Origin of the sequence: Paenibacillus sp. DS2015 (assembly GCF_050433705.1) — a bacterium.
Lineage (GTDB): Bacteria > Bacillota > Bacilli > Paenibacillales > Paenibacillaceae > Paenibacillus_AQ.
The window spans coordinates 1-57,671 of the sequence record NZ_JBNPWS010000028.1; the positions used below are offsets into that span (position 1 = coordinate 1).

Here is a 57,671-nt window from a genome sequence, read left to right on the forward strand (position 1 = left end):
ACAAGCGAGGTGTTTTTGTCAATACGGATAAATTTATTGATTTCTTCTTACGGTCTTAAGGGTTTAAGCTGATAATCCAGCTGCGAAAGTTGAGTAAATAAATTGAAGGTATTTGTATGTAGAATCGTATACAATGCTTTATCCCCTTAGAGTAGACATTCAACCTCCGTGATAATTATGAGGGAATGGATGAGCTAGAAGGGGATATTTTTATGGGGAAAAACGACCGTGCGAATCGCGAAGGATCACTATTATTCTTGATAATCGATGCCTGCCTAGGATGTGAAATTTTGAATTCTAACCGAATAAGTTATACAATAGGATAACAATGAATTAATGATGACATAACTAATCTGAATAAAAAGGAGCTTCTGATCTATGACAATATCCGTTTTATTTAAATCATTCGAAGTAGGAAACCTTACTCTTCCTAACCGCATCGTAATGGCGCCAATGACACGTGGATTTTCTCCAGAGGGAGTTCCGGGTCAGAACGTTGTTGACTATTACCGTTGCCGTGCAGCGAATGGAGTAGGGCTGATTATTACGGAAGGTACGGCGATCAATCATCCAGCCGCAGTAAGCGGAGCAAGCATCCCTCTCTTCTATGGCGAAGACGCATTAAACGGATGGTCTCAGGTAGTGAACGCGGTTCATGAAGCAGGTGGGAAGATCATGCCACAATTATGGCATGTAGGTATGGCACGCCGTAAGGGCGATCTGCCGAACCTCGAAGCACTTCCAATTGGCCCTTCAGGCTACGATATCTCTGGTGAACAAGTGACCGAACCAATGACAGAAGATGAGATTCAAGAAGTGATTAAAGCTTTTGCGCAAGCGGCAAGTGATGCCAAGCGGATCGGATTTGATGGCATTGAACTTCATGGAGCACACGGTTATTTGATTGATCAATTCTTCTGGGAGCATACCAATCGTCGTACTGATCGTTACGGTGGGGATGCGGTAGGACGAACCCGTTTTGCCGTTGAAATCATTGAAGCATGCCGTCGTGCCGTGGGCCCTGACTTTCCGATCGTACTTCGGTTTTCACAGTGGAAGATGAGAAATTACGAGGCTAAATTAGTACAGACACCTGAGCAGCTTGAACGCTTTTTGGCTCCGTTGTCGGTGGCTGGTGTAGATATATTTCACTGCTCAACCCGGCGATTCTGGCTTCCGGAATTTGAGGGTTCAGATCTGAACCTTGCAGGCTGGACGCATAAGTTAACCGGTAAACCAGCGATTTCAGTCGGATCGGTCGGTTTGGATTCAGAGTTTGGGAGTAGTGCTCTACCAGAGAATGAGGTACAGGGTGATGTCAATCTCGATAAACTAGTTAAACGGATGGAGAATGGGGAGTTTGATTTAATTGCTGTGGGGCGAGTATTATTAGGTGACCCTGAATGGGTAGCCAAAATCAGAGACGATCGCACAGCCGAGATCGTACCTTTTACTTCAGAAACGTTGAAGACTTTGAGATGAGGTTGAGTTCATCGAGGATAATAACGAAATGAGGGGCCCAAGTGTGGCTCCTTTTTCGTGTTTTATTTTCAAAAGTAGCCTGTCTATGATAATGTAAGCCTGAGTCCGAATTTCACGTGATTATTAGTAAAAGGTTATGCTTAAATGAAATAGACAACACCAGGAAGGAAGGATACTGACGACATGTTAAACCATAAACGACCTAAATGCTCAGTTACTAACTTGGTGGTTATGCTGATGATGATCTTGTTACTTATAGCGGGTTGCTCTTCCCAAGCCCCATCACCATCTACAACACCAAACCAGGGAGAAGCGGGAACTACAACTCCCGAAACTGGAGGCAACTCAATCAATCATTCTAATGGAGACAACGTAACACCAATAGAAGAGGAAGATCCGATTACTTTGAAAATGGGCAAGATGTCTATAGAAGAGAAGGTTGGACAAATGATCCTTGCAGGAGTGGATGGTACCGAACTCGACGCGAGAGCTACACAGATGATTGCTGAACAAAAGGTTGGTGGAATCATTCTGTATTCCAACAATGTCTCCGACCTGCAAGGTACAGTACAATTTGTTAAAGCTTTGAAGCAGGCCAATGCAGGTAACCCTGTGCCTCTATTCATGAGTGTGGACCAGGAAGGCGGCCAAGTCAGTCGGATGCCGAAAGAACTGCTCTCCATTCCATCTAACGCTAGCGTGGGAAAGACGAAGAGTGCAGATTTGGCAGAGACGATGGGTAAGCTACTCGCTCGGGAGCTTCTCTTAACTGGGTTTAACGTGAATTTTGCGCCTGTACTTGATGTGAATAGTAATCCGAATAATCCCGTTATTGGAGATCGTTCATTTGGAAGCTCTGCGAATCAGGTTGCGGAACTGGGTATTGCTGAGATGAAGGGATTAAGAAGTGAGGGAGTCATTCCTGTTGTCAAACATTTTCCTGGCCACGGTGATACTTCTGTTGATTCTCATCTCGATTTGCCTGTGGTGAACAAGTCGTTGGATCAGCTTAAGAAGTTGGAATGGATTCCTTTTGCAGCTGCTGTACAAGAAGATGTGGAAGCGGTGATGGTCGCGCATATTCTATTCCCTAAGCTCGATCCCGACAAGCCGGCATCGCTATCTGAGGTCATTATCGGTCAGCATCTGCGTGGGGAACTCAACTATCAGGGTGTTGTGATTACAGATGATCTAAGCATGGGTGCAATCGAGAAGAACTTTGAACTGAATGATGTAACGATTGATACCGTCAAGGCGGGAAGCGATATATTACTTGTTGCACATAGTTATGACAGTGCGAAGCTGATCTTTGATACCTTGCTGCAAAGTGTGAAGGACGGAACCATTTCGGAATCGCGTATTGATGAAAGTGTGTATCGAATATTATCACTGAAGAGTCGCTATAATTTAGTGGACAATCAGGAACCAACTGGGAATGTGCAGGATCTCAATAAAGATATTGAAGCTTGGCGTAAGCAGGTCAATGCTCAGTAGGGAAATGAAGGAGAATTGAAAATGACTGAAAAAGAAAAAATGTTAAATGGAAAGTTGTATCTAGCATTTGGTGAGGAACTTGCAGGAGAACGACAACATGCCAAAGAATTAGTTTTTGATTATAATGGGTTACGTCCTAGTGAAATAGAACAGCGTAATAGCATCCTCAAGAAGCTATTAGGACAGACAGGTAAAGACTTTTATATAGAGCCGCCATTCCGTTGTGATTATGGCTACAACATTTGTATTGGAGAGAATTTTTACGCCAATTATAATTGTATTATTCTAGATTGTGCAAAAGTAACGATTGGAGATAATGTCATGTTTGCTCCGAATGTAAGCCTTTTTGCCGCAGGTCATCCGGTAGAACATGAACTAAGAAATTCAGGGAAAGAATATGCCTTTCCGATTACGATCGGCAATAATGTCTGGTTGGGCGGCGGAGTCATTGTTAATCCTGGCGTTACCATAGGAGATAACACCGTCATTGGTTCAGGGAGTGTAGTTACGAAGAATATTCCTGACAATGTGATCGCTGCTGGCAATCCGTGTAAAGTCATTCGGTCCATTACTGAAGAGGATAAAGTGAAATACTTTAAGACTCTAACCGTTGATGAAGATCCTTCAAACGAAACTTAAATAGCAAGATTCAAGGGACAAGGAAGTTCTGTAACCATGGTATAATAACCGTTTACTTCTTTGGAGAGGCATGATACTCGCTCCGATCAAATGCCGGTGAGTCATCTTTATGCTATATTTATAATGAAGGTTAGATAGAGCTAAGTACAATGGATTGAAGGAGGAATTACAATTGACAGTTAATAATAAACAATCGATGTTCGTTTTTGTAGGTTCTTATGCAGAAGCAGATCATAGTGGTGTGTACGTATATTCTTTTGATAAAGGGACTGGGGAATTATCTCTCGTGGACGAATTTACGGGGTTAAAGAACCCAACATTCCTAAATGTTGATCCTAAGCAACATATTCTATACGCCATCTCAGAGACTCAATCTGCTGAAGGGGCAAAGATAGGAGAGGCGGCAGCTTTTTCTATCGATCCAACTTCTGGAGTACTAGGTTTGATGAATAGAAATGTCAACATACAATCCACTACCTGCCATATTCAGAGAGATCCTCACCATCCCTATCTTATCGTTGTGAGTTACCATGGGGGCACTGTAGGTCTCCTCTCCATTGAGAATGATGGTCGTGTGGGCGCGCTACTTGATGTTAAGCAACATGAAGGACATGGAGCACATCCAGAACGACAGGATCGACCACATCCACATTCCTCTTTTTTTAGTCCAGATGGTAAAGTTCTGTTCGTTCAGGACTTAGGGCTAGATATCATTCAATCCTATAGGATTGAAGCAGGTAAATTAGTAGAGTCAGGTAAAACCGAGCTTCATGCAGGAGCTGGGCCAAGACATCTAGCTTTTCACCCTAATGGACAATATGCATTCGTCATTAACGAGGTCGATTCGACGATTACATCTTTCGCTTACGATGCAGAAGCGGGTCGGTTAAATACGATAGAAACCGTTCCGACATTGCCTTCGGACTTTAAAGAAGAGAATACGTGCGCAGAAATTACGGTATCCAATGATGGGAAATTTGTGTATGGTGCGAATCGTGGACATGACAGTATTGTTGTCTATGCATTTGATGAATCAACGTCTATACTCACTTATGTGGAACATGTACATACAGAAGGTGCGCATCCTAGACATTTCTCATTAACACCAGAAGGTGACTACATGATTGTAGCCAACCGTGATACGGATAACATAGTCACTTTCAATGTGGATCAAGTAAGCGGTAAGCTATCCTATACAGGGCATAGTGTGAAGGTATCTAAGCCCGTGTGCGTACAACCTTATTATATGTAAATCATTGCTCTTAACATGTAGCCCTGACAATATTGTCAGGGCTTTTTTCGTCACATAGTTGAGAAAGAAGAATGTTTAACAGCCCACGTTAGTATGTATAGATGGATAGAGTATTTGGATGTAGTGGAACTATTTCTACATTTCTATAATGATCCATGGTATAGTTGAATATAATGTAATAAATACACAATTATCGGAAGATGCTAGGGGATTTTAAATGATTTTGTCGAATTTTTCATCTAATATGTTTCTGTTAACGGTTTCAATACTATTTAAAAGGTGGTGAACTTGAATGGAACTTTGGGCAATATGGCTAATTATTGGTCTAGTACTGTTTATCGTTGAAATGTTAACCCTAACCTTTTACTTACTTTGGCTTGGTGTTGGAGCCTTTGTAGCTGCGGTTGTTGCCTTTCTAGTACCGGATTTACTTCTAATTCAGACGCTTTCTGGATGTGCTGTTGCTATCCTACTTACCCTTTTTACGAAGCCATTAACTCAGCAAATTCGTAATTCTAGAGGATTCAAAGATGTTATTGATGAATTGGTTGGCAAGCAGGGTCTAGTTATCGAAGAAATACCTGAAGGAAAGTACGGTATTGTGAAAATTGGTAATGAAACATGGACAGCATCTTCACATGAATTTTTACCGCTGGGTCAGATGGTCATTGTTACACATCGAGGCAATACAATCATAGAAGTACAAAAATGGGGAGGCGTTTCTTAATGGGGTTCATAATTGCAATTATTATTCTAGTTATTGTTGTAGTATTCATTGCACTTACCGTAAAAATTGTACCACAGCAAAGAGTTGGCGTTGTAGAACGATTGGGTAAATTTCACCGTCTACTTAATCCAGGGTTAAATATTCTTATTCCGATTATCGATCACGTCAGAATTTTTCATGACTTACGGATTCAACAGGCGAATGTACCTCCACAGACCGTAATCACTAAAGATAATGTACAGGTTCAGATTGACACGATTATTTTCTATCAAGTGGTTGGACCTGAACAGGCTACTTACGGTATCTCAGATTATGTGTATGGTGTACGTAATATATCAACGGCAACAATGCGTCAGATTATCGGTAAGATGGAACTTGATGAAACCTTATCAGGTCGCGAGAAGATATCAATCGATATTCGTCTAGCCTTAGATGAAGCTACTGAGAAGTGGGGCGTGCGGATTGAACGGGTTGAGGTTATTGATATTCAGCCTCCTTTAGATATTCAAGAAGCGATGGATAAGCAAATGAAGGCTGAGCGTAGTAAACGTGCCATCGTTCTAGAAGCTGAGGCTGCGAAGCAGGATATGATCCTGCGGGCAGAGGGCGACAAGCAGAGTAAGATTCTGAAGGCTGAAGGGGATAAGGAAGCTCGTATTCGCCAAGCAGAGGGATTAGGTCAGGCACAAGAGCTTGAAGCACTGGGTGAGGCAAAAGCGATAGAAGCGGTTGCTGAAGCGGAAAAGAGACGGATTGTGCTCTTGCGTGAAGCGGGTCTCGATGAGAATGTACTGGCATATCGGTCATTTGAAGCACTGGGTGAGATCGCTAAAGGACCGGCTAACAAAGTATTCCTTCCTAGTAACGCTGTTGAAATGCTGGGTAGCCTCGGCGCAATTGGAGAATTATTTAAGTCCAAGAACACAGATACGAAAGCATAAGAGCATGACTCCGGTATAGGAAAACCACAAATGTGGGCTGATCCTCTCTAAGTTGAATACTCAAAAACCCCCATAAGTTCATGAGGGAGTGAGTAGACTTGGAGGGGTATTTTCTATTTCCATGGTGATAAATGACGAGTGTTGTGTAATCTAACGATTCGGTTACAGCGATTCTAATGATCGCTTGCGCAGATTATATGGGAGATTGGATCGTCTGACCTTTTACAGGATTAAGATCATTGTTCCAGTGTATATTTAGTGACTGGGAAGCGAAGAGATCTGCTCCATCCGATACCTGATAGTGAAGGTGTGGTTCACTGGAATTGCCTGAGTTACCGAGCTGCCCGATGACATCTCCCGATTTCACGTGATCGCCTGATTTTACTGTAGCAGAGCCCTGCTTAAGATGTGCCAAATAGCTGTATTCCCCACCATGATCAATGATGACTACATTCCCAGCAGGTTCTTTTTCGTTCATAACACCCACAGGTTCATTATCCGCAATATCGTTCACAACTGTTATGACGATTCCATCTGCCGGAGCGATAATATCTTGGCCAAAGGCATAATAGCTTTCATTCTTCAGCGGTTCACCGATATAGGAGACACCGTCGACCTCCTGGACGAAGTCATAGGCATAACGTTGGCTCTCATGCTCATAGTGGTAGTTATCCATTACGTTCGTACCGCCCCAGAACACATACCAATCTCCATGAAAAGGTAGCTCAAAGACAGTGTAAGTCTTCTTCTTATCTGTTTCCGGGTAAGACGCTAGCCCCATAATTTGCAACCCCAATATCGTGCCCTTGTCGTCAAATAATGCCATGATCCCCTTGTCTCCAGCTGGATTTATCCAAACCCGTCGTTCATTACCATTTAGTAGCATAACAGATGAGGGTGGAAAGGATTGTATTCCATGTGTAAATGTTGAAGCCATATCTGCAAAACTACTTTCGCTAACTTGCTCCTTGAAACTAGCACTGAAATGAGCGTAAATACCGCTGTAATTCCCGCTAAGCATTGCTTGTGGAAGCTCCTCAGGCTTGATTAATGTGCTTAGGGTATCGACAGATTGCGATTCAATCGGAGAGGTTGATGCTGTCGTGGACTTCTGATCGTTCGAAGAAGCGGGATTAGAGTTAGTCTTCACTACTTTCTCTCCTCCACAAGCGGATAACAGAAAAACCAGAGCGGATGTGCCCAATAATACTCTACTATAATTGCCGGAATGATTGATAAAACGATGATAGTTGTCTCTCACTCTTATTCCCCCTCTACTTCAATGAATATCATAACTGCTCTTTTATTGTATCTTCTTAGTATTGTCGCTTGTGTAACGCTGTATTAACACTTCCTTAACTTTTAGCTCAAATTTACAGAGTCGAATTAAGGTTCTGTTAAGTTACGGTATCTGTTTCTAGCGAATGAAATCATGTTATGCTTAATGGTATATAAAGGGATTGAAAGGGGAACGGGTATGAATGATGCTTCCATTCTATTAGTTGACGATGAACAATCTATCGTGGAGCTTATAAAGACGGTACTACATAAAGAAGGCTACACGCATATTGATTCTGTGAGAACAGGTGAAGAGGCAATCGTAGCATGCCAAGCTAAAATATATGATCTGATTGTGTTGGATGTCATGTTACCGGGACGAAGTGGAATCGAGGTGTGTCCGTTCCTCCGGGAAACGACGAATGCTCCTATTCTATTCCTCTCTGCACGAATATCTGACTTTGACAAGCTGACAGGTTTCGCTGTTGGTGGTGAAGATTACATAACGAAACCATTCAATCCGCTTGAATTGGTTGCTCGGATCCGATCGCAGCTTCGCCGATATCTTGGTTACACGGGCGGTGCGGAACCTTTAAAGGAAGCTAGTAAGGATCAATGGAGCGGACGGACTAACTTGTATGATTATGGTAGATTTCAAGTGAATGAAGCGGCCGGTGAGTTGAGGGTAGAAGGGGACATCGTTCCATGCCCAGCACTGGTGTTTCAATTGCTGCTTTTTTTATGCAAAAATCCGAATCGATTGTTTACGAAAAGTGAGCTGTATGAATATGTGTGGGGTGAGGAGACGCTTAGTGATGATAATACAGTAATGGTGCATATTCATCGAATCAGAGAGCGCATTGAGCTTGAACCCTCGAGGCCCACACTTCTGGTTAATGTAAGAGGACTCGGCTATAAGCTTGTACATGAGAATCCTAGGAGAATCTATCCAACATGAATATAAAACGCCGATTAACGCTGAGATTCGCACTGCATTCAGCCATTGCGGGTTTGATCATTTTGGTGATAGCAGCAATTACCGTATTGTGGGTGTTGCAGCGATTCGCTGACATTTCTATGTCGAATAATTTTGCATCCGTCGGATTGGAGCGTCTCGTAGAATCCTCAGAGTTCGGGGTGGATGGCATCTCCTTCGACCCACAACTACTGGAGCAGGTAAAAAAGAACAACGGATGGCTTCAAAGCCTGGACGAAATGGGTGGATTGGAGAGTTCCTTCAATACGCCGCCCGATCTTCCTAAGCAATATGCACCGGGTGAACTGATCGCTTATTGGAGAGGTGAAAGGGAATTTCCATATGAGCTTTATCTATGGATTCAAGAAAAGAACGGGAGACTTTACACTTTGTTATATGGGATTCCTAAAGTGATTGAACCTCTTATGAGGACAGTTAGTGAAGCTAATCCTACTGTGTCCGATGGGAAGCTTGTGCTTCCACAAGAGGTAGCAAATCGCATCAGCGGGCTAAGAGGTTATGTTCAGCTGCTAGATTCCGGAGGCATGCAAATGGCATCCTTTAACAGGCCAACTTCCGTACCGGAGCAATATAGCATTCAAGAGTTAGCGCTACGTGCACAGTATGACGAAAGATATGGCTTCAAGATCGCTACATTCTACGACGAAGAGGAAGATGTAACATGGGTAGTAGGATTGCCATTTAATGGAGGCGTCTACTCTGGTAAAGAATCGTTTATACCTGAAGAAGCACGTGTTGTCTTTATCGGAATTGCTGGTATGCTCGCCGCTACCTTAGTTATATTTGCCCTACTCTCTTTATTGAATGCGCATCGATTCGGTACACCTATACTTCATATGCAGGTATGGCTGGATTCACTAGGGAAGGCAACTTTTGAGGAGCCAAAAGACCGCAAGGGACATCCTAGAAGCCGCAAAGGATCTGGTAAATGGAGAGGGAAATACCGCGTATTTGCTAATGTGATGTTCGCCATGGATAAGCTGTCAGGTATTCTGAAACGTGATCAGGATCTACGTCAGCACACAGACACCTTGCGTGAGGAATGGATTACAGGTATTACCCATGATCTGAAAACGCCTCTATCTTCCATTAAGGGGTATGCCCATTTGATGGTTGAGGATACATACGAATGGTCGATGGTTGAAGTTCGTAAATTCTCGGCTATTATGCTGGAGAAGTCTGAACATATGGATACACTAATTAGTGATCTTGCCATCACCTATCGAATGAAGACGGGTATCCATCCGCCTATGATGGAAGAAGTTGAGATGAATGTTTGGCTTGGAAATACATTAGTTCAGGCGGCTGCTAACCCTGTATATGGTGAAGGAAGAATTAAATATAACACTGCTCAAAGAGACGTAATGGCGCACCTCTATACGCCTTGGCTTGAGCGGATTGTATACAATTTAACAGCAAACGCACTCCTTCACAATTCACCCGATACGCAACTTACGGTTACACTAAGTGAGAAAGAGGGGGAGGGCATGGTTATTCTCTTCACGGATAACGGTAAGGGCATGGACGAGATCACGACAGCAAATCTGTTCGAGCGTTACTATCGTGGCGTGGACACGGCCTCTACTACATTCGGTTCAGGCTTGGGAATGGCGGTCTCCAAAGGGTTAGTTGAGGCAATGGGCGGCCTAATCACTGCTGAATCGACTCCCGGTAAAGGAACGACCATCCGGTTGAGTTGGGTAAGAATGTAACGCGGAAACATTCAATGAATATGTGACACGGATCAAGATGGAGTAAGCGAAATAGGTTTAAAGTTGGAATCCAAGGGATCAAATAAGTTATAATTGAATTTATAAACTTACGAAGGAAGCCGATGCCGATGAGTCAAGCACCAAACGGGATGAAAAAGCGATCCAGATTGCTACTTCAACAGAAACATATAACCTTCTTATTTGTGCTATTGATGATAGGTTTAATTATTCTAGTCTTCACCAAAGTTTCATATGTATTTGAGCCACTTAAAATTATAGTAGCAACAGTATCCGTACCCATTATTCTAGCCACGGTAGCGTATTATTTACTTAATCCTCTCGTCGATATATTGGAACGTCATAAGGTGAAGAGGGGATATTCCATTCTGTTTGTCTATGTTCTTATTATGGGTCTAATCACGATTCTAATTGTTGAGATTATACCCGTCGTTCGTGAACAAATTATGGGCTTGATCGAGAATTTTCCTTTGTATAGTAAAGAGGCACAAGAGTTATTTGAGAGTTGGTTCGGTAGTGATTTATTCTCGCAAATACAGCAAAATGTTGGTGTTAACGTTCTAGATATTACGCAAGATATTTCTGCAAAAGTAGCCACATTCTTTAATAGCACATTTAAAGGGATTGGTAACGTAGTAGGAGCAGTAACCGAATTTATCCTAGCCTTTATTATTGCACCTTTTATCCTAGTGTATTTACTGAAAGATGGTAAAAAGCTTCCCCAATTTTTGTTGAATTTTCTTCCCGTGAAATATCGTCCGCGTACCCATAAAGTGATGAGCGAGATGAGCCATCAGATCAGTTCATATATCCGTGGACAGATTATTGTGAGCTTCTGTATTGGAATACTCCTCTATATTGGATATCTTATCATAGGGCTTGATTATTCTGTTGTGCTAGCAATCATTGCTGCTTGTACTAGTGTTGTCCCTTATTTAGGACCTACAATTGCTATTGCACCGGCGATCATTGTTGCAATAGTGACTTCTCCATTTATGCTAGTCAAAATGATTATTGTCTGGACGATCGTTCAGCTCATTGAAGGGAAATTTATCTCTCCGCAGATTATGGGGAAGACGCTCAAGATTCATCCGATTACCATTATTTTTGTGATCTTAGTTTCCGGTAAAATTTTTGGGGTGGTTGGAATTATATTAGCAGTTCCTGGCTATGCGATGCTTAAAGTTCTTGTCATGAACGTCTTCCAATGGTTCAAGGAATCTTCAGAATTGTACGAAGTTGATCCTGAAATTATCGAGGACCCAAATGAAGTGAAGACAGAAAAGGTTGTCTTTAAAGAAAACTAAAAAGACATTAAAACCATCAGGGAAAGAATTTCCTGGTGGTTTTTTGATTCGTCTAGTATGGATACTATTCCTTGGGGCTGATTGTGACGAATTTGCTAAAGTTATATTAAAAGATTATTAATTGACCATATATCAATTTATTCGTATAATTGTAATTATATAGAATAATAAACTAAATAAGGTTCAGTGAAATATAATGAACTTTCTGTGATAGGGGTGATGGAATGAGTCCTGCAACCACGATTCGAGCAGAAATTATAAATCATATAGAAAGCTTTGGACATACACTTACTAGTTTCGGACAAGCCTCAGGCATTAATAAGGGTGTGATTAGCGCAATACTAAATAATAATCCACCAAAGCCCATTTCAGTGCGGCAGGTAGATCTCATTACAGAGGCACTTGGCTATGATGAGGGTGCATTGTATAACATGTATGTAGATGAATGTTTCGTCAATGAGAAGCCGAATGGTAGAAGGATTAGTTCATTTCTTATTCGCTGTGCAGAGCTTGGTAAAGAGGACACTATTGATTATGTGTTATCTAGGTTGATGGAGAACCTTACCTATTTAACGTTAATTTTCTCTATCGCTGAAAGGTTGTACATAAGTGGGAAGACTAAGGAATCCATTATATTCTACAAATGTGTTGCCGAGAATGAGAAGTATCAACATTCTGAGAGGTTAGCGATTAGCCAATATCGTATATTTAGAGCTTCTATTGGGCTTGATGCGGAACAAAGTATGGAGGTTACACTTCAGTTTATTGCCTATCGTAAGAGATTACCGGAGAATTATCAGTTGGATGCGTTGGTTGAACTAATGAACATCTACTACACTATGAATAAGTGGGAGAAAGTTGAGCAATATGCGGATGAGTTAATCACCCTTTCCACCATAGTTTTACAGAATGAGAAGCGTCTAAGATTAGGAAATAGGTCCGATGAACCGTTGGTAACAGACAAGCCATTGGTGAACTATTACGCTTACGGTTATTTAATGAAGGGTGTAGCATTAGAACAGGAGGGAAGCTATAAGGAAGCCTTGAAATATGTTGCTGGCTATGCGGATTTAAGCTGGATAGAGGGATTAGATCAAGAAGGACACTTAATAGTAGAAAGATATCATATGTGGTCAATAGCTAACACATATACATTAGAAATTCTTATGGGGAATGTAAATATTCTTCCAGAGTATACTCAATTATTGCATGACAATCCACAAGAAATTCTGCCTGGTCTACTTACCATTATGAAATCTGTAAACCGGCATGGCTTCTCCGTCGACGATATTCTAGTGCAGTTTAACGATGCTATTCTTGAATATGAAAAAGACCCTTTCTCAGATTTAAGTAATGGTTACACTAATGTTTATAATAGAGTAAGATATGCGGATCTGTGTTACCAAATTGCAATATACCATTTCACTAAAATGAGATATAGAGAAGGTATTAGACATACTTTACAAAGTATAACAATTAATGCTAATATAAACAGAAAGAGCGAAGTTATTGATTCTATGTCGTTATTTGATAGATATAGGAGATTCGCTACTGAAGAAGAATTGAAACAGTATTCTAGAATTATAAAAGGAGGATGCAATCATGAAAACATTGGTAGCTTCAATAGTTGTAGTTCTTAGCTTAAGTAGCGTTATTCTAATCGGATCACCAATCAATTCAAATGTTGTAAAACCATTAAATCATGGCGTTGGACATACTTAATTTCGTGATTGAATATGACTTCTACAGAAGCCCTTCGGATTTTTTCGAAGGGTTCTTTCATTGTCAAGTAAGAAGAATAAACAAGTTATGATTAAATTGAAAATAGAAACCCTAGAAAGTAATAATTTGGTAACTTGTATTATTGTTATAGTAAACAAAGGAGGGAGTAATTTTTGGATATAATAACAGTTTACAAATTACTAGAGTCCAGACGAAGTGAATTAAATAACCTAGCCAAAAAATATGATGTTAGAGATCAGCGGCTCTTGGTAAAGTCAGTAGAACTTGATCGAATTATAAATATGTACATGAAGAAATTCCATGAAGTTGGGGTTCAGCATCATATTCAAAACAAAGGAATAGCAGATATAAGCTGTGCTAGAGAGCTTATAGGAACCAAGGGATGATTAAACCGAAAAACGGTAACGTTTCCAGATAAGAAACGTTACCGCACTGGTTATTTGTTTGTACTGTGTTTCTTATTGGATAATTTATCACTTGGTGTTCCTTTACCGTGATGTTCCTTATTTTTTTCCTCTTTAGCCTGTGTATCATGTAATTTCTTTACATAATCATGTGTATTATCCATTTGTTTTCGAGCCTCCTCGTATTTACTATCTATACTATCTCCATCAATGGTCCAATTCATTACTATAAGATGATCATTCACATATATTAGAAATTATAGGACGCGTCGCATAAAAAGAATCACATTACTCCAATAACCCGTGTCCAAATTACTGATCTGTACGCCTGGATCTCCCCATGTATGAATAAACTTTCCTTCTCCTATATAAATTCCCACATGACCTGGGATGGTATTCTTTTCAAAGCGACCAGGAACGGTGAAGAATATTAAATCCCCAGGTTTCAAGTTGTCCCGTGTGACCTCACTACCTTCTTCACCTTGCTGTCTAGCCAGTCTAGGTAGGTCCTTATTAACTTTTTTGTACACGTGTTGAGTGAAAGAGGAGCAATCAAAGGTCTTCGTTTGTTCATACGGTTCCGCTCCGAATTCGTAAGGGACTCCTAAATATTTTTTGGCATGTGAGATAAGCTCATTAGTGTCTGTTGAAGTGCTAGCGATCGATAAGGATTTCTGTTGAATTTTTTTCGATGAGTCCACATCATGAAGAGGTGAAATTTCTATCCTATGATATCTTTGATTCCATTTAACGTCTGTGTGGAGCAGACTTGAGAGAGAATCAGATGTTAAATATAATTTCCCATCCTGGCGGATAGGTGCTTCTTTCAAGTGAACGGTTGTCCCTAATGATGAAGCTTTTTTGTGTCCAAGATATGCCTGATACATAGGATCGGTATAACCAATTTGGACAGCGTTTCCTGAATCTTTCATACGAAGACCAAGGGATTGAACGGCATGTTCTAAGGGGATCCACGTTTTTCCTGAATAATCGGTATATAGGACTTTATCAGTAAACGTCCCAGCGGCATTAGCAGAAGGCGAGGTGTCTTGTTCCTTAGCAGTATTACTACAAGATATACATAGTAGCAGAATGATACAGGTGGCTCCTGTCTTTAGAGAACGTTTACCTAGGTAGGTCGGCTTTATCATATACGAACACTCCATTACTGTTATAGTCTACCTCGACAATTGAATAATGAGATCATTCATTCATTCATTTATCAATCCGAGAGAGCTTTAAGTTAATGTGCGTCATCGTATGTATTTTTATTACTACAATGATAAAAAATATGTTAGTTGTAAAAGATGTTCTTAATGTAAATGATTTTCGGTTGACAATCCCCAGTATAACAGTATAATTAAATTTGTTATTTAATTGATAATGAGTATCGTTATTGATTGGATGTAACTAGAATATAATACAATTCGGGAAGAGTAAGGAAGAACTATGAAAAAGAGATATTTGCTTATTACACTTGTTGTTTTTTCATTTATTTCGATCTTCATCGGGGTCAAAGACATCTCCCCAATGGATATCTTCCAATTAACAGAACAACAGATTCAAACGTTAGTGATCAGTAGGTTTCCGCGTCTAATCAGCATTATTATAGCTGGCATGAGTATGAGTATTGTCGGATTAATTATGCAGCAGCTGACGCGTAATAAGTTTGTGTCGCCAACGACAGCAGGAACGATGGATTCGGCAAGATTTGGAATCCTCGTAGCTATGATGGTATTCTCTAATGCCACATCGTTACAGAAAATGTTAGTTGCATTCATCTTTGCACTTATAGGTACCTTTATCTTTATGAAGATTCTAGACAAGGTGAAATATAAGGATGCGATCTTCATACCGTTAGTAGGGATTATGTTTGGGAATGTTGTCGGGTCGATTACGACATTTTTTGCCTACAAGAATGATTTAATTCAGAATATGGCTTCATGGTTGCAAGGGGATTTCTCGGTGATCTTGAAGGGACGGTATGAAATGTTATATATCAGTATTCCGCTTGTTATTATCGCTTACATATTTGCAAACCGCTTCACTATTGCGGGTATGGGTGAGGATTTCGCTAAGAATTTAGGCTTGAAATATAAACAAGTCGTAAATATTGGATTGGTTATCGTAGCTGCTGTGTCCTCAATCGTTATACTAACGGTAGGGATGATTCCCTTCTTGGGATTGGTTGTCCCGAATATTGTGACGATCTATCAAGGAGATAATCTGAAGAAAAGCCTCTCACATACCGCGTTATTAGGAGCTGTATTCCTTCTATTCTGTGACATTTTAGGTAGACTTGTCATCTATCCTTATGAGATCTCTATTGGTCTTACCGTCGGTGTGTTAGGTAGCGGGATATTTATATACTTACTTATTAGAAGAAAGGCATATGCATAATGAAAGTGAAGCTCAGTATTTTGTTGGTCATTGTAATGGCACTGATCGCTCTTTTTCTTTTGTATGACGTAGGCGGTCACTGGGATTATGTTCTTCCAAGAAGAAGTAAGAAGATTCTAGCGATGGTTATTACAGGTGGCGCAATTGCGTTCTCAACAGTTGTATTTCAGACCATCACAAACAATCGTATTTTGACACCTAGTATTCTAGGTTTGGATTCGTTATACATGTTGTTTCAGACTTTTATTATTTATGCTTTTGGATCTACGAATTTAACATCGGCTGATCGAAATATTAACTTTTTGATTTCTGTCGCGCTAATGGTGGGATTCTCTGGTGTGTTTTACAAGATTCTTTTTCGTAAAGAAGGGCAGAGTAACATTTACTTTCTTCTATTGATTGGAATGATACTAGGAACATTCTTCGGTAGTATATCTTCCTTTATGGAAGTACTTATTGACCCTAATGAGTTCATGATGTTGCAGGACAAAATGTTCGCCAGCTTCAACAATATAAATACGGATTTATTAATCATATCGATTATTGCGATCCTAGGTGTTACCGTATATTTCTTGCAATTCATTAAGTATCTAGATGTTATCTCGTTGGGAAGAGATCAGGCTGTCAATCTAGGTGTGAATTACGATTATGTTGTTAAAAGACTACTTGTAGTTGTAGCGATCCTGATGTCTATTGCAACCGCATTAGTCGGTCCAATTACTTTCTTAGGACTACTGGTAGTGAATGTAGCTCATCAATTCCTCAAAACGTATCAACATAAATACTTAATCTTTGGATCTATACTCATCAGCATTATTGCATTAATCGGAGGACAATTTATTGTCGAGAAGGTATTTACATTCTCCACCACACTAAGTGTCATTATTAACTTTGTTGGGGGAGCGTACTTTATATATCTTCTGTTAAAGGAGAATAAGTCGTGATAGAAGTCAGAAATGTATCCAAACAATATGCAGATAAACGTGTCGTTGATGATGTTACCCTTCAGATTACCAAAGGAACCATTACTTCTTTTATCGGACCTAACGGTGCAGGGAAAAGTACGCTTCTATCGATGATCAGTCGTCTCATAACGAAGGATCAAGGAGAAATTTATATTGAGGGACAGGAAATTAGCAAGGTTAAAAGTAATGATCTGGCTAAGCAAATTTCGATCCTGAAACAATCGAACCATATTAATATCCGCTTAACCATTAAGGAATTGGTGAGCTTTGGAAGGTTTCCCTATTCGCAAGGTAGACTGACTGAGGAAGACTGGAAGTATGTAAATGACGCGATTGAGTACATGGATCTTGGAGACATTCAAGATAAATACCTGGACCAATTAAGCGGAGGGCAGAACCAACGAGCGTATATCGCAATGGTTATTGCACAGAACACGGAGTATATTCTACTGGATGAACCTCTCAATAATTTAGATATGAAGCACTCTGTGCAAATTATGAAAGTGTTAAGACGAATGGTAGATGAACTTGGTAAGACGGTCATTATCGTCATTCATGATATTAATTTTGCTTCGGTCTATTCCGATTATATCGTGGCTCTGAAGGATGGAGCAGTTATTAAAGAGGGTGCAACACACGACATTATTAATCGAAATGTTCTTATGGATGTGTATGGCATGGATATTCATATTGAGGAAATAAAGGACCATAAAATATGTGTTTATTTCGCTTAAGGATAGACCTTACTTCGTAAATTATGATGTGCGTATACCATGCGTAAAGGCGCCAGTGTGGTACAACGAGCAGCAATGATTTTAATAGTATTACAAAAAAGACTAGGAGTGATTGAATTGAAGAAAAACGTACTTATGATCGTAATGACTGTAATGATGGCTGTAATCGTGGCTGCATGCGGCAACAATAGTAACAAAGAGGCAACGAATTCAACGACTGAACCTGCAGGAAATACAACCAATTCAGCAGCACCTGCTGAAGTGGAGAACAAGGAATTGACGATCACGCATAAATTAGGTGAAACCAAAGTTCAGACGAACCCAGAGAAAGTGGTTGTATTTGATTTCGGTATCCTAGATTCACTTGATAAGTTAGGTGTAGAAGTGACTGGCGTACCTCAAGCAAACATTCCTCCGTACCTTGCTAAATATGAAGATACGAAATATACCAACGTGGGAAGCTTGAAAGAACCTGATTTCGAGGCAATCAATGCACTTGATCCTGATCTTATCATCATCTCTGGGAGACAACAGGATGCATATGAAGAGTTGACGAAGATTGCACCAACGATTTTCTTAGGAGTAGATAGCACGAAATTAGTAGAGTCTTTCAAAGAGAATATGAATACATTAGGTCAGATCTATGATAAACAAGCACAGATTGACGAAGAGTTAGCTACGATTGACGCATCGATCAAAGACATTAATGATAAAGCAAAGGCAAGTGGTAAAAATGCATTAATCGTGCTAGCTAATGAAGGTAAACTGAGCGCCTATGGTGCAGGTTCGAGATTCGGAATCATTCATGATGTACTAGGGTTTACACCTGCAGATGTAAATATTGAAGTATCAACGCATGGACAAAGTATTACTTCTGAGTTCATCCAAGAGAAGAATCCAGACTATCTATTTGTTATTGACAGAGATAGTGCTGTAGCTACAACCGACGAAAAAACGGCTTCAGCTAAGGATACTGTTGAGAACGAATTAGTGAAGAATACGAACGCCTTCAAAGAAGGTCATATCGTGTATCTTGATCCTAACTATTGGTATCTATCCGGTGGTGGTCTAGTATCTATGGTAGAGATGATCAATGAAATTGGTGCAGCGATTCAATAAGCGACGCCCACACGGCCCTTCCATCCCGTTCATATAGTAGGATGGAAGGGAGGAACATTAACTATGTTACCTAGATCCCATTACAAGACAGCTAAGAAACATTTGAATAAGTTTGTAAAGGTCAAAACGAAGTATGGAAGTACCTTTTATGGGGAGATCATCAAAGTAAGTTCTACGAAAATATACTTGAAGGTTTCATCCGTTAAAAGTAGTACAAAAGCTCATACTTCTTTTGCACCCTTCATTCTACCTTTGGTACTATTTGATTTACTTGCGATTATTCTTTTGGCTACGCCTAGAAGAAGACCTCTATATCGTAAATAGCTTTTATTCTATAAACAGCTGAGATCATATTCTCGGCTGTTTTTTGGCGTTTTGGCCAAAGGAGAACGATAAGATATCCCATAGGAGGAATAAATACTATTATAATGCGCATTAGTAGGAGGGGGATTATTGAACTATTGTTCATTGTATTCATTATGTTGTATATTTTAAGACGATGCATAAAAACATATAGGGATGGTAGTTGTAAGAAAGTTTACATTGCCTTGGGTATGGAATATTCAAGGTATGTGCGTATCGAACATAATAAACAAGAATCCGACAGTGAATGAAGACTGTATCCGTGCTCAGTGCTTCTTAAGAGGTGAATGCAATGAAAAAGTATTATAGATGGATACCCTGTATACTCCTGATGGTGCTGATCTTCTACTTATCGTCACAGACCTATCAGCAGCAGGATCTAAGACCGCAAATCCAGAAATCTTTTCCAGGTCAATCACTGATCAAACATTTGGGAGGGGTGGATTTCAATTACGCAGGACAGGAAGTAAGTATCCAGAATATAGGGATTGCAGGTTTTATTGAGTTTTTTATTCGAAAAAGTGCCCATTTCTCTATTTACTTTGTGCTTGGGATCTCGCTAGTGTATGCCTTGAAAACTAGAGGACGATTACAAAGTTTTCTTGGGGCTATCTTGATTTCTTTTCTATACGCTTGTTCTGATGAACTTCATCAAAGTTTCACACCCAACCGGAGCCCTATGCTTCAAGACGTAATATTGGATTCGATTGGGGCTACCATGGGTGTCACTGTTGTTGTTATAGCCAGTTTGATTTGGAAAAGGGACAAGGCTACATAATATGCAGGGGTAAGCTTAGTTTTGATGACGCCAATGGAAAGGATATAGATAGCACATTAGATAAGGCATAATGCGAATGAAGGGGCTGTCCCATAAGTCATGAAAATGGCTAGAGGCACCTTTTTTTTGTAGGAGGAAAATTAGTTATCTGAGAGGTCGCTTTTACGAAATCGTTCCGTCCTCTGCGCTACTTTAAGCATATTTTTGCAACTTTTCAACCGAAAACAACACAAAAAAATCGCTGTTTTTGGTAAAATGGAAGTACGACCAACCATTCCAAAGGAGCGATTTCTTTGTACATTCAATATACCATGGACCAACTTTTCTTGCCAATGGATTTACAAGAAGACATTCCACAAAATCACCTCGTTCGTCTTGTCAATGCTGCCGTAAATCGGCTGGACGATGCCATCTTTGACGCAGCTTATCCCGGTGTTGTGGACGTGACAGCTACCACCCTAAAATGCTTACCAAAGTCATCATTTACGCCTACACTCAGCGAATTTATTCCTCCCGTCAAATTGCACTATCCATCCGAGAAAACATTCCGTTCATGTGGCTGGCTGGACGACAACGTCCAGACTTTCGCACAATAAATCGTTTCCGTTCCGAAAGGATGCGGGATGTGCTCGAAACACTATTTACTGCCGTCCTTCAGTTTCTAGTTGAGGAAAAATACGTTTCCCTCGAACATTACTTTCTGGACCGATTGAAGCCGCAGAACAAGCCAAAACTGCGAGGGCTGTCCGCTAAAGGAACGTTGCACGAAGGCAGTAGGAAATCGGGATATTGAAACTGTTTCATATCTTTTCTTTGTGAGGAAATATCAGTCATATTTTGATAAGACAACTTTTGAATTTAATCAGGAACAAACCTTCGATCTTGCACCGTGGGCATATCAGATTTTCACTACTAACATAGCAGTGGGATCGATAAACGTTAGTAGTCATGAAGGATTAACAAGCATTGCAACAAAAGGTGGTACATTGCAACTGACCACTGATGTATTACCCACCAATGCAACAAATAAGGCGGTTACATGGGGCATTCAAAGCGGAGAAAATTATGCAAGTGTGTCAGAAACAGGACTCGTGACTGCAATAGCAAATGGATCCGTTGTTGTAAAGGCAAGATCTCTCAGCGATCCAAGTGTTACAAAAACATTTACCGTCTCGATACAGGTCGAGGACATCGCTGGAGGAGGTACTTTACCAAATACCCCAAATAGCGAAACAAACACTGCAACGAACACTGGATCGAGTACTGGAAACGTTACAAAATCTAGCATAGAAAAAATAAAGGGTATTGTTACTTTTAATGAAGACAGTCTAAAGAACACAAGTGGTAATATAGTAACTTTATCTGTGGATAGTGGTACGGAACAGATATTGATTCCAACCGAAGTATTGCACGCGCAGAGTTTGCGGCACTGTTGGTGCGATCGTTGAACCTCAAGGCCGTCGGAAACAGTGGATTCTCAGATGTATTAGGGGACGAATGGTATGCTGGTGCTGTTACGGCTGCCGCTGAAGCGGGGATCATCAACGGACGAAGCGAGGGTGTTCTTGATCCGAGGTCGCAGGTGACAAGACAGGAAATGGACGTCATGTTAAAGCGGGCTTACGTGTTCAAAAATGGGAATAAAGAACTCGCTGCCGGTCCATTGAATGGTGAAGACGGAGAAGAATTTGAACCAGAGTCACTAATGACACGTGCCGAAGCGGCGAAAGCCATATATTCATTATTGAATAACTAGTACAGAACACAAGAATTCGATTACCTTAAAGGTATTAGGATTCTTGTGATCCTATATGTTCCGACCATTGAATCCGTACATCACTTCGTGATATGGATTTGCTGCAACATAGGACAAATCTAGTTATTATGCTATTTTGATGGTAACATGAATTCATCAACAAATACATAAACGATGCTCATATTTGAGCCAGACAGGGGATTGGATGAATAAGAACTTCATAATAGAACGTTTTAAACAGGTCACTTTCAAAAATAGAATCATTTCTATCTTTCTTTTCGGTAGTTTAGTTCCTTTTATCTGTCTTGGATTCGTCTCTTTCTTTACGATCAATTCGATCCTTGTTAATAAAGTGAAAAGCGCTATCGAAAGTAACTTGGAACAAGATATGATAACGTTACAAAATGCATTGAATAACATGAATCACGTCTCTCAACAGCTTGCGTTTGGCGGAGGAACCAATAAACTGATTGAAGAAATACAGAATCTAGATCAGTCATATGAACGAATGCAGCTTCTAAATGAGCTTAAAAGTGAGCTAAATGTCATTTCCTTCTCAAATCCTAATGTTGGGTTAATCATGTATTACTACCCCGAGACAAGTTCGTATGAATTAGAAAATTTTAGTATTAGGGGCCGATTTTCACCAGAAGAACTTCCGATCATGTCGCAATATTCAGATATTACCTACTACGGTCCTCATAAAAGCTACAATGGTTCCATTAATCAATATGTGTTTAGTACGATGAGGAAAGTCAATCTACCCGATCAGAACGTTTATTTATACATTGAGACAGGCCGTAACGCGTTACAAAACATATTTGCTCCCCAGAATCGGAAAGCGGATTCACGCCGTTTACTGATCCTTGATAATGACGGAAGAATTGCATTCAGTGAAGATGCTCAGAATTTCCCTGAGAAAGAGTTGTTTCCTGGTTACAGTAGCCCTGAAGTCACCTCAGGAGAGCATGGTCAATATTTTTGGAGTAAGGAAACAAGCAATCAAGGATGGAGCATCGTATCCATCACCCCTATGAAGGAATTGAATCAAGAGAGAAACCAATGGCTTGTTAAAACGACCTTATTTTTTATCTTATTTATATGTGTGTCGTTATTTAGTGCATGGGTTTTGTGGAAAATGGTGTATAAGCCGTTAGGGAAGTTTAATACAGAAATTAAATCCTTAATTCAAACCAATTCTAAGGAGGATACGGAATTAACAGATATACCTGAGTTTGATTTTCTGTTGCATCAGATCAGAAGTATGAAGAGACAGATATGGCAGTTATATGGGGAGATTGAAGAGAAAGAAAAGCGAAGAGCAGATTTGGAAGTTGAGAAATTGTTATATCAAATTAATCCACATTTTCTCATGAATACGTTGGACACCGTTCATTGGCTGGCTGTGTTTAGCGGGCATGATGAAATCGATAAATTAGTGCTTTCATTAAATAAACTGCTAAGTTATAATTTGGGGAAAATGGGTGAATCCACGACCATCGGCGATGAAGTACAGGCCTTAAAGGAGTACTTGCAATTACAACAAATACGATATGATTTTCAATTTGATGTCGATATTAACGTAGATGAGAACGCGATGGGATTATTAATACCCCGTTTCATCCTGCAACCTTTGGTGGAAAATGCCCTTTATCATGGCGTGAGCGACGCTGGATATATTCATGTGGATATCAAATCTAATGATGGCCTTGATATTATAATCCAAGATAATGGCGCGGGAATGTCAGAAGAAAAAATCGATCGTTTATTAAATGACGACTCGAAGGAGAGTCAAAAGGTGGGCATGGGGATCGGCATGAGATATGTTAAGAGTATTCTGCATGCGAACTATGGGGAAACGGCAAGATTAGAAATCAAAAGTGAGATTGGTAAAGGTACGATCGTTTCTTTACGCATACCCCTCTCTGGAGGTGATCTGCTCTCATGATTCGCGTATTGATCGTAGACGATGAAAAAATCGTTCGCAAGGGACTGGCTTCCTTCATGCCCTGGAAGGAATTCGGGATGACTGTTGTGGGTGAGGCCAATAATGGCGAGAATGCTCTCCAATTCATAGAAACAAACAAGGTTGATCTATTGCTTACGGACTTGTCCATGCCCGTGATGTCTGGTATCGAGTTAATGAGAGAGGTCCGTCAAAGACACCCTCATATCCAAATTGTCGTAATGACACTACATCAAGATTTTGAATATGTGCAGGAGGCACTCCGTCTGGGAGCTATTGATTATATTTCCAAAACACAGTTGGAGAAAGAGCGATTCGAAGATGTATTGGGTAGAATTGCTTCGCTTATTGAACAGAGGGATCCATTAAAGGGAACTCCGATCCATCAAGATGAGATAGAGCAAGCGGATGAGATATTTGTTCTATACGCTTTACACCAACAAAATGACGATTTGAAAGCGGATATTCTATTGCCGAGGGGAGCAATTGAGGCAGATGTAGGCATTTGGTATTGGACAGACATTCTAGAAGAAGAAAAGCTGATGATCCTTGAGACGGTGTCTAATGCACACTCTTCGAATCCGGATTTCGTTCTTTTTTGTTTTGGAGACTTAAAGGGGTTGGAGCGAAAGTCTATTTTACAACTTCTCCGAGCCTATCGAAAGAGTGACTTATTTTATGATTACGATCCAATTCATCCTTATCAGACGATTAACAGTGCTGTATTTCTGAATAGGATAAAGTCTGGATCCAGCCATGAAATAAATGAGATTAAAGAAAAATGGCTAGGCTCAGAATGGATATATGACGATCAGGATTTTGAAGCTATGATAAATGATCTTAAATCAATTAAATTGCCCTCTATCAGATTGACTAGGATATTCACTTCCCTAGTGGATGAATGGAATAGGCTATATCGTCAAATTTTACCGCATCCTATCTTGATTGATGACTTTTTCTCCTGCTGGTCTCAGTTTGAGTCGTGGCTCAGGGAAACGAAGGAAATGACCAGACTTGCAAATACAAAGAATCAATACTCCAATGAGATTCAGAATAGTATTGCGAAAGCAATGAATATGGTACAGAGAATGATGAATGAACCCCTACCGGCAGGGGAAATCGCCCAAAAAGTAAATATGAGCAGTAGTTATTTCAGTCAGTGTTTTAAAGATATCGTTGGTCAAACCTACACAGACTATTTGCGAGATATTCGCATGGAGAGAGCGAAAGAATATTTAAGAGATACAACAAAGACGATACAGTGGATTTCTGAACAGATTGGCTACAACGATGAGAAGTACTTCAGTCGCTTATTTCGAGAGCATGTAGGTATACTGCCTTCCATGTATAGAAAAAATTTAAAATGATCGTTCTAATTAAATATGGCAAGACGTCAAGATAGAGATTCGTCTGAAAAGGGGTAGACTCTTTTCGGGCGTTTTTTTATTTTCGCTATATTCTCAACTATATTCGCAATCATTCTCTAACTTAGAAATCGATCATGACATGATATATTTACTTGGTAAACAATATGAATAATCAATAGGGGGCAAACAATGAAAAAGCATGTGATGAAAAAGGGTGTAACCGCGATCATGGCGGGGTTGCTTATTGTAGCAAGCTTAAGTGCTTGTAGCAGTAATAATACAGCGAACAGTTCGAATAACAGTCCTAGTAACAATTCAAAGGACAGTGCCAATGTTGAGGTGAAAATAGATCCACTTGGGAAATTTGAGGAACCAATAGAGGTTTCAGTAGGAAGAGCAATTGATACGAATTATAAGTTTAATGGTACCGACACTGCAGAAGATAATGCTTACACACGCTGGTTGAAAGAAGAGTATAACATTGTTGTCAAACATACATGGGAAGCATCACTCTCAGATTACGACCAAAAAGTGAGCTTAGCTATTTCCAGCAATGATCTGCCGGATGCCATGCGCGTTAATGAAACACAATTGAAACTAATGATCAAAGCGGGCCAATTAGAGGATTTAACACAAGTTTATAATGATTATGCCGCTCCAAGATTGAAAGATATCTATGAGTCCAATCCTGGACTGTTGGAAAATGTAACCGTTGATAATAGATTATATGCTTTTCCAGAAACTACACTTCCATCAGCACCAATGACATGGATCCGCAAAGATTGGCTTGATAAGCTTGGTCTTGAGGCTCCTAAGACATTGGAGGATCTTGAGAATGTAGCGAAGGCATTTGTTGACAACAAACTGGGTGGGAAGAACACGGTTGGTATCGTAGGTACCGGACAAGGTGGGGCTCTCTACTCGACATTCCTGACCTCAGCTGATCACTTCTTCAACTTTTCATCCCTATTCTTTGCTAATGATGCTTATCCTGGCATATGGGTCAAAGATAAAGACGGAAATGCTGTATATGGCTCGACACAACCAGAGACTAAACAAACGCTTGCCATGATGCGTGACTGGTATGAAAAAGGGATCTTAGATAAGGAAATTGGATTGCGCAAAAGTGGGCAGGAGGTTGCTATAAGCGGAGAATCCGGTATTTTCTTCGGACCTTGGTGGACACCATATAACCTGCAAGATGCTATTAAAAATGATCCTGAAGCGAACTGGCGCCCATATGCGGCACCATTAAATGCTGCAGGGGAATTTAACTCTAATCAAGCTACAGGAAGTAACTTTATCGTTGTTAAAAAGGGATTTAAACACTCTGAAGCCGTTGTTAAAATGCTTAATGTTCATGTGTCAGAAAAAATTGCAAGTTATAATGTAGCTACAGATGGCAAGGAAATGACTGGGCAGGAGATTCCATTGTTTATTATCGCTGGTGCTGGTGATCAATTGGAATATACCGTAAATACGGTTCGGGATTACCTTGATGGGAAGATCAAGCTGGAGGATATCGATAAAGTGAACTATGGCTTTACGAATGATCTGGCCTTACATGTTAAAGATATTAAAACTGAACCGTTCCGCGACTATGATATTCAGTATTGGGACCAAGTGAAAGACCCTGGATTTTTCGCGCATATATATTCACATCTAAATGGTGGTTCTACATTCGTGGACGCTGATATCAATTATGTACGTAGCCTTGCGACCTCCAAGACGAAAACAATGGATTCGCGCTGGACTAACCTCAAAAAATTGGAGGATGAGACATTCTTGAAAATTATTCTTGGAGCTACTCCGATAGAGGAATTCGATTCATTCGTCCAAAATTGGAAGGAACAAGGTGGAGATACTATCACCAAAGAAGTGAACGAGCTCCAATAAAAGTGAAATAAATAGTCAAGACGGGTGATTACTCACTCGTCTTGACAACTTAGTAAGGAGGGAATGCAAAGCATGCGAATCAGAGGTATTTCAAAGCACTATTATTTAATGCTTCTTCCGGGATTGATATGGTTGTTCTTTTTTAATTTACTTCCCATGCATGGAATTATCATGGCTTTCAAAGACTTTAATCCTGGTATTGGAATATGGAAGTCTCCTTGGATTGGTCTCGAAAACTTTCGTTATATGTTTGAACTTGATGATAGTATGCAAGTATTTAAGAACACCATAGTTATCGCAGTATCAAAAATGATTGGTAACTTGATCATTCCATTAGTATTTGCGCTCATGTTAAATGAAGTCAAAAATCGGTATTTTAGCCGAACTGTTCAGACGATTGTGTATTTACCTCACTTTCTATCTTGGGTTATTGTCGCTGGGATTATGATTGATATTTTCTCTTATACAGGTCCTATCAATCAGATTCTATCTGTTTTTGGTGTTGATCCTCTTTTGTTCTTTGCCAATGATAAAATATTTCCGGCTCTTATCGTGGGAAGTGATATTTGGAAGGAGTTTGGATTTGCAGCCATTATTTTCTTTGCAGCCCTGACGTCCATTAACCCAGAAATGTACGAAGCTGCCGCAATTGATGGAGCTTCTCAATTTAAACGTCTAATGAGCATTACGCTACCGAGCATACTACCGGTCGCTATTTTACTCGGTACCTTAAGCTTGGGTAATGTTCTAAATGCGGGTTTCGATCAAATATTTAACCTGTACAATCCATCTGTTTATTCGACGGGTGATGTTATCGATACTTGGGTCTATAGAGCTGGTCTTATTGATATGCAATATGGTTTAGCTACAGCAGTAGGCCTTCTTAAATCAGTTGTTGGGTTAGTTCTGATATCGACTTCGTACGGATTGGCGTACCGGTTTGCGAACTACCGAATCTTTTAATATAGGAGTGTGGAAATTATGGTAGAAGAACGCTCGTTCCTCTCCAGGGTATTTAATGGATTCAATGTGTTCCTGTTAATTTCGATTACGCTTCTTTGTGTTTTGCCTGTGTGGTACACACTCGTTATCTCTTTGAGTGATAAAGCTGCAGTATCGGCAGGCCAAGTGTTTATTTGGCCTAAGGGCTTCACACTGGACTCATATAAAGCTATCATTGGCGACGGACAATTTTTTAGATCGTTCTTTATTTCAGTGCTGCGTGTTGTTTTGGGAGCAGTCATTACCCTTTCTGTCGTGATATTAATGGCTTATCCTCTCTCCAAAACATCGAAAGAATTTGGACCAAGAAATATTCTAATGTGGCTCCTGATCTTTGCTATGTTGTTCAGCGGTGGGTTGGTTCCATGGTACATGACCATGAAATCTCTTGGCATGATTAATAATATTTGGGGACTTGTACTAGGAGGCGGATTGCCTGTCTTTAATGTCATTTTGGTTATGAATTTCTTTCGGAATTTGCCGAAGGAAATTGAAGAATCAGCATTGATTGACGGCGCAGGGCCATGGCGCATTCTATTTGGCATCATCATGCCGTTGTCTATGCCTGTACTGGCAACGATACTGGTGTTTACGATTGTCTATCATTGGAATGAATTTTTTCAGGCTCTTGTATTAATGACGAAAAATGAGAATTACCCCTTACAATCATATATTCGTCAAGTGGCGGTCGTTGTGGACTTGTCGAAATTGGATGTGGAGTCCGTCAAGCGTTCAGTAGGTTTATCGAATCAAACGTTAAATGCGGCGAAAATTTTTATTTCGATGCTCCCTCTTTTGATTATTTATCCGTTTCTACAAAAGTATTTTGTCAAAGGAATAACGCTTGGTTCGGTTAAAGGATAATGAATAGGAGAATTACTTATGAAAACTAGCGAAACGATTCATCCTGATAAAGGCAACCTTAAAGTCGTTTCAAACAACGATTGGGTCATGGGTTCAATTCGATCGGTGAAACATGAACAAGGAACTTACTTATTCAGAGGTGAATATGCATCAATCATGCTACAACCCGTAAATGATTACATTGTGCGGGTAAAGCTACTGCTGGATCATCACATTGATTTACGTACGACAATTGCAGTTCAAGAGGAAGCTTTCACGGTGGTTGACGTTCGAATAGAAGAAAGTTCAGAGTCATACAAATTGATACTTCCAGCTCTTACCGTTGTTGTGAATAAAGAGAATGGCCGATTGGATTTCTATAATGCCGATGGAGATCTGATATCGAGTGAGGAAGAGGTATTTCGAACCGGACGAGGAGAATATGGATGTCGAAAACAGATGGAACCCGATTCTCACATTTACGGATTAGGAGAAAAAACAGGGTTTTTGGATAAAAACGGTGAAAAATACGATATGTGGAATTCTGATGTCTTCGATCCGCATGTTCCTGAAATTGAATGTCTGTATGTATCGATTCCGTTCTTAATTCATTTCCGTTACAATAAGCCTGCCTATGGTATATTTCTAGATAATCCAGGACGGACTTCGTTTAACATGCGTTCGAACGATAATTTATACACCTTTCAGATAGATTCAGGTACGATCGATTATTATTTCATTTATGGTCCCGAGTTGAAAGATGTTGTGAAAAAATACAGCGGGCTGACAGGTCGGATGGAGCTTCCACCCGCATGGGCAATCGGATACCACCAATCTCGTTACAGCTATATGGATCAAGAAGAAGTCATAGCACTCGCTAGAAACTTTCGTGATAAGCAAATTCCGTGCGATGTCATTTACCTTGACATTCATTATATGGATGAGTATCGAGTATTTACATTTGATCCGCAACGATTCCCGAATCCGGGTGCAATGATAAATGAACTTAAGGAAATAGGGATACGCATTATTCCTATCGTCGATCCTGGTGTTAAAAAGGACCCCGAATATCTCCCTTATCAAGAAGGGATAAAAAATGATTACTTCTGCCGCAAGATGGAAGGCGACTTGTTTATAGGCAATGTATGGCCGGGAGCAAGTGCGTTCCCCGACTTTACAGTAGAAGAAGTGCGCTTGTGGTGGGAAGAGAAGCATCGTTACTATACGGATCTTGGAATTAATGGAATCTGGAACGATATGAACGAGCCTGCGGTATTTAATGCCACTAAAACAATGGATCTAGACGTTGTACACGGGAACGATGGAGATCCGAGAACACATCGCGAGCTTCACAATATTTACGGGATGCTGATGTCGATGGCTACGCAGCAAGGTTTGAAGAAACAATTGAAAGGTGAACGTCCTTTCGTGCTCACGCGAGCAGGCTATGCGGGTGTTCAGAAGTACGCGGCTACTTGGACAGGAGATAACCGCAGCTTCTGGGAGCATCTGTCCATGGCTATTCCAATGGTTCTCAACTTGGGATTATCCGGTCAGCCATTTGCCGGACCCGATATAGGTGGATTCTCTCACCATACTACACCCGAGCTTCTGGCGCGTTGGACGCAAGCAGGGGTATTCTTCCCGTACTGCCGTAATCATAGTGTTCTTGATTCGATACATCAAGAGCCCTGGGCATTCGGTTCGCAAATAGAAGAAATTTGCCGGAAATATATTCGTTTACGCTATCGTCTCCTGCCGTACTTGTATACGCTGTTCTATGAAGCGCATAAGACAGGGATGCCAGTTATGCGTCCGCTCATTCTTGAATATCCGAATGATCATAACGTTCATAATTTATGCGATCAATTCATGGTGGGCAGCAAACTACTTGTGGCTCCTGTCCTTCGACCGAATACGGAATACCGTGCTGTTTATTTGCCGGAAGGGGAATGGATCGATTATTGGACCGGCGAACATCATATGGGGGGGCGTCATATTTTAGCACATGCTCCGATTGATGTATTGCCGCTTTATGTAAAGGCAGGGACAATCCTCCCTGAGCTTTTAGATGACGAATGGAAGCCGGTATTGAATGAAAATTCCAATGTAACTCTTAGTATTTATGCAGGTGTGTCTAGAAGCGAATCGCATGGTCAGTGGTATGAGGATGATGCCCGGACTTACGATTATGAAAACAATGTTTACAACCTTTTAGCAACAACCGTCACGACAGAGAAAGATTCGGTGACCTTGAAGCTCAGATATCAATCAAAGGGACTACTAACGGTGCGGAAAATGCTTGATTTAAATGTGAAGCGGATGAATTTTGTTCCGAAAGGCATTCAGTTAATAACATCACAAGAGAATGTTAGGTTGGAGGAAGTCGGTGGCACTTGGTCTTACGAAGAGGAAACTCTGGAACTGAAGTTACAAGTACCTAATACATTTGTTGAGTTGGAGATAGTCGTGCAAGGACAATAATGATGCCATATCGATTGTGAACGAACACAATAGAGAGATAATGTCTAATGAAAGAATTCATTCTCTAAGTTTATCGCCCCTAGCACCGCAGATAATGCGAGGTTAGGGGCTTTTACGGTATGGAATCTCTCAATTTCATGGCATCGGAAGGGAAGGAAGTTTATTCGTAAAAAGGGTGATTACTATCTTGAGACAGTGGGCGGTGATCTGGGTGAGAGCATTGGAAATATTATTTCAAAGAACTATAAAGTGCTGTCAGAAGTAAAACCAGATGCACTTTTAATTCTAGGTGATACCAATTCCGCTCTATCAGCGATAGCAGCAAAAATAGAGCAGAGGTTATTCGTATGGGGAACTCGAAGTCATAACTTTAGACTACGAGGGAAATTAGTGCTGATTGGGAGTCCCAAAGCTCTTGTTGAAAAGTTCAGTGAAACTTTCCATGATCGGAGAGTCAGTCGGGTTCTTAGAATAGCAAGCAATTCTCACGTGTGTTTAAAGAGCTAGAGGGAGTCACTCCCCATGATTACCGAATAAAAGTTCAAGCCGACGAACGATTAAAGGATAGTTCTAAGTAAGCGATTAGACATGAATCTCAGTCTACTTTTCAATTCTATGAATGGTTTCATATTTGCTTCACAGAATTTTCACTTGCAAAACAGATGAGTTAGTCTGTATACTTATAAAAATTTCATATAGCTGGATGATGTTTATGGGAGATGGAACGATGTGTTCCAACCGAAGGGGCAAAACTCTCAGGTGCTTGTTAAAGTGACAAGTGAAGACCGTAAACGGACAGAACTCTGGAGAGACCCTTGTCATAGGGCGCCGAAGGTGCACGGTAGATGTATTTATCTACTTAAACTCTCAGGCAAAAGGACAGAGATGGGAATGACGTATGCAGAAAGCCTACGCCTTGTGATTATATTCACGATACAGGTGGAAGGTGTGTTTTTCTCATATCCTGAACCTCTCTCAGAGTCAAAATCAGTCGATTTGGCTCTTTTTGTTGTCATTATTTAAAGGGGATGGTTGAAATGGTAGAGATATTAGACAAGATTGATAGTTGGGTATGGGGGCCTCCATTACTTATTCTAGTCATGGGTACGGGGTTATGGTTGACCATTCGTTTGAACTTGCTTCAAGTACTTCGCTTACCGCTTGCGCTCAAGCTGATTGGTAAATCGCCGAATGATGGTAGTGGAGATGTTAGTAGCTTCGGGGCATTAAGCACTGCCTTGGCAGCAACGGTTGGTACTGGGAATATCGTAGGTGTAGCTACAGCGATCAAGCTGGGTGGGCCTGGAGCCTTGTTCTGGATGCTGGCAGCAGCATTTTTGGGGATGGCTACGAAATACGCAGAGGGATTGCTGGCTGTTAAATATCGGACGGTAGATAAGAATGGGCAATATTCCGGTGGACCGATGTATTACATCGAGAAGGGTCTGGGTCCGCGTTTTCGACCACTAGCGATTATGTTCGCAGCGAGTGGTATTCTGGTCGCATTATTTGGAATTGGGACATTTCCACAGGTAAACGCTATCGTATCGGCTACAAAATCGAGCTTTGGAGTACCTGTGGTCGTAACTGCTATTATTCTAGCCGTGTTGACCGCTATCGTGACCATTGGGGGGATAAAGAGCATTGCGCAGGTATCAACTAAAGTAGTGCCCTTCATGTCAGGCTTGTATGTTATTGCTTGCTTGGGTGTTCTTATCATGTTCGCTGAAGAGCTTCCTCATGCGATCTCTCTCGTATTCACATCGGCCTTCTCTACTACGGCAGCCACAGGTGGATTCCTCGGAGCTACGATTATGCTTGCCATGCGTAGTGGTGTTGCCAGAGGGATTTTCTCGAATGAATCCGGATTAGGGAGCGCACCGATCGCAGCGGCTGCTGCCAAAACCAAATGGCCGGCAGAGCAAGGATTAGTCTCAATGACAGGGACCTTTATCGATACCATAATTATTTGTAATCTGACAGGACTGATGCTTCTGGTCACGGGGGTATGGAATGGAGAAAGCGAGGGCGCACTTATGACTCAACAGGCTTTTGCTAGTGCCTTTCCAGCCTTTGGAGCAGGACTTCTAACGATCTGTTTGATCCTATTTGCCTTTACAACCATTCTCGGTTGGAATTATTATGGGGAACGTTGTGTTGAGTATTTAGTAGGGGTTAAAGGAATTAAGCCTTATCGTTATTTGTTCATTGCACTTGTAGCAGGCGGGGCCTTTATCAAGTTGGAGGCGATTTGGCTGTTAGCGGATATATTTAATGCCTTGATGGCTTTCCCGAACTTGATTGCACTGTTAGGCTTATCCGGAGTGGTTGTAAAAGAGACACAGGTGTATATGGCGGCAGTTCATCGAAAGAAAAAGTCGCAGGAGCCACTTGCCACAAGTACGGACAGCAAATTAGATTAGAGCAAATGTTGAGATGGGTTTACATTTATTGATGATTCAATGATAGGAGTGTTAAACAGAGGGTTAAACTCACAAATATGAAGTGAACAATGAAGCGCCCAACCTACTTTCAGTAGGTTGGGCGCTTCATTATCTATAACATAGATCGCTTGGACTCGAGACGTGATTACACACACAGGGATCCTTTATATTAGGTGAATTAATTTATGGAATGTATGATTTGAAGTTTATGTTGAATACTAACTCTGGAATTGGAAGTCAATGAATTTATTATTGATCATGGTCTGTCGAGCCAGACACAATCCTTACTCCAAGTGAAAGGATAGTTTCTTCCTTATAATGACCCTGTGAGCAAGCCTTAACCAAGGATACGCTATTACTCTCGCTGGAAAGTAATTCATTACACTTAGGGCATCTGTTTTCAAAAAGAACCTTCAATTTATTAAACATATTAACCTCCAAATTCATATGAATTTACTTGGGTTTTATTATACCTTTACAATTCGATTATGTATAGAGGGAATCATACAAATAAAGTGTACTTAGCGCTAGCAAAATAAGGGTGGGATCTATGGGCATTATTTTTTCAGTAACGATGATCATTCTTGGTTTTATCGGTTCCTTCTTTTCTGGATTATTGGGCATCGGTGGAGGCATTATTAATTACCCCTTATTACTATTTGTTCCTCCAAGTCTTGGTATAGCTAGCTTTACAGCACAAGAGGTATCTGGTATAAGTATGTTTCAAGTGTTCTTTGCGTCATTAGCTGGCGTTATTGCCTTTAGCAGGAAGAGTAAGAAAAGTAAGAATGCCTCATTGATTCATAAGGGACTTGTATTCAATATGGGGAGTGGCATTCTGCTAGGAAGTCTTTTGGGTGGGTACGTATCTAGATTTCTATCTGGAGACTCTATTAACATTATTTATGGTGTGTTAGCGATAGTTGCTGTTGTACTCATGGTTATTCCGAATAAAGGAAAACAACAACATGAAGATTTGGATAATATATCATATAATAGAATTATTGCGATTGTAGCTGCGTTCTTGACGGGTATTGTATCTGGAATTGTTGGTGCAGGCGGAGCATTCATTCTTATTCCGATTATGTTAACTGTTCTAAAAATTCCCACGAGGACAACAATTGCATCTTCTTTAGCCATTGTATTTATTTCAGCCGTAGGTGGTGTTATCGGGAAAATAACAGGTGGACCTATTCCTCTAATGCCCACTATTTTTACGGTTATAGGTAGTGTCATAGGAGCTCCGTTCGGATCGCGTATCAGCGCAAAAATAAACGTGAAATATTTACGTTACGCTTTAGTTGTATTAATAGCAGGGACTGCCGTTAAAGTGTGGATGTCTATTCTATAATTTTTGTCCACCTTGGTATTGAGCAAGATCGTGCAAGAAGCGATTGAATTGTTGGTAAAGAGTCGGTAATGAGTCAAAGTCATATTGTTGATATTCTGGATAAAGAACTAAAGGAGAGAAAATACAATGGCCTTTCATATATCAAAAGAAATAACGCCAGAATCACTGGCTTCCCGACTAAAAAAGGGAGAGTCCCTGTTGGTTATAGATGTACGTGAACCTCAAGAATGGCATGCCGGACATATTGCTGGAGCTACGCATATCCAGCTTGGGCAATTGTTGGACAGACTCGATGAGTTGGATTCAGCACAAGAAATGTTCATGGTCTGTAGAAGTGGAAGTCGTAGCGGGCTAGCATGTGAGTTGCTTAGTGAAAGAGGATTTGATGTGGTAAATATGACGGGCGGTCTTAATGAATGGACCGATGAATTAGTTTAGCTTCATTAAGCTAAATAGGGGTTAGAAGAGGTAAACGATATGAAGTCAACTATATTCTAATTATTATTATCATAGGGTATGCATTCAACACAAGAAGAACCCTGATTTTTAAACATCGAGGTTCTTTTTTGTGCTCCTAAGCATGAGGAGTTCTCATATAACGTTGAGAACACTTACTTAATGGAGTGATTCCGAAGTACTAATATGTAAAATTTGGAAGGTATTTAGCATGTTGAAAGCGAATGTATAGTTCAGAAGGGAGTGATGAGAGTTGATTAATAATAAAGTCGTGTTATACATTGCTATGAGTCTAGATGGATATATTGCAAGGAAAGACGGTTCTGTCGATTGGCTAGATGATGTTGAGGGTGACGAGTCGGATAACGGATACGGTAAGTTCTATGATTCTATTGGAACCGTGGTCATGGGCAGACTCACCTATGATGAAGTACTTAGCTTAACGGATGTGTTTCCGTATGCAGATAAACCTTGTTACGTGTATTCAAGATCTAAACAGACAGAGGATCCTTTCGTTGTATTTACTCATGAGCCATTGGAGAACCTCATTCCTAGATTGAAGGATACGTCGAAGGGAGATATATGGCTAGTTGGTGGTGGTCAGCTTGTCCAAGCTTTTCTAGAGAAGAGATTACTTGATGAGATTTACGTCGCAATCATTCCAAAGGTGCTAGGAGAAGGCATTCGGTTGTTCCCTAAAGGGACCGTTCCGGATACATTTAAATTGTTGAAGATTGAGCGAATGGGACAAATCGTTGCCTTGAGTTATAAGGTATAATGAAAGGAGCCAGCATATTATTACATGAAATCTAACGGATATAGAAAAAATATCTCCTTAATTTTACATATTCCTCTTTTGAAATATCCCACTTATAACGAGTAAGACAATCCCCAATAAGATTAAAGAGTTAGCGATAATGGACTATGAAAAAACTCCCACCAGGCCAGGCATCAGCTTATTTGAACCATCCTGAACAAGCAGATCAAATTGCTGCAGCAGCACGGCTTCGTTGCCTGAATGAACACACAGGGTCTAAGAGATTAGGAGATATATTCGAACAGTTGGATTGGGAGCTACTAGAGCATCGGAATGGGTAATAGCCTTAGCAAAGAAGGATCATCTATGCTACCATAAAGGATAATATTTCTAAACAGTCAAAGGCGGAGTTTGCACCCTATGAAAAAATTTAAGAAGTTCTATATCGAGATAACGAGTGTATGTAATCTGGCTTGTACCTTCTGTCCGCAAACGAAAAGACAAGCTAATTTCATTAAAGTCGACGCATTCACCAAAATTTTGGACGAGATTAAGCCCCATACTGATTATATTTATTTCCATGTCAAAGGGGAGCCACTTCTTCATCCCAAAATTGATCAATTACTAGACTTGAGTCATGAGCGTGGGTTCAAAGTTAATATTACTTCTAATGGGACGCTACTTCCTAAAGTAAAAGACAAAATTATGATGAAGCCGGCATTACGGCAGATGAATTTCTCACTACATAGCTTTGATGGACATGAGGGCTCTACGAATAAAGAGCAATATGTATCGACTGTTTTGTCTTTTGCTAAAGAAGCTGTTCAGCATACGGGTGTTATCATTTCTTTAAGGCTGTGGAATCTAACCGAGGACAATATGACGAATATTGAGCGGAATCGAAACCGACAAATTCTTGAAATGATTGAGCGTGAGTTCAATTTGGATTTCAAGATCGAAGAGAAAGTTCAACCAGGTAGTGGTGTCAAAATAGCGAAACAAATATATCTGAATCAGGATCATGAGTTCAAATGGCCAGATCTTAAAGAAGAAGAGGATGACGGACCGGGCTTCTGTCATGGTCTACGCAATCAAGCGGGGATACTGGTAGATGGAACAGTTATCCCGTGTTGCTTAGATGGAGAAGGCGTGATCAATCTGGGTAACATCAATCACACACCATTCTCTGAGATACTGGAGAGTGAGAGAGCGAATCATCTATATGACGGTTTTTCGAGAAGAGAAGTTGTTGAGGAGTTATGCAGAAAGTGTGGGTATCGTAAACGATTTAATGGTTAGACAAGCGCTTATGACCACATTCATATTTTCATAATTTGCATAGGAATGATATAGGTTAAAGGTCAAGTGAGTATTATATATTTTATTCTTCCTGGGTTCTAGAATTTTTATGAAGGAGTGAAAATGTGTCAGTTGATATAGAGAATCTTCGTACTAGAGCGAAAACCATTGTGGAGATACCTGCGCATTATCGGTTAGAAATGGAAGATAACATTCCAAAAGGTGATGAACAAGAACGTTGTTTCATTTGGGAAGATCCTGAAAACGAGGATAATCGTATCGAGGTGACACTGGATTTATATACCGGACATGTTACACGGCTTGCTATTGATCGAGCAGAAGAGGAAGAGATCAATGAGGTTGGTGGGGGACAGTGGATGAGCTCGGATGGTAAGGCAAGGGTGATTGCAGATACCTTTGTTGCGAGACATACTCCGGATGCAGCTGAATTAACCTCTGTGTTTATAGAGAAAGAAAGAGACGGAATAACGTTTACATTACGTCGAGAAGTGGGTGGGTTGCCACTTCCTGGAACAGGTTGCAAGCTGACGATTGATGCGGGACTGAATGTCGTACGTTATCGGTTGGATGGAAGGAAGAACCTTAATGGGAGTCTTCCGGAATGGCCTGCTGCCATTGTGGACGAGGAAACAGTGAAGGAGTATGTTAGGCGTCATTTACGAATGGAGCTCACCATCGTTTCATTATATCCTTCTATGTATGAGCTGAATGGCAACGAACCGGAATATCGACTAGCCTACATGCCAACGCCTGAACATCAATTCATAGATGCTATTACAGGACTTGATTTGTTTAGTCCTGAACATTACGTTATGCCGCCAAGTAGCCCTGTTCCGCAGATCAAGACGGTTTCGAACCTTACGAATGAGGATGAGAAGGGGTCATGGGAGCAACGACTGGGTATTAATGTAGAGCATTACATGCTTGAAAAGACATTGGATGACGGGGAGACGGTTAGATATCGGTATCAGATCAGCCAGCAGGAGGAAGAGGAGCCAGAAACGGACGGAATGTCAGTAGATGCTTACATGAATCGCAAATGGGGCGATCAGCTACGTAATATGAGGGACCACTCGATCATGGTACAACTGGAGAAGAAGACGGGGCGTCTCATCGGGTTTCACCAGATGAACTGTGGGGAGGTAGGAGTTCCAACGTTTAGCCGTGAGTTATGTTGGAAGCAGGCCGAGCAGTTCTTGGGTATCGTATTTCCAGATTACGCGCAGTATCTCCAACTCGAAATCGATCAAGCGAATTCAGATGAGGAGCCGTGTAAGCGTGAATTTTTCTATTTGCCAGTCTTTATTGATGGGATCCCTGTAAATCATGAGCGAATCACGATTAGTGTCTGCACATCAACTGGAGAAATATGTGCTTATATGGGGGTTTCTTATGAACTGATTAGTGAATTGACAGGACGTCAATTTCAATCAATAATCATGGCTGAAACTGCACTTGATTCCTATGTCGAACAAATGAAACTTCGCCTTAAGTGGTATGAGGATCAGGATAAGGATGACCATGACCATGACCATGACCACAATACGCAGGTGTATCGGCTATTATATGAGGCGACGACTAAGTCCATTCCCAAGCAAGGGAACGAAGGGAAGCTACGGTATATCGATGCCATGACGGGCGAGTTTATTTGGGGAAAGTAGAAATAGTAGTCTTATCTTATAGGAAACGATATTTATACATTTATATATCATTATTGGAATTATGTTTATACAATTTAGCTTATAATCGGGAGTTCTTATAAGTAGTGAAAGAGAGTCCAGAACTTCTGGACTCTCTTTTTAATGCTGAGGTCGGAGGATGGTCACCGCTCTACTTGAATCGATAAATTTCAGGGTCTCCATAATAGTGCAGCAGGATCAACGGAGGGGACAATACCCTCTTGTGCAGCACGGGTAAGTAAAGCTGTTACCGCACCATACCCAGCTTCTCCTAAATTTTCTGTGAACTCATTAACGTATAGATTAATGTGCGATTGTGCGACTTCAGGTGATAATTCTTGAGCATGGTTTAATACATAGGCCCGTGTTTGTTCGGGATGTTCCCAAGCATATTCTACAGAACTGCGAATCCATTTCACGATGCTATCTAGATCGAGTGTACGACGGGCGATAATTGCACCGAGTGGAATAGGCAGGCCCGTATCCGCTTCCCACCAGCTACCTAAATCAGTAAGCAATGTGAGTCCATAAGTAGGGTATGTGAACCGCGCTTCGTGAATGACGAGTCCAGCATCGATCAGTCCATCTCGAACTGCCGGCATAATCTTGTCGAAAGGCATCACTATGATTTCACCTACACCACCAGGAACATTCTGAGCGGCCCATAATCGGAAAAGTAGGTAGGCCGTAGAGCGTTCACTTGGAACGGCAACCGTTTTGCCAGATAAAGATTGTGGGTCAGAACCCTTGTCACCATCGGATGTGAGTATGAGCGGACCGCAACCTCGCCCTAGTGCTCCGCCACATGGGAGTAAAGCATATTCATCTAGAACCCAAGGCAGTGCAGCGTAAGAAATTTTAAGTATATCGGGTCCATCGGAAGTCGTAGCTAGATTATTGGTGATGTCAATATCAGCATAAGTGATATCAAGCTCAGGAGCGTTGGTTATTAATCCGTGTGCCCAAGCATGAAAGACAAAGGTATCATTGGGACAAGGTGAGAAAGCAATCTTCATGTTAATACCTCCAGTAATATTGAACTTGTTGCTTCTAATGCGTCGAACGCCTCTTTCATCCGCCAAGCTGCTCGATCTCTTGGACCTACTGCGTTGGAGATGGTTCGGATTTCCAGAACCGGTAGGTCGTATAAAGTAGCTGCAATCGCCACGCCATATCCTTCCATCGCTTCGGCACATACGCCAGGAACTCGTTCTGCACGTTCTATCGTTGTAGCGGTAGTTCCAGTAGCCGTGGATACTGTAATGATGGGGCCAGTGTGGACAGGGAATCCAGCTGAATGTAGCGCTTCGCTCAATTTTGTTACAAGGGGACCGTAGGGTTGAATTAATGACGACCCAAAGCCTAATTCATCTACAGAACTGAAGCCCTCTGCAGTCTGAACCCCTAGATCAGCGGCAATAATCTTATCTGCAATGACAATGGATCCGAGATCAGCTCTTCCTATAAATCCTCCGCCAATACCAGCTGAAATGACAAGATCATATTTACTTGTGGCTAATGCTTTAGCCGTAGAAGCGGCCGCAGAGGCCGATCCAACACCAGCTAATAGAACATCAAATATAGGTGAACCTTTGAGACCTCGTAGGACAGAATCTCTTTCAGCTTCTACGGCAGTCATAATAAGAATTCGTGATGGTTGTTTATCAGGATTCATAGTTGATCCTTTCATGTACTTTTAGAATTGAAATCTATCATTGTATGTACCCATACTATTGTACATTTTACTCATTCATATTTCAAAGGATGGGGAGGGGTTTAAGTTTACCTTTTGGAATACGAAGGAGATGTACTTCTAAGCAACCTATCCCATGCTTGTATAAGTCGTTCTTCATCTAAGTTCATGCCAATGAATACAAGATAAGGAGACCCTGGGTATTGTGAAGGCTCCCAAGTGATTCGGGTTCCTGCATATTGAACTAGATAAATACGATAAGAATGATCATGGACTATGGCAACATAACCTTTAGCTCGTAACAACTGATCCTTCCATGAAGTTAAGAATTTATCTAAGGATTCCTTAGATAATGGAGTTATGTTGGAGTTGGAGAGCGTTAATGTTTTAACTTGTGAATAGGAATTTTGTTCAGGTTGATAGCTCTCAGAATCATGGTTGGTTCTTGCTGTGGTTGTGATGTTAACCGACTTGGATGTATTCAATCGTCGGATCGCAATAGGGTGACTCTCGTGTGATGTAATACTCTTTAAAAGTAAAGGCACGTCGATTTGACTGTGCGTAGTATGGATAACCGCTGCACTTGAATTATGTTTGCGAATGACCTTATCCATTTTTCGCAATTGCTCAGGTTTCACGAGGTCTGTTTTGTTCACTATAATGAGGTCTGCTACTTCAATCTGCTTTCTTAATGTTCTGACAAGTTGCTTGTCAGATGCAAAAATACTGTTGTAGTCGAGTACGTTCTCAGCGTCCAGCAGGGTAATGATTTGTTTGGAGTGAACACGGTGGATGAATTCAGGTTCGGTGAGAGCTTTGGAGATCTCCTCGGGGTTAGCGACACCCGTTAGTTCAATGAAGATGACATCGGGTTGTTGGGCTAGCAGAAGGCTAAGGCTACCTGCTAATTCTTCCTTTTTACTACAACAAACGCATCCATCTAACAATTGTTGAACGGTCACGCTGGCTTGTTCCTTTAGTATTAATCCATCGACATCTTGCTTGCCAAGTTCGTTCATGAGGATGCCAGGGCGAAGGCTGCGATTTTTAGTTTCCTCTAATAAAGTAAGTAGCAGTGTCGTTTTACCACTGCCTAGAAATCCACTCAAAATGATAACGGGTATACGCATGGAGGACATCCTTTCTGATTCAAGTTATTGATTTATTTTATTATGCGTAATGTTTACGATTCATTCATTGTTTGTTTTGTCCAAGGCCTTTAATTTTTTATACTGTTCAACAGAGTCAGGACTGGTATAGATATATGGGGTAAGGGGTTGAGGAATCTCTTGAACCTCCACGGGTTGAATGGTAATGACATCTTCCCCTTCATATGAACTGACCCCGATAACACCACGGACATGAATCCATGTATTCATTGGATAGGTAGGCTGATCTGGAAGATTAACGAGTACGCCGAAGGACGTGGCATCCGCTGTGCAACACTGGACCAAAAATCGACCTATAGCGACCATTCTAGCCTCGCTCATCGCAGCATCACGATACACAAACCCACTAAGCTCAATAGACTTCCCAACAAATTCAGATTTGAACAAGTTAATCGCGCCAATCGTTTCTGAAAAGATTTCAGGTCGAACTTGTATGATCGGCTCCTCATATATGAGCTTGGCTAAGTCAGCAAATTCTATAGCGAATTCATCGCGAGGGATAAATTTAGGTTGCTGTTTCTCACTTTGAATGGCTGCTGTAGTGGCAGAATGTGAATGGTAGGGATTTGCAATATTCATTCCTTTTTGGTCTACAGCTGCACTTCCTAAAGTCTGAATGGGAAGCAAATAACCGAGTGTAAGCGGGAGAATGAATAATCCATAGTAGCAAGTGTTGCGAATGATCGAATTCGATACAGGATGTTGGCAATCACAGAGTTGTTCCCCTTGACCAAACAGAGCATGCCAAGCGACAAAAAAAGCAAGGACACATAGCGGAATAGGACATGCACGAATAAACGGCTCCATTCTCGGAGCAATATAATAATGAAGGGAATCTGTTTGAATTAAATGGTTGATATAATATGCAAAGCCGAGCAAGATGAAAGTTCTAACTAAATAGTGAATCCGTAAGGCACGTGGGCTAATCATAGGTCACCTCCGCAGTTACCTCCTCCTGTATTTTCACAAGAACCATTTATCAAACATGACAGCACCCATAAACACAATAGATGCGATTAAGAAAGAGAGATAGAGAACAAACCTTGTTTTGAAGACAGATAGTAACATCAATGCATTTTTGAAATCTAGCATAGGTCCAAATACGAGAAAAGCAAGTAACGGCCCAGGGGCAAACGTATGTAGGAATGTGGCTGCTACAAAAGCATCTGAGGTTGAACAGAGGGATAATATGAACGCAAAGCCCATCATGAATCCATAAGAACCAAGGGTACCCCCACCTATGTTCGATAGCGTTTCATTGGAGACTAATGTCTGAATGGAGGAAGTGAGAATAGAGCCGATAATTAGAAATTTCCCCATTTCAAAAAACTCATCTGAGGTATGTACGAACCATGTTGTGAGCTTATTGCCTTTATGTTGATCAGATTCATTCTGATCCATTGAGAACCGAAGGATAGAAGCCTTCAAGGGATTACCTCGCACAGTTGCATAGATCATTAAGCCGATCACCATAGCACACATGAAGGCAAGGCCCATTCTAGCGTATAGAAATTCAGGGTGAAGTCTGAATGCTATATAGGTTGCCGCATATACAACGGGATTGATGATAGGGCCCGAAATAATAAATGTGATCGCAATGTAGAGTGGCATTCCTTTATGAATAAGTCTCCGAATGAGGGGAATCATGCCACACTCACAGATGGGGAACAGGATCCCTAATAGAGAAGCGAACAGTACACCCACTAGCGGATGTTTTGGCATCCAGCGTTTGAATGTCTCATCAGAAACGAACATTTGGAGCAGAGAAGAAATAACAGCCCCAACAAGTACAAAGGGAAGTGCCTCTAAGATAATACTAATGAAACTGGTCTGAAAAGATTGAATGAACGCTATATCAGGTAAGCTGAGGCTGAGGCTGAGATGAGCTGGAACTTTGATGATAGCAAAAGCAACGATAAAGGATAGAGGTAGCATAAAAGGTAGCCATTTCAACATGGGATTTATTCTCTTCATTTGATGATACTCCTAAATGGAATTTTACTAGTTTCATCATTTTATGCTTGTATCAAAAGGTTTAGAATCTAGAAGGGGGATTTGTTCGTAATGATTACGTATATTGTTTGTAACATAACTGAAAGTGAAGGCATAGCCGTATTTTGTATTATATAATGCGGTAAAGGAATCCTATATAAAGAGCGCACTTAAGTGAACGTTCAGCTTATTTTCAGTTAATCTTCATTTGTTTCATACATAATAAAGATATAATTGTAGCAACGAAGATAAAGGAGATAATTCCATGAGCAGAATGAAGAGGGTTAGAATATTACTTGTAGATGACGAACCTAATATACTGCAGTTTCTAGAAATAGGCCTTCTTAATGAGGGTTATGAAGTCATGACAGCGAATGATGGGTTAACAGCTATCACGGTTGCAAAGGACTTTCAACCCCATATTGTGATTCTGGATGTTATGATGCCAGGTATGGATGGATTTGAAGTGTGTAGAATGCTTAAGGATACTGAGAATGTCGCAGTCATCATGCTAACAGCGAAGGATGAGGTAGACGACCGCGTTCGAGGTCTCACGCTCGGTGCAGATGATTATATGGTTAAGCCTTTCAGTTTTGAAGAGTTGTTAGCACGTATTCACGCTAGAATTCGCAATCAATTTCCATATCTATTGAGTGAAGTTACGATCGGTCCCTTCCGAATTGACGATACTCGTAATGAAATACTCTACAACGAGAGAGTGCTGGAATTGTCTCCGACTGAATATGAGCTATTGAAGTATATGGTATTCAATCAAGGTATTGTTCTAAGTAAGTCCCTTATTCTTGATAAAGTATGGGGATATGATTTCGGTGGAGAAGAGAATATTGTTGAGGTATACATTCGTTCTCTGCGTGATAAATTGCAGGATAAGGAACATCGTCTCATTCGCACGTTACGAGGAGCTGGATATCGAGTTGATCTGATATGAGATGGCTGATTTCTGTGCGTCGCCTTTTTGTCACTAATTCACTTCGATTCCATTTGTTATCTCGTTCACTTATGCTCTTAGCCGTTTTATTGCTATTCATAGGCGTTTCACAATTTCTACTTATGAAGGATTTCATTTATAAGAACAGAGCTTCGAGCATACAATCCCAGATTATGACGACACCACCTAACGTTTGGGAACAAATCAAGGGGAATTCTCTTTCGTCCAATGAAGAACGGTTTCGATTTCCATTTTTATTTCTGCAGGATTCAACGCTTGCTTTCATTGATACAACGGGAAAATATACGAACTTAACGAATGTGGATGCCATACAACCACCTAGACTTACGAATGAAGAATATGAGCAATCTTTGAGTAGGAAACATGAACTCAATTACCGCATATTTACGGATTCTACTGGACAGGAGCAGCTGGTCGTGTTGCAGCGGGTAGAAGGGAGAGGTGGAGTCGCCGGTCTCGTTCAAATTAGTGTAGCTACCAAGCCTTTGAATGATGTGCTTATTCGGCAATTGACTATCTTTCTAACACTATCACTATTAGCTCTGAGCTGTGGTGTATTACTCTTTATCCCCGTGTTGCGCAAAACACTCGTTCCTCTATCTAATATTGTGGAGGCTGTAGAACAGATTGATGCGGGTAAGCTTGATACACGATTCCCCTCTGTGCAGGGACAACTTGAGATTGATCGACTGGCAGCTTCTTTTAACGGTATGCTTGTTAGATTAGAATCCTCCTTCGAAGCGGAGAAAGAAGCGAAAGAGCAGATGCGTCGTTTTGTCGCTGATGCCTCTCATGAACTACGAACACCACTGACTTCCATTCATGGGTTCTTAGAAGTACTGCTCAGAGGAGCGATGAATCAGCCAGAACAATTACAGAGATCATTAAAGAGTATGCATACCGAATCTGAACGGATGAATAAGTTAGTACAGGATCTTCTACTGCTGGCGAAGCTCGATCGGTCACCGCATATTCTTCTATCTGAAGAGTCGCTTGATGTTGTCATGATGGAGATGGAAGATCAACTAGTGATGCTAGCGGGTGAGCGAAAGGTTCACTTTCGACTTACGCCGAACTGTAGATGCCTCTTCAATGAGGATAAGATGAAGCAAGTTATTCTGAACTTATTCCACAATGCTGTACAACATACCGATGTGGAACAAGGTGTCATTACGTTGTCTTTGATGTATGGTCCTAAAGGTGGCGTTAGGTTGGAAATTGAGGATAACGGCTCAGGTATATCAGAGGAACATCTTCCGTATGTATTTGATCGTTTCTATCGTAGTGATACTTCTAGAACTCGCAAATATGGTGGAGCGGGGCTGGGTCTTTCCATCACTAGTGCGATTGTGGAAGTCCATGGAGGAACGTTGAGCGTGACTAGCAAAGAAGGAAAAGGCAGTGTGTTTACCGTTTGGCTGCCCGGAGTATCTTGAACGGACACCAGAGACCTTATTTGCTGTAATTGCCCTGATTCTGGATCCCCACGGACACCAGAGACCTTATTTCACATCATGATATGTGTATTGGGCCCATTTTGGGTAAATAAGAGCTTCTGTGTCCGTGAAAAAGCTAATCGACCCTAAAGCTTACAAATAAGGGCTTCTGTGTCCGTTCGGGTGAAGCCTAAATACGTCAAGCAGTGATTATTGCATTGAAACTTTAAATATACAAAGAATTTAAATTGAATTAACATATCTATTTTATTGACTCTTACGTTACGTAATACTTTATAGTAGCAAGAAGTGGTTGGTTAGTTAGCTTTAGTGTTCATAAACTAACCTTCAGAGTTCATTGAAGTACAAGCGACAATTAAAGAAATCTTTTAATTTTTTAAAAGAAAATTCTGGTTGATAGAGGTGATAGAGATGAATATAGTAATTGAAAATACAGTAGAGCAATATGAACGATTACTTTCTATGAAAGAAGAAGACAGAGAAAACTATTTTCGATATTCAATGATGAAGCCTTTTGAAAAAATGTGGAACAAAATTAATGTTCCATTAAAAGCACAGCAATCTAATGGATATGATGTATTAATGGCTACAAGGATGCTTGGATATCTTGATGTATCGGAAACCGAAATTGGAAGAGAGGCTTTAGAGAAATTAATACAAATTCAAGCACTACAAACAGCACACGATACATTAAGCAAGTGTGTTGAGTTCAATCAACAAAATAATCTAACAATAAATGCTGACGAATTGAAACTTGGGCTATATATAGCTGATCCCCAAAAATTGGAACTTCAAAAAGGATATAGTGGCTTTGGGGGGATTCCAGGCTTCATCCAAGTAACAATCATTCCTAATACATACAATACTCCCAAACTTCCTGCTGTAATTGCACACGAATTTCATCATAATATCCGTTTTTCATATTTTGATTGGGATCATGGCAATGTAACTGTTGCTGATTATTTAATTATAGAAGGATTAGCAGAATCATTTGCAATAGAACTTTATGGTGTAGAGCTGTTAGGACCTTGGGTTACTTCTTTTGAGGAAGATGATTTACAATATTCGATTGAAGTAATAAAAGATGCGTTAGATGTTAAAGGATTTGCCGAAGTTAGTAGTTACATGTTTGGTGACACAATCGCTAAAGACCAGGGCTACCAACCTGTTGGTTTATCACCATTTGCTGGCTATGCAGTAGGATACCAAGTAGTTCAGTCTTTTATGAAAGAAAATAATGTAGGAATAGGTGAAGCGACTTTACTGGATACAGATGAAATAATTAATAATTGTGGCTTGTTCTTAAAATAATGTTTTTCTAGAATATAAGATAACCTTCTGCTACAATGAACAGGGAAAAATTGTAACATATATCATAATTATTGAAAATACTAGCTCAAAAGATTTCTTGGTAAGAGGAAGGAGTAGACATCACATGATAACCGCCTTTATTATCGGATGCGAAATTTCTTTTTGGCTCTTTGTTCTCACTGGTCTTATAAGTCGGTATATCTTTAGACAGAAAAAAATAGGGGCACTGCTACTGTATTGCACGCCTCTGATCGATTTGGCATTGGTAATCGCGACAATTGTTGATTTACGCGGTGGTGCTGAAGCAACCTTCGCACACAGCTTAGCAGCCATTTACATCGGTGTTTCTATTGCATTCGGTCATAAGATGATCCAATGGGCGGATGAGAGATTCTCCTATCGCTTCGCGGGAGGCTCGATTCCTGATAGGAAGCCTAAATATGGTCAGGCACATGCTCGATATGAGCGTATGGGCTGGCTACATCATCTCCTTGCATGGGTTATCGGTATCCTTGTTTTGTATGGGATGATACTTATGGTTGGTGATGAGGTACGTACGGTCAATTTGCTCGATACGATTCGTTATTGGTCTATCATTCTTGGCATCGACTTTCTCATAAGCTTCAGGTATACACTTTGGCCGCGCGCGGAGAAAGTAACGACTAAGTTAAAATAGTGGCTGCTCCTTGGTTAATTTGGCGGTGCTCTAGTCGTAGAAAAAAGAATCTGATAAGATTCATCGGTCCATAGCCAGACTTTAAGAGTAGAGAGAGACAACTATTTTATTAATAAAATGTTATCAAGTTAAACTCACATAGCGTGCGTCGAGCAGGTATCGGCATGTGCTATGTGAGTTTAGCTTTTTTTACACGATAAATTCAACAAATATTTTCCTTTCAAGTGAGTGTTTTGCAATTCTTTTACGTCTATATAGTATAGAACTCTTAGGAGGCTTGTCCGTGGAAGAACGTGTAAATGATATTGATAAGGAAAAACGATGGATTAGCCGTGTGATGGAGGGGCATAAAGAAGAGTACGCTTTTTTAGTAAACCACTACAAAAATAAAATATACGGCCTTTTACGTGGAATGGGGGCTGATCACCAAGATGCTCAGGATTTGACACAGGAGACCTTTATTAAGGCTTACCGAAAATTGGCATTGCATGATCCTAGTAAAAGTTTTGCGGCGTGGTTATATACAATTGCTAATAACCTGCTGAAAGACCTGAGGAGAAAGACGCATCAAACGGGGTGGATGGCAGATCCACCTTCCGACTCTATATTCTGTGACAATCCTGAAGAGGTTCTGTTGCAAGGAGAACATCGAACGGAGCTACAGGATCTAATGAGACAATTGCCGGTCAATTATCGAGTGACGCTGTTGCTTCGATATACGAATGATTTGAGCTATGAAGAAATGAGCGAAGTACTGGACGTTCCCATAAGCAAAATTCAAAATGACCTTTACCGTGCCAAATTAAGAATGAAAAAAATACTAACTGCTGAGGAGGTGAGGACTCATGAAGTGTTTAAGTATTGATGAAATGGAAGAATACATAATGGATGCAGGATTGTCCACGAACAAGCAAATAGTAGATCATATTTCGACCTGCTTTCGTTGCCTTTCTCTATACCATAAACAACTCAAAGAGGAGGTTCGCTTGTCCCAAGAGTTATTTGAGGATGTGTTGCCTAATGCATTTACCACGCAGGTAATGGCCTCGATTAAGCGTGAAGAGATGGAGATGGGTACTTCTAATGAATTAATATCGTCCACGATTAGGCAGGGGAACGATCAAATTGAATGCTCCCCGGAGCAGATTGATGGACACAGCATCGTCCCTGCAACCGTGGCTGAAACTACGTCCGTACACGTTATTGAAACTCCACCCGTACACGTCATTGGAATTGCATCTGTCACCGAAAATGTATCTATCCCTAGAAAAGGCTTGCTCAAGCGAAGAGGTAGAGGTTTCTGGAAGTTAACAACTGGTGTGGCTTTGTTAGTGGTTATAATGTGCTCCGTGATTATGTATTCCGTACCGACGTTGGCGGAGAAGCTCCGTTCCCTATTTGCGCAAGGTAATGTTGACATCGGATTATTTCAGGCTCAAGAGTATGGTCTGGTCGAGCATCCGAATATTAAAGTGAAAGATAAAGGATATACTCTCAAAATCGATGAAGCGGTAGCCGACCCTTCTCGTGTGATCATAGCTCTTCAATTGTTCGGTCCCGATGGCAAGCATGAAAGAAAAAGACTGAAGCTTGGTCAGGAGAACGACATTATTATAAAAGATGATCAGGGTAACATGGTCGGGAGTATGTACGATATGGGATATACAAATGATTTTTACTATATGGTTGCCTTCTTCCCCGAACCTCTTCAAACCGACCGGATTACGATAGAAGGTCATATTACGCAGTTGGGTAAGGAAATGCGAAATATTCCTTTTATTCAAGGAGAATGGAACTTTGACTTTTCCATCGATATGAAAGAAGCGAACAAAAGGACTACCGTTACTCCACTGGAGGGAAGTTATATCACTCCGAATGGAATGACAGTTCGCTTGAAGAGGTTGACCCGCATGGTGCAGGGTGTTCGCTTAGAAATTGAAACCGAACTTAATGAGGAGGCGTTAATCCGCTCTTCCGGAGAATTATGGAAGAAGCAAGGATTAAAGTTTCATTTCGAAGATATGGAAGGGAGCGAAATTCATAGTGTTAATACGAGAAAAGTGCCTCATAAGGATAGTCTGATGACGGAGTCCCACCTCCCTGGTGATAAACCTGGGTTGATGCATTGGAGCTATACGTTCAAATACTTACCACTAGATGACCCTTATAATTTGGTGTTCGATGGTTATTTTGTTTCAGAGAACGATGATGCATCTATTGAATTTGAGCCTTCCAAACTTAAAGGACATCCGGTTCCCTTCTATTTCGAAGGAGATGAGATGATGTTACAAGATTTCACGGTGGAATCCCCACCCAATACTAATGGAACAGAAGCAGAGGGCACATTACATGTGAACGGAAAGTTGTGGAACGAGATGGAGTATGACTATGACCAATGGAAATTAAAAGTTCTCAATGGTCAAGAATATAATGTCTCCATGGAAGGTAGCTCGACAACGGAAGCGTCCGGGTGGAAAGATGGTTATATTATACTGGGAGGCGGAAGCGTAGATGGTCTGTTCGAATTTCGCGCACCAGGCATGACGACAATTCCAGATCGGCTCCAATTGATACGTACGGTCGTGAATAAACTGTATACGAACGTGGATTGGACAGTGCCAATGAATGAAGAAGGCGGGCGTCCGTGAAAGATGAATTAGAGCTAAGAGCAATAGTTCGTTATGATGCTTGAAAATGGCGAGAAAATGTAATTAAAATCAAAACAACCATTTATGACGAAAGGATATAGCTGAGAAAATAATGAAAGTTGAATATGTGGGATAGAATAAGTAGTAGGTCGTAGTAAAGTAACTAACCAGACCTGAAACTAGCAAGCCCAGAATATTAAAGATAATGACTCTCAGAACCCTAGGATGAATCCTACTAGCCATGAAATAATGAGTGAAACTAACGAACAGATTGAATGGATACAACAATAGGAACGATAACACGAGCGGTAAAAAGGGTCCAAAGTCTGTGGGTGATGTGGGATCTTCAATTGTTGTCGCAATGCCGGCCCATACTAAAGTCAAGATTGGAGATACAACAATAACATTCAAAAGAAGTTCTTTCTTTAAGTTGTCCATAGCGGCTCCCAGTTACAATTTTCTATTATAATCAACTCATATTCTATCTTCATATTTATAAAAATCAACTACACTAATCAACGGAAGACACAGATCTTCTCAATAAGACGAGTTGGACCATGTGTTTAGATATATTGTTTTAGCCAAAAGTCTTCCTTCACACTTAGAGGAAAAGGGAGACTTTTGGTCGTGAGAAAACACTTGGCGTATCTCCATTCAGCAATCATTCAGGGTACTCTCAGATAATATTAAGCTTGGTTTAAGATCGCTTTCAGGTACAGTCTATATAGTATAAGAAGAGTTGTAAGTTATCTTTTATCAATTATGAATTTGATTTCATTGAAGTATATAAGGAGTGATAGGGATGCAAATACGAAAAGCCATCATTCCAGCAGCCGGTTTAGGTACACGTTTTCTGCCAGCGACCAAAGCTCAGCCTAAAGAAATGTTACCTATCGTTGATAAACCAGCCATTCAATATATCGTAGAGGAAGCAGTAGAAGCGGGTATCGAAAGTATTCTGATCGTGACAGGTCGCAATAAAAGGGCGATAGAAGACCACTTCGATAAGTCGGTCGAGTTAGAAAAGTTGTTGGAGGAAAAGGGAAAAAATGATTTACTACTCGAGGTCCGAAACATTAGTGAGTAGGCTAATATCCAATATATCCAGCAAAAGGAACCCCTCGGTTTAGGTCATGCCATCCTATGTGCGGAGCAATTTGTATGGGATGAGCCTTTTGCTGTATTGCTAGGAGACGATATGATGGTGTCAGATCCTCCTGCGCTCAAGCAATTAATGCATGTGTATGAGACCTATAGCAAAATGGTCGTAGGGGTTCAGGCTGTAAAACCCACTGAAGTTAGTAAGTATGGCATTATTGCTGTTGAATCGAAGCAAGATGGTATTATGAAAGTGAATCATTTAATAGAAAAGCCGTCACCGGCCGACGCGCCATCAAACTTGGCTATTATGGGACGATATATTCTGGAGCCCTCTATTTTTCCTATACTGCATAACATTGAACTTGGAGCAAGTCATGAGTATCAGCTCACAGACGCTTTAACGAAAGTCTGTCAAATGGAGGGATTATTAGCCTTAGAGTTGATAGGTAGGAGATATGATATTGGCGATAAATTCGAATATATCAAGGCTATTTTGGAAATTGGATTGAAGCGTGAAGAGCTAAGACCACAATTAATGGAGTACTTACAGCAATTATTAGATTAAGGAATAAAGTTAATTAGTTTACAATACAATGCCCCCTATGCCATAAACATGATGTCTTGATACTGACACTTATGTTTTCGCTTGGGGGGCATTTGTGTGAGATATAAGACGAAAGTTTCTATACGTCACTATAAATGTAAATAAAAAAACTGCCACCTGTGACTCAGGGACAGTGAACTATTATATGTATAAAAATAGGTATTGAAAACTAGAGAAAAATATGATATTATGACGGATAGTGACTGAAAACATTTTAATTAATTTAATCCTATCTATGATAGCATATTCATTGGTATATGTCAATACATGATGACTTAGTGTTACTAGGTATTTCGTCAAGGTGTTTCCTAAGGGAGGGGTCCGTTTATGGAGGACGATCAACTTACAAAAGTAGAAGTAGAATTAACATTGGACCAAGTGAGAGAACAGCTCATTGAACAGAGTAAGCAACATGCTGTTCTTACTTATAAGGAAGTTGTGGACAAGTTGGTCTCGTTCGATCTTGATCCAGAGCAGATTCGCGAATTTGTCGAACATCTCTCAGAGCAAGGGATTGATATTGATGATGAGGGGAGTGATGAGGCTTCTGGGTCAGACGAGCAAGAGTCTGAAGAGCCAAGTTACTACGATAATCTCAGTCTACCCCCAGGGATTAAAATTGATGATCCCGTAAGAATGTATTTAAAGGAAATTGGACGGGTACCACTCCTCTCTGCAGCTATGGAAGTAGACTTAGCCAAAAAAATCGAGCAAGGTGATGAAGCGGCCAAGCGCATGTTAGCAGAAGCGAATCTACGTCTAGTAGTCAGCATCGCAAGACGGTATGTCGGCCGTGGCATGATGTTCTTAGATTTAATTCAAGAAGGCAATATGGGCTTGATAAAAGCTGTTGAGAAATTCGATTATACAAAAGGCTATAAATTTAGTACGTACGCAACCTGGTGGATTCGACAAGCAATCACCCGCTCGATCGCGGATCAGGCTAGAACGATTCGTATTCCTGTGCATATGGTCGAGACTATAAATAAACTGATAAGAGTCTCTCGATCATTACTTCAAGAACTTGGACGTGAACCAACGCCTGAGGAAATAGCATTGGAGATGGACATAAGTACAGAGAAGGTTCGTGAGATTATGAAAATATCACAAGAACCCGTGTCGCTTGAAACACCTATTGGTGAAGAGAATGATTCAAATCTAGGAGATTTTATTGAAGATCAAGATGCAATCGCTCCAGCCGATTCTGCAGCATATGAGCTACTGAAGGAGCAGTTGAGAGATGTATTAGATACTTTAACTGAACGTGAGGAGAACGTACTACGTCTTAGATTTGGGTTAGACGATGGTCGTTCAAGAACACTAGAAGAAGTGGGAAAAGTGTTCGGTGTTACTCGCGAGCGGATTCGTCAGATTGAAGCTAAAGCGCTTCGTAAACTGAGACATCCAAGTCGTAGTAAACAATTGAAGGATTTTATGGAATAACATTGTAAAGACTACTGTTAGCTGGTAGTCTTTTTTGATTTTTAGTAGCGGGTCATTTCATCACACTCTTGTTGTTGACGAACAAGCCCTGAAGCATTCATTTGGCAGTTGAAAATGGTTGAGTAATGATCAGGAGATCGTACAAGATACTATGCAGTGGGCTACAGTTACTGGTTCCATAACTGCTTCTCAATTAGGAACGGAAGTATGCAGCAAGGATGAGTTTGAACAGCATTTAGAGCTTGTTGACATTGAAAGAGGGTAGACCCATTTTTTACTTTAACCATATATCCACCATATTAGCGACGGGTTTGTAGATAGCTATGATCAAATCCAGAGGATTGAGAACCTTGATATGCAGCGCTTGAGTAATAGCTAATACAGTTCCGAACAATAAGAGAAGGGAAAATACCCACAGCTCCTTGAACAATTTCTTTCTCCAAAGAGGGGGGACGTCAATGACTATAATGACTGCAACAATGAAAATGATTCCTGCTATAGATAGCATGCGGAGTTCTCCTCTTCCTTCAAGATTTAGTTGAACGTTTAAACTTCTTTCGAATAAAATAGACCCCGAACAACAGCAACGGTAAGAGTAAGCCATAACTGATGTCAAAATACGGCCAGTATTCGGTAATCACTTTATTGTAATAAGTTATATTGGGGGCAATGATAGGCGAAAGAACGATCACTAGCATGGCTGTAGGTAAAGTTAACATTCGATAAACCTTGAGTTTTAATAAATGGGCTAATCCCAAATTGAAGACATAAAAATAAAGAGTGCTTTTCATAAACATGGTTAGCAACCATGTTAAGGCAAGCATAGCTTCAACCCTCTCAAAAAAGCTACCCACAGAAACCCTTCTTGCTAGGGAATAACTTGGATATATGATTCTCGAAGTCTGACTGGGACCAAGAACAAGAAGGGAGATCACGATAAGTATAATTAATACGACTCCACCTAATAGTGCACCTTGTAAAAAACCATTTTTTAGTTTCTTGGCTTGATTTACATAAGGAGTAATCATTAAAAAAACAACTAGCTCCATAAAGGGAAACGCTATAAAGGAGATAGTGCCCTGCAATACGGGTTTTATTCCATTTTCTAGAATAGGTTGTATTTTCTCGAATTCTGCTTGTGGGGAAAGAAAGATAACGAGCAAGAGAAATAAAAAAATGATCAAGGGTAAGAATATCTCTCCAGTACGTGCAATGACCTCAATCCCTAGACGAACCCCGAAGACAAGAATACATGCAAATAGGATTTGAATAGCTAGTCCTGGGGTGTCAGGCATCATTTCAGTAGTCATGAAATCACTTAATTCCCTGATAAACAATACCAGGGTAAGTAATGGGTAAATAAGGAATATAATCGATATGAATGTTCCAGCCCATGGTCCACAAATCTTCTGAATGGATTGAATCAAGCTCAATTTGGGATAGAGATTCCCGACTAGACTGAACATGTAGACGACCAACAAACCTACACTTACCCCAATAATGGCAGATATCCATGCATCTTGTTTCGCAAAGGAAGTAGTAACGGCTGGCAACACAAGAATTGAATCTCCAATGGTAATGAGCATGACTAGGATGGTGAATTGGCGAATACTTATTTTTCCGTTCTCAGGCATGTTTTCAGTTCACTCCATTTATTAGGGTTTCATTTCTTCTAGGAACGAGTTTGTCACTTTTCCAATATGTTGAATCTTATTCACCATATTTACATTTACCTGAAGAGTAGTGAAGGTCTCGTCCCAATTTTCAGACAATTTTTTCCACTCCTTTGGGTTTGAGCGACGAATGGCTTCTCCAAATCCGAAAATATCAACTTTATAATCTTCTTGCACTCGAGCAATTGTCTTTTCAATTAACTCTCCCGTCCATCTGTTCGACAGTTTCTCGATTTCCGTGATGGTTTCAGTACTTTTCAGGTCAAGGTGACATTGTACCTCTGCCACATTCGCTTCTGATTTCACTTCGATATCAATCCTTGGTCGTTCGTTTCGGATACTGCCTTTAATCTTCGACTCTGACCGAATGACTTTTAATGTGATTCTTCCTCCGTCAGGGCAATGAACAGAGCCAGCCGTGCTTTTAACATTATTGTTAACATAGTTGTACGCTTTCCCTTCTTCTTCACTCAGCCAGCCAATGAGTTTATCTCTCTTAAACACAGCTAATCCTGAATACTGTAGATCGGCAGGAGACAAGATGGTTTCTACATTTTCTTTTTTTTCTCCTAATTTTCGATTTCCTATGACTTTAAGTCCAGTTAGAACAGGGTGTCTTCCTTTGCTCACTAGATCAGAGATCAATTTATCCAATTTAACAGCCGCTGTAGGTGCCCACTCTTTCTCCGATGCCTCCAATGTAGAAAACAATCGAACAGAGGGCACTTTCTCCAGATTGGTCAATATTTTTAATGCATCTTCAGCTTTAGATTCTTTGGCAATCACAATGAAAAAGTCATTACGAGCTTCAGGATCTCTTGACAAAAAGTCTAAACTTTCGCCGATTCCTTCTCTAGCCAAAGCTTCGCTGATAATTACAATTCGAAGGTGGGCTATATAAATCTTACGTGGGCTAATCGTTGTCATTTGTCGAAGTGCTTCTAATAGTGTGTTACCTGTCGCTTGATACATCGTGACGGGTGAGGTACCTCTACTTTTGTTTCCTGCTACTTCACTTGGTTCTACTACTTGAACGGAAAGTTGATATTTCTCTCCGACTTTATCGATTCCTAAGCCTACGGCAATCGCTAGGTCATTTAGTTCGCGACGGCTCCAACAACCTGTGACTGATACAACTAATAGGATGCAAATACCAAATAAGAGTACCGTTCGCTTCATGGGTCAACCTCCTGTATTGTCTCGCGGTTTTTGTGGAGGAGTGCTTTGTTCACGTCTGATATTCTTAGGATTAATCAGACG

General features: G+C 40.6%; 53 protein-coding genes, 3 pseudogenes and 1 riboswitch (1 of these 57 running past the window's edge). Of the genes and pseudogenes, 43 read left to right on the forward strand and 13 right to left on the reverse strand.

Annotation, left to right across the window (positions count from 1 at the left end):
- Positions 1-378 precede the first annotated feature (378 nt).
- The 6 genes from J2T13_RS19870 (at position 379) to J2T13_RS19895 (ending at position 6,535) form a co-directional block, all read left to right on the forward strand.
- Positions 379-1,482 (forward strand): NADH:flavin oxidoreductase, encoded by a 1,104-nt coding sequence (locus J2T13_RS19870; RefSeq protein WP_429374106.1) that lies wholly within the window; start codon positions 379-381, stop codon positions 1,480-1,482.
- A 237-nt stretch (positions 1,483-1,719) separates the two neighbouring features.
- On the forward strand, positions 1,720-2,976 hold the full coding sequence (gene nagZ / locus J2T13_RS19875; protein WP_429374107.1) for a beta-N-acetylhexosaminidase: 1,257 nt from the start codon (positions 1,720-1,722) through the stop codon (positions 2,974-2,976).
- A gap of 21 nt (positions 2,977-2,997) precedes the next feature.
- Positions 2,998-3,615 carry a sugar O-acetyltransferase gene (locus J2T13_RS19880; RefSeq protein ID WP_429374108.1) on the forward strand — a complete coding sequence of 206 codons (618 nt, stop codon included), beginning with the start codon at positions 2,998-3,000 and terminating at the stop codon, positions 3,613-3,615.
- Between the two features lie 196 nt (positions 3,616-3,811).
- Positions 3,812-4,867: a lactonase family protein gene (locus tag J2T13_RS19885; RefSeq protein ID WP_429374164.1), complete on the forward strand. Its 1,056-nt coding sequence runs from the start codon at positions 3,812-3,814 to the stop codon at positions 4,865-4,867.
- 292 nt (positions 4,868-5,159) lie between these two features.
- On the forward strand, positions 5,160-5,594 hold the full coding sequence (locus J2T13_RS19890; protein ID WP_429374109.1) for an NfeD family protein: 435 nt from the start codon (positions 5,160-5,162) through the stop codon (positions 5,592-5,594).
- Positions 5,594-6,535, forward strand: coding sequence for an SPFH domain-containing protein (locus J2T13_RS19895; RefSeq protein ID WP_429374110.1), 942 nt, complete (start codon positions 5,594-5,596; stop codon positions 6,533-6,535). Before J2T13_RS19890 ends, J2T13_RS19895 begins: the two co-directional genes overlap by 1 nt.
- A 193-nt stretch (positions 6,536-6,728) precedes the next feature.
- Here J2T13_RS19895 and J2T13_RS19900 read toward each other — a convergent pair whose 3' ends face one another.
- Positions 6,729-7,796 (reverse strand): peptidoglycan DD-metalloendopeptidase family protein, encoded by a 1,068-nt coding sequence (locus J2T13_RS19900; RefSeq protein ID WP_429374111.1) that lies wholly within the window; start codon positions 7,794-7,796, stop codon positions 6,729-6,731.
- Between the two features lie 216 nt (positions 7,797-8,012).
- Here J2T13_RS19900 and J2T13_RS19905 point away from each other — a divergent pair, with 216 nt between their 5' ends.
- The 5 genes from J2T13_RS19905 (at position 8,013) to J2T13_RS19925 (ending at position 13,976) form a co-directional block, all read left to right on the forward strand.
- Positions 8,013-8,771 carry a response regulator transcription factor gene (locus J2T13_RS19905; protein WP_429374112.1) on the forward strand — a complete coding sequence of 253 codons (759 nt, stop codon included), beginning with the start codon at positions 8,013-8,015 and terminating at the stop codon, positions 8,769-8,771.
- Positions 8,768-10,522, forward strand: coding sequence for a sensor histidine kinase (locus J2T13_RS19910; RefSeq protein ID WP_429374113.1), 1,755 nt, complete (start codon positions 8,768-8,770; stop codon positions 10,520-10,522). Before J2T13_RS19905 ends, J2T13_RS19910 begins: the two co-directional genes overlap by 4 nt.
- Before the next feature lie 128 nt (positions 10,523-10,650).
- Entirely contained in the window at positions 10,651-11,847 is a 1,197-nt protein-coding gene (locus tag J2T13_RS19915) for an AI-2E family transporter (RefSeq protein WP_429374114.1), read from the forward strand.
- A gap of 224 nt (positions 11,848-12,071) precedes the next feature.
- Entirely contained in the window at positions 12,072-13,487 is a 1,416-nt protein-coding gene (locus J2T13_RS19920) for a DNA-binding protein (RefSeq protein WP_429374115.1), read from the forward strand.
- A 255-nt stretch (positions 13,488-13,742) separates the two neighbouring features.
- The gene (locus J2T13_RS19925) at positions 13,743-13,976 is read left to right on the forward strand and encodes a Spo0E family sporulation regulatory protein-aspartic acid phosphatase (RefSeq protein ID WP_429374116.1); all 234 of its coding nucleotides are present in this window, start codon (positions 13,743-13,745) and stop codon (positions 13,974-13,976) included.
- Between the two features lie 50 nt (positions 13,977-14,026).
- On the opposite strand, the gene J2T13_RS19930 is transcribed toward J2T13_RS19925, so the two are convergent.
- Both J2T13_RS19930 and J2T13_RS19935 read right to left on the reverse strand, forming a co-directional pair.
- Positions 14,027-14,158, reverse strand: a complete 132-nt coding sequence (locus tag J2T13_RS19930) for a DUF4023 domain-containing protein (RefSeq protein ID WP_429374117.1) — start codon at positions 14,156-14,158, stop codon at positions 14,027-14,029.
- Positions 14,159-14,251: 93 nt separating this feature from the next.
- The gene (locus J2T13_RS19935; RefSeq protein ID WP_429374118.1) at positions 14,252-15,145 is read right to left on the reverse strand and encodes a C40 family peptidase; all 894 of its coding nucleotides are present in this window, start codon (positions 15,143-15,145) and stop codon (positions 14,252-14,254) included.
- Positions 15,146-15,443: 298 nt separating this feature from the next.
- Here J2T13_RS19935 and J2T13_RS19940 point away from each other — a divergent pair, with 298 nt between their 5' ends.
- From J2T13_RS19940 to J2T13_RS20050, 23 genes and pseudogenes are all read left to right on the forward strand, one after another.
- On the forward strand, positions 15,444-16,394 hold the full coding sequence (locus J2T13_RS19940) for an ABC transporter permease (protein ID WP_429374119.1): 951 nt from the start codon (positions 15,444-15,446) through the stop codon (positions 16,392-16,394).
- Positions 16,394-17,338 (forward strand): iron chelate uptake ABC transporter family permease subunit, encoded by a 945-nt coding sequence (locus J2T13_RS19945; RefSeq protein ID WP_429374120.1) that lies wholly within the window; start codon positions 16,394-16,396, stop codon positions 17,336-17,338. The genes J2T13_RS19940 and J2T13_RS19945 overlap by 1 nt, the downstream gene beginning before the upstream one ends.
- Positions 17,335-18,093, forward strand: coding sequence for an ABC transporter ATP-binding protein (locus J2T13_RS19950; protein WP_429374121.1), 759 nt, complete (start codon positions 17,335-17,337; stop codon positions 18,091-18,093). Before J2T13_RS19945 ends, J2T13_RS19950 begins: the two co-directional genes overlap by 4 nt.
- A gap of 117 nt (positions 18,094-18,210) precedes the next feature.
- Positions 18,211-19,212 (forward strand): siderophore ABC transporter substrate-binding protein, encoded by a 1,002-nt coding sequence (locus J2T13_RS19955; protein WP_429374122.1) that lies wholly within the window; start codon positions 18,211-18,213, stop codon positions 19,210-19,212.
- 63 nt (positions 19,213-19,275) lie between these two features.
- On the forward strand, positions 19,276-19,536 hold the full coding sequence (locus J2T13_RS19960) for a hypothetical protein (protein WP_429374123.1): 261 nt from the start codon (positions 19,276-19,278) through the stop codon (positions 19,534-19,536).
- Between the two features lie 331 nt (positions 19,537-19,867).
- On the forward strand, positions 19,868-20,353 hold the full coding sequence (locus tag J2T13_RS19965; protein WP_429374124.1) for a VanZ family protein: 486 nt from the start codon (positions 19,868-19,870) through the stop codon (positions 20,351-20,353).
- A gap of 293 nt (positions 20,354-20,646) precedes the next feature.
- Positions 20,647-21,068 (forward strand): annotated as a pseudogene (locus J2T13_RS19970) (transposase); the annotation flags it as partial.
- A gap of 100 nt (positions 21,069-21,168) precedes the next feature.
- Positions 21,169-21,801 carry an Ig-like domain-containing protein gene (locus J2T13_RS19975; protein ID WP_429374125.1) on the forward strand — a complete coding sequence of 211 codons (633 nt, stop codon included), beginning with the start codon at positions 21,169-21,171 and terminating at the stop codon, positions 21,799-21,801.
- Positions 21,798-22,109, forward strand: coding sequence for an S-layer homology domain-containing protein (locus tag J2T13_RS19980; protein ID WP_429374126.1), 312 nt, complete (start codon positions 21,798-21,800; stop codon positions 22,107-22,109). The genes J2T13_RS19975 and J2T13_RS19980 overlap by 4 nt, the downstream gene beginning before the upstream one ends.
- 205 nt (positions 22,110-22,314) lie before the next feature.
- Complete coding sequence (locus J2T13_RS19985; RefSeq protein ID WP_429374127.1) at positions 22,315-24,057, forward strand: sensor histidine kinase; 1,743 nt, start codon at positions 22,315-22,317, stop codon at positions 24,055-24,057.
- On the forward strand, positions 24,054-25,442 hold the full coding sequence (locus tag J2T13_RS19990) for a response regulator transcription factor (RefSeq protein ID WP_429374128.1): 1,389 nt from the start codon (positions 24,054-24,056) through the stop codon (positions 25,440-25,442). The genes J2T13_RS19985 and J2T13_RS19990 overlap by 4 nt, the downstream gene beginning before the upstream one ends.
- Before the next feature lie 189 nt (positions 25,443-25,631).
- The gene (locus tag J2T13_RS19995) at positions 25,632-27,338 is read left to right on the forward strand and encodes an extracellular solute-binding protein (protein WP_429374129.1); all 1,707 of its coding nucleotides are present in this window, start codon (positions 25,632-25,634) and stop codon (positions 27,336-27,338) included.
- 72 nt (positions 27,339-27,410) lie between these two features.
- Complete coding sequence (locus J2T13_RS20000; RefSeq protein ID WP_429374130.1) at positions 27,411-28,301, forward strand: ABC transporter permease; 891 nt, start codon at positions 27,411-27,413, stop codon at positions 28,299-28,301.
- A gap of 18 nt (positions 28,302-28,319) precedes the next feature.
- Positions 28,320-29,204 carry a carbohydrate ABC transporter permease gene (locus tag J2T13_RS20005; RefSeq protein WP_429374131.1) on the forward strand — a complete coding sequence of 295 codons (885 nt, stop codon included), beginning with the start codon at positions 28,320-28,322 and terminating at the stop codon, positions 29,202-29,204.
- Positions 29,205-29,222: 18 nt separating this feature from the next.
- Positions 29,223-31,667, forward strand: a complete 2,445-nt coding sequence (locus tag J2T13_RS20010) for a glycoside hydrolase family 31 protein (protein ID WP_429374132.1) — start codon at positions 29,223-29,225, stop codon at positions 31,665-31,667.
- A 168-nt stretch (positions 31,668-31,835) separates the two neighbouring features.
- Positions 31,836-31,994: pseudogene (locus J2T13_RS20015) on the forward strand (UDP-N-acetylglucosamine 2-epimerase); the annotation flags it as partial.
- 466 nt (positions 31,995-32,460) lie between these two features.
- A riboswitch (glycine riboswitch) is annotated at positions 32,461-32,560 on the forward strand.
- A gap of 135 nt (positions 32,561-32,695) precedes the next feature.
- Positions 32,696-34,090, forward strand: coding sequence for an alanine/glycine:cation symporter family protein (locus J2T13_RS20020; RefSeq protein WP_429374133.1), 1,395 nt, complete (start codon positions 32,696-32,698; stop codon positions 34,088-34,090).
- Positions 34,091-34,661: 571 nt separating this feature from the next.
- Entirely contained in the window at positions 34,662-35,462 is an 801-nt protein-coding gene (locus J2T13_RS20025) for a sulfite exporter TauE/SafE family protein (RefSeq protein ID WP_429374134.1), read from the forward strand.
- Positions 35,463-35,588: 126 nt separating this feature from the next.
- Positions 35,589-35,900: a rhodanese-like domain-containing protein gene (locus J2T13_RS20030; protein WP_429374135.1), complete on the forward strand. Its 312-nt coding sequence runs from the start codon at positions 35,589-35,591 to the stop codon at positions 35,898-35,900.
- Between the two features lie 271 nt (positions 35,901-36,171).
- On the forward strand, positions 36,172-36,696 hold the full coding sequence (locus tag J2T13_RS20035; RefSeq protein WP_429374136.1) for a dihydrofolate reductase family protein: 525 nt from the start codon (positions 36,172-36,174) through the stop codon (positions 36,694-36,696).
- A gap of 146 nt (positions 36,697-36,842) precedes the next feature.
- A complete protein-coding gene (locus tag J2T13_RS20040; protein WP_429374137.1) occupies positions 36,843-37,016 on the forward strand; it encodes a glycosyltransferase family protein in 174 nt (57 codons plus the stop codon).
- A 79-nt stretch (positions 37,017-37,095) separates the two neighbouring features.
- Positions 37,096-37,974, forward strand: coding sequence for a radical SAM/SPASM domain-containing protein (locus J2T13_RS20045; protein WP_429374138.1), 879 nt, complete (start codon positions 37,096-37,098; stop codon positions 37,972-37,974).
- A gap of 125 nt (positions 37,975-38,099) precedes the next feature.
- Complete coding sequence (locus J2T13_RS20050; protein WP_429374139.1) at positions 38,100-39,656, forward strand: YcdB/YcdC domain-containing protein; 1,557 nt, start codon at positions 38,100-38,102, stop codon at positions 39,654-39,656.
- A gap of 188 nt (positions 39,657-39,844) precedes the next feature.
- Here the strand turns inward: J2T13_RS20050 and J2T13_RS20055 are convergent, their stop codons facing one another.
- The 5 genes from J2T13_RS20055 to J2T13_RS20075 all read right to left on the reverse strand — a co-directional run bounded on the left by J2T13_RS20055 (position 39,845) and on the right by J2T13_RS20075 (position 44,510).
- Complete coding sequence (locus tag J2T13_RS20055; RefSeq protein ID WP_429374140.1) at positions 39,845-40,690, reverse strand: 1,4-dihydroxy-6-naphthoate synthase; 846 nt, start codon at positions 40,688-40,690, stop codon at positions 39,845-39,847.
- A complete protein-coding gene (locus tag J2T13_RS20060) occupies positions 40,687-41,364 on the reverse strand; it encodes a futalosine hydrolase (protein ID WP_429374141.1) in 678 nt (225 codons plus the stop codon). The genes J2T13_RS20055 and J2T13_RS20060 overlap by 4 nt, the downstream gene beginning before the upstream one ends.
- 92 nt (positions 41,365-41,456) lie before the next feature.
- A complete protein-coding gene (locus J2T13_RS20065) occupies positions 41,457-42,497 on the reverse strand; it encodes a CobW family GTP-binding protein (protein ID WP_429374142.1) in 1,041 nt (346 codons plus the stop codon).
- A gap of 60 nt (positions 42,498-42,557) precedes the next feature.
- Positions 42,558-43,466 carry a TIGR03943 family putative permease subunit gene (locus tag J2T13_RS20070; RefSeq protein WP_429374143.1) on the reverse strand — a complete coding sequence of 303 codons (909 nt, stop codon included), beginning with the start codon at positions 43,464-43,466 and terminating at the stop codon, positions 42,558-42,560.
- Between the two features lie 33 nt (positions 43,467-43,499).
- Positions 43,500-44,510 carry a permease gene (locus J2T13_RS20075; RefSeq protein ID WP_429374144.1) on the reverse strand — a complete coding sequence of 337 codons (1,011 nt, stop codon included), beginning with the start codon at positions 44,508-44,510 and terminating at the stop codon, positions 43,500-43,502.
- Between the two features lie 283 nt (positions 44,511-44,793).
- Here J2T13_RS20075 and J2T13_RS20080 point away from each other — a divergent pair, with 283 nt between their 5' ends.
- The 6 genes from J2T13_RS20080 to J2T13_RS20105 all read left to right on the forward strand — a co-directional run bounded on the left by J2T13_RS20080 (position 44,794) and on the right by J2T13_RS20105 (position 51,590).
- A complete protein-coding gene (locus tag J2T13_RS20080; protein ID WP_429374145.1) occupies positions 44,794-45,477 on the forward strand; it encodes a response regulator transcription factor in 684 nt (227 codons plus the stop codon).
- Positions 45,474-46,934 (forward strand): sensor histidine kinase, encoded by a 1,461-nt coding sequence (locus J2T13_RS20085; protein WP_429374146.1) that lies wholly within the window; start codon positions 45,474-45,476, stop codon positions 46,932-46,934. Before J2T13_RS20080 ends, J2T13_RS20085 begins: the two co-directional genes overlap by 4 nt.
- 432 nt (positions 46,935-47,366) lie before the next feature.
- Positions 47,367-48,266 (forward strand): DUF2268 domain-containing protein, encoded by a 900-nt coding sequence (locus J2T13_RS20090; protein ID WP_429374147.1) that lies wholly within the window; start codon positions 47,367-47,369, stop codon positions 48,264-48,266.
- A gap of 124 nt (positions 48,267-48,390) precedes the next feature.
- Entirely contained in the window at positions 48,391-48,942 is a 552-nt protein-coding gene (locus J2T13_RS20095) for a hypothetical protein (RefSeq protein WP_429374148.1), read from the forward strand.
- 283 nt (positions 48,943-49,225) lie between these two features.
- Positions 49,226-49,807 (forward strand): RNA polymerase sigma factor, encoded by a 582-nt coding sequence (locus tag J2T13_RS20100; protein WP_429374149.1) that lies wholly within the window; start codon positions 49,226-49,228, stop codon positions 49,805-49,807.
- On the forward strand, positions 49,788-51,590 hold the full coding sequence (locus tag J2T13_RS20105; protein WP_429374150.1) for a DUF4179 domain-containing protein: 1,803 nt from the start codon (positions 49,788-49,790) through the stop codon (positions 51,588-51,590). The genes J2T13_RS20100 and J2T13_RS20105 overlap by 20 nt, the downstream gene beginning before the upstream one ends.
- A gap of 69 nt (positions 51,591-51,659) precedes the next feature.
- On the opposite strand, the gene J2T13_RS20110 is transcribed toward J2T13_RS20105, so the two are convergent.
- On the reverse strand, positions 51,660-52,028 hold the full coding sequence (locus J2T13_RS20110; RefSeq protein ID WP_429374151.1) for a hypothetical protein: 369 nt from the start codon (positions 52,026-52,028) through the stop codon (positions 51,660-51,662).
- A gap of 364 nt (positions 52,029-52,392) precedes the next feature.
- Between J2T13_RS20110 and galU the strand changes: the two are divergent.
- From galU to J2T13_RS20125, 3 genes and pseudogenes are all read left to right on the forward strand, one after another.
- Positions 52,393-53,256 (forward strand): annotated as a pseudogene (gene galU, locus J2T13_RS20115) (UTP--glucose-1-phosphate uridylyltransferase GalU).
- A gap of 366 nt (positions 53,257-53,622) precedes the next feature.
- Positions 53,623-54,738 (forward strand): RNA polymerase sigma factor RpoD, encoded by a 1,116-nt coding sequence (gene rpoD / locus J2T13_RS20120; protein ID WP_429374152.1) that lies wholly within the window; start codon positions 53,623-53,625, stop codon positions 54,736-54,738.
- A 118-nt stretch (positions 54,739-54,856) separates the two neighbouring features.
- Entirely contained in the window at positions 54,857-55,003 is a 147-nt protein-coding gene (locus J2T13_RS20125; RefSeq protein WP_429374153.1) for a hypothetical protein, read from the forward strand.
- Positions 55,004-55,012: 9 nt separating this feature from the next.
- Here the strand turns inward: J2T13_RS20125 and J2T13_RS20130 are convergent, their stop codons facing one another.
- The 4 genes in view from J2T13_RS20130 to J2T13_RS20145 are tightly spaced (at most 21 nt apart) and all read right to left on the reverse strand, a layout consistent with a single transcriptional unit that may run on beyond the window.
- Complete coding sequence (locus J2T13_RS20130; RefSeq protein ID WP_429374154.1) at positions 55,013-55,246, reverse strand: hypothetical protein; 234 nt, start codon at positions 55,244-55,246, stop codon at positions 55,013-55,015.
- Positions 55,247-55,265: 19 nt separating this feature from the next.
- Positions 55,266-56,372 carry a GerAB/ArcD/ProY family transporter gene (locus J2T13_RS20135; protein WP_429374155.1) on the reverse strand — a complete coding sequence of 369 codons (1,107 nt, stop codon included), beginning with the start codon at positions 56,370-56,372 and terminating at the stop codon, positions 55,266-55,268.
- Between the two features lie 21 nt (positions 56,373-56,393).
- Positions 56,394-57,590 carry a Ger(x)C family spore germination protein gene (locus tag J2T13_RS20140; protein WP_429374156.1) on the reverse strand — a complete coding sequence of 399 codons (1,197 nt, stop codon included), beginning with the start codon at positions 57,588-57,590 and terminating at the stop codon, positions 56,394-56,396.
- A 3-nt stretch (positions 57,591-57,593) separates the two neighbouring features.
- Positions 57,594-57,671 carry the end of a spore germination protein gene (locus J2T13_RS20145; RefSeq protein WP_429374157.1) on the reverse strand. The gene runs 1,521 nt beyond the window's last position, so only the last 78 of its 1,599 coding nucleotides appear in the window; its start codon lies beyond the right edge, outside the window — the gene reads right to left on this strand; it ends in the stop codon at positions 57,594-57,596.

What these genes read in the sequence shown, in the direction of transcription:
- J2T13_RS20020 (WP_429374133.1), top strand. Translation starts at nt 32,696, where the DNA reads ATGGTTGAAATGGTAGAGATATTAGACAAGATTGATAGTTGGGTATGG.
- J2T13_RS19960 (WP_429374123.1), top strand. Translation starts at nt 19,276, where the DNA reads ATGTTACCTAGATCCCATTACAAGACAGCTAAGAAACATTTGAATAAG.
- J2T13_RS20025 (WP_429374134.1), top strand. Translation starts at nt 34,662, where the DNA reads ATGGGCATTATTTTTTCAGTAACGATGATCATTCTTGGTTTTATCGGT.
- J2T13_RS19870 (WP_429374106.1), top strand. Translation starts at nt 379, where the DNA reads ATGACAATATCCGTTTTATTTAAATCATTCGAAGTAGGAAACCTTACT.
- J2T13_RS20095 (WP_429374148.1), top strand. Translation starts at nt 48,391, where the DNA reads ATGATAACCGCCTTTATTATCGGATGCGAAATTTCTTTTTGGCTCTTT.
- J2T13_RS20090 (WP_429374147.1), top strand. Translation starts at nt 47,367, where the DNA reads ATGAATATAGTAATTGAAAATACAGTAGAGCAATATGAACGATTACTT.
- J2T13_RS19910 (WP_429374113.1), top strand. Translation starts at nt 8,768, where the DNA reads ATGAATATAAAACGCCGATTAACGCTGAGATTCGCACTGCATTCAGCC.
- J2T13_RS19965 (WP_429374124.1), top strand. Translation starts at nt 19,868, where the DNA reads ATGAAAAAGTATTATAGATGGATACCCTGTATACTCCTGATGGTGCTG.
- J2T13_RS20060 (WP_429374141.1), bottom strand. Translation starts at nt 41,364, where the DNA reads ATGAAAGGATCAACTATGAATCCTGATAAACAACCATCACGAATTCTT.
- J2T13_RS20055 (WP_429374140.1), bottom strand. Translation starts at nt 40,690, where the DNA reads ATGAAGATTGCTTTCTCACCTTGTCCCAATGATACCTTTGTCTTTCAT.
- J2T13_RS20065 (WP_429374142.1), bottom strand. Translation starts at nt 42,497, where the DNA reads ATGCGTATACCCGTTATCATTTTGAGTGGATTTCTAGGCAGTGGTAAA.
- J2T13_RS19880 (WP_429374108.1), top strand. Translation starts at nt 2,998, where the DNA reads ATGACTGAAAAAGAAAAAATGTTAAATGGAAAGTTGTATCTAGCATTT.
- J2T13_RS19985 (WP_429374127.1), top strand. Translation starts at nt 22,315, where the DNA reads ATGAATAAGAACTTCATAATAGAACGTTTTAAACAGGTCACTTTCAAA.
- J2T13_RS20080 (WP_429374145.1), top strand. Translation starts at nt 44,794, where the DNA reads ATGAGCAGAATGAAGAGGGTTAGAATATTACTTGTAGATGACGAACCT.
- J2T13_RS20000 (WP_429374130.1), top strand. Translation starts at nt 27,411, where the DNA reads ATGCGAATCAGAGGTATTTCAAAGCACTATTATTTAATGCTTCTTCCG.
- J2T13_RS20005 (WP_429374131.1), top strand. Translation starts at nt 28,320, where the DNA reads ATGGTAGAAGAACGCTCGTTCCTCTCCAGGGTATTTAATGGATTCAAT.
- J2T13_RS19940 (WP_429374119.1), top strand. Translation starts at nt 15,444, where the DNA reads ATGAAAAAGAGATATTTGCTTATTACACTTGTTGTTTTTTCATTTATT.
- J2T13_RS19890 (WP_429374109.1), top strand. Translation starts at nt 5,160, where the DNA reads ATGGAACTTTGGGCAATATGGCTAATTATTGGTCTAGTACTGTTTATC.
- J2T13_RS20070 (WP_429374143.1), bottom strand. Translation starts at nt 43,466, where the DNA reads ATGATTAGCCCACGTGCCTTACGGATTCACTATTTAGTTAGAACTTTC.
- rpoD (WP_429374152.1), top strand. Translation starts at nt 53,623, where the DNA reads ATGGAGGACGATCAACTTACAAAAGTAGAAGTAGAATTAACATTGGAC.
- J2T13_RS19895 (WP_429374110.1), top strand. Translation starts at nt 5,594, where the DNA reads ATGGGGTTCATAATTGCAATTATTATTCTAGTTATTGTTGTAGTATTC.
- J2T13_RS20030 (WP_429374135.1), top strand. Translation starts at nt 35,589, where the DNA reads ATGGCCTTTCATATATCAAAAGAAATAACGCCAGAATCACTGGCTTCC.
- J2T13_RS20110 (WP_429374151.1), bottom strand. Translation starts at nt 52,028, where the DNA reads ATGGACAACTTAAAGAAAGAACTTCTTTTGAATGTTATTGTTGTATCT.
- J2T13_RS20135 (WP_429374155.1), bottom strand. Translation starts at nt 56,372, where the DNA reads ATGCCTGAGAACGGAAAAATAAGTATTCGCCAATTCACCATCCTAGTC.
- J2T13_RS20010 (WP_429374132.1), top strand. Translation starts at nt 29,223, where the DNA reads ATGAAAACTAGCGAAACGATTCATCCTGATAAAGGCAACCTTAAAGTC.
- J2T13_RS20075 (WP_429374144.1), bottom strand. Translation starts at nt 44,510, where the DNA reads ATGAAGAGAATAAATCCCATGTTGAAATGGCTACCTTTTATGCTACCT.
- J2T13_RS19995 (WP_429374129.1), top strand. Translation starts at nt 25,632, where the DNA reads ATGAAAAAGCATGTGATGAAAAAGGGTGTAACCGCGATCATGGCGGGG.
- J2T13_RS19905 (WP_429374112.1), top strand. Translation starts at nt 8,013, where the DNA reads ATGAATGATGCTTCCATTCTATTAGTTGACGATGAACAATCTATCGTG.
- J2T13_RS19920 (WP_429374115.1), top strand. Translation starts at nt 12,072, where the DNA reads ATGAGTCCTGCAACCACGATTCGAGCAGAAATTATAAATCATATAGAA.
- nagZ (WP_429374107.1), top strand. Translation starts at nt 1,720, where the DNA reads ATGATGATCTTGTTACTTATAGCGGGTTGCTCTTCCCAAGCCCCATCA.
- J2T13_RS19945 (WP_429374120.1), top strand. Translation starts at nt 16,394, where the DNA reads ATGAAAGTGAAGCTCAGTATTTTGTTGGTCATTGTAATGGCACTGATC.
- J2T13_RS20105 (WP_429374150.1), top strand. Translation starts at nt 49,788, where the DNA reads ATGAAGTGTTTAAGTATTGATGAAATGGAAGAATACATAATGGATGCA.
- J2T13_RS20130 (WP_429374154.1), bottom strand. Translation starts at nt 55,246, where the DNA reads ATGCTATCTATAGCAGGAATCATTTTCATTGTTGCAGTCATTATAGTC.
- J2T13_RS19885 (WP_429374164.1), top strand. Translation starts at nt 3,812, where the DNA reads ATGTTCGTTTTTGTAGGTTCTTATGCAGAAGCAGATCATAGTGGTGTG.
- J2T13_RS20140 (WP_429374156.1), bottom strand. Translation starts at nt 57,590, where the DNA reads ATGAAGCGAACGGTACTCTTATTTGGTATTTGCATCCTATTAGTTGTA.
- J2T13_RS19930 (WP_429374117.1), bottom strand. Translation starts at nt 14,158, where the DNA reads ATGGATAATACACATGATTATGTAAAGAAATTACATGATACACAGGCT.
- J2T13_RS20040 (WP_429374137.1), top strand. Translation starts at nt 36,843, where the DNA reads ATGAAAAAACTCCCACCAGGCCAGGCATCAGCTTATTTGAACCATCCT.
- J2T13_RS20085 (WP_429374146.1), top strand. Translation starts at nt 45,474, where the DNA reads ATGAGATGGCTGATTTCTGTGCGTCGCCTTTTTGTCACTAATTCACTT.
- J2T13_RS19935 (WP_429374118.1), bottom strand. Translation starts at nt 15,145, where the DNA reads ATGATAAAGCCGACCTACCTAGGTAAACGTTCTCTAAAGACAGGAGCC.
- J2T13_RS19915 (WP_429374114.1), top strand. Translation starts at nt 10,651, where the DNA reads ATGAGTCAAGCACCAAACGGGATGAAAAAGCGATCCAGATTGCTACTT.
- J2T13_RS19990 (WP_429374128.1), top strand. Translation starts at nt 24,054, where the DNA reads ATGATTCGCGTATTGATCGTAGACGATGAAAAAATCGTTCGCAAGGGA.
- J2T13_RS20045 (WP_429374138.1), top strand. Translation starts at nt 37,096, where the DNA reads ATGAAAAAATTTAAGAAGTTCTATATCGAGATAACGAGTGTATGTAAT.